49 protein-coding genes are annotated in these 47926 nt (G+C 71.9%); 24 read left to right on the forward strand and 25 right to left on the reverse strand.

Translation table 11 applies throughout. From position 1 onward, the window contains the following. The 4 genes from ACFUUZ_RS24365 to ACFUUZ_RS24380 all read right to left on the reverse strand — a co-directional run. Positions 1–2085, reverse strand: a 2085-nt coding sequence (locus ACFUUZ_RS24365) for a tetratricopeptide repeat protein (protein WP_378699966.1), incomplete at its 3' end; no start/stop codon positions are given. Between the two features lie 95 nt (positions 2086–2180). After that, positions 2181–2651 carry a hypothetical protein gene (locus tag ACFUUZ_RS24370; protein ID WP_378699968.1) on the reverse strand — a complete coding sequence of 157 codons (471 nt, stop codon included), beginning with the start codon at positions 2649–2651 and terminating at the stop codon, positions 2181–2183. 239 nt (positions 2652–2890) lie between these two features. After that, the gene (locus ACFUUZ_RS24375; protein WP_378699970.1) at positions 2891–3082 is read right to left on the reverse strand and encodes a DUF397 domain-containing protein; all 192 of its coding nucleotides are present in this window, start codon (positions 3080–3082) and stop codon (positions 2891–2893) included. Beyond that, a complete protein-coding gene (locus tag ACFUUZ_RS24380; protein WP_378699971.1) occupies positions 3079–3951 on the reverse strand; it encodes a helix-turn-helix domain-containing protein in 873 nt (290 codons plus the stop codon). The genes ACFUUZ_RS24375 and ACFUUZ_RS24380 overlap by 4 nt, the downstream gene beginning before the upstream one ends. Positions 3952–4076: 125 nt before the next feature. On the opposite strand from ACFUUZ_RS24380, the gene ACFUUZ_RS24385 reads away from it, so the two are divergent. After that, positions 4077–4286 (forward strand): hypothetical protein, encoded by a 210-nt coding sequence (locus tag ACFUUZ_RS24385; RefSeq protein ID WP_378699972.1) that lies wholly within the window; start codon positions 4077–4079, stop codon positions 4284–4286. 56 nt (positions 4287–4342) lie between these two features. Here ACFUUZ_RS24385 and ACFUUZ_RS24390 read toward each other — a convergent pair whose 3' ends face one another. The 3 genes from ACFUUZ_RS24390 to ACFUUZ_RS24400 form a co-directional block, all read right to left on the reverse strand. Beyond that, complete coding sequence (locus ACFUUZ_RS24390) at positions 4343–5128, reverse strand: ABC transporter permease (protein ID WP_378699973.1); 786 nt, start codon at positions 5126–5128, stop codon at positions 4343–4345. Then, positions 5125–6072 carry an ATP-binding cassette domain-containing protein gene (locus ACFUUZ_RS24395; RefSeq protein WP_378699974.1) on the reverse strand — a complete coding sequence of 316 codons (948 nt, stop codon included), beginning with the start codon at positions 6070–6072 and terminating at the stop codon, positions 5125–5127. Before ACFUUZ_RS24395 ends, ACFUUZ_RS24390 begins: the two co-directional genes overlap by 4 nt. A gap of 94 nt (positions 6073–6166) precedes the next feature. Continuing rightward, on the reverse strand, positions 6167–6682 hold the full coding sequence (locus ACFUUZ_RS24400; RefSeq protein ID WP_378699976.1) for an EXLDI protein: 516 nt from the start codon (positions 6680–6682) through the stop codon (positions 6167–6169). A 174-nt stretch (positions 6683–6856) separates the two neighbouring features. Here ACFUUZ_RS24400 and ACFUUZ_RS24405 point away from each other — a divergent pair, with 174 nt between their 5' ends. Genes ACFUUZ_RS24405 through ACFUUZ_RS24420 form a run of 4 tightly spaced genes read left to right on the forward strand, consistent with a single transcriptional unit; the run spans position 6857 to position 11329 of the window. Continuing rightward, positions 6857–8650, forward strand: a complete 1794-nt coding sequence (locus ACFUUZ_RS24405; protein ID WP_378699978.1) for a thiamine pyrophosphate-binding protein — start codon at positions 6857–6859, stop codon at positions 8648–8650. Next, positions 8647–9291, forward strand: coding sequence for an SRPBCC family protein (locus ACFUUZ_RS24410; protein WP_378699980.1), 645 nt, complete (start codon positions 8647–8649; stop codon positions 9289–9291). Before ACFUUZ_RS24405 ends, ACFUUZ_RS24410 begins: the two co-directional genes overlap by 4 nt. Beyond that, positions 9288–10301: a 3-oxoacyl-ACP synthase III family protein gene (locus ACFUUZ_RS24415; RefSeq protein ID WP_378699981.1), complete on the forward strand. Its 1014-nt coding sequence runs from the start codon at positions 9288–9290 to the stop codon at positions 10299–10301. Before ACFUUZ_RS24410 ends, ACFUUZ_RS24415 begins: the two co-directional genes overlap by 4 nt. 8 nt (positions 10302–10309) lie before the next feature. Continuing rightward, entirely contained in the window at positions 10310–11329 is a 1020-nt protein-coding gene (locus ACFUUZ_RS24420; protein ID WP_378700051.1) for a pyridoxal phosphate-dependent aminotransferase, read from the forward strand. 25 nt (positions 11330–11354) lie between these two features. Here the strand turns inward: ACFUUZ_RS24420 and ACFUUZ_RS24425 are convergent, their stop codons facing one another. From ACFUUZ_RS24425 to ACFUUZ_RS24435, 3 genes are read right to left on the reverse strand one after another with little or no spacing between them, the layout of a single operon-like run. Continuing rightward, positions 11355–11720 (reverse strand): hypothetical protein, encoded by a 366-nt coding sequence (locus tag ACFUUZ_RS24425; protein WP_378699983.1) that lies wholly within the window; start codon positions 11718–11720, stop codon positions 11355–11357. Beyond that, positions 11717–12601 carry a DUF692 domain-containing protein gene (locus ACFUUZ_RS24430; protein WP_378699985.1) on the reverse strand — a complete coding sequence of 295 codons (885 nt, stop codon included), beginning with the start codon at positions 12599–12601 and terminating at the stop codon, positions 11717–11719. Before ACFUUZ_RS24430 ends, ACFUUZ_RS24425 begins: the two co-directional genes overlap by 4 nt. A 40-nt stretch (positions 12602–12641) precedes the next feature. Beyond that, positions 12642–13160 carry a TIGR04222 domain-containing membrane protein gene (locus ACFUUZ_RS24435; protein WP_378699987.1) on the reverse strand — a complete coding sequence of 173 codons (519 nt, stop codon included), beginning with the start codon at positions 13158–13160 and terminating at the stop codon, positions 12642–12644. 20 nt (positions 13161–13180) lie between these two features. On the opposite strand from ACFUUZ_RS24435, the gene ACFUUZ_RS24440 reads away from it, so the two are divergent. Together ACFUUZ_RS24440 and ACFUUZ_RS24445 are read left to right on the forward strand one after the other, a co-directional pair. Further along, entirely contained in the window at positions 13181–13615 is a 435-nt protein-coding gene (locus ACFUUZ_RS24440; protein ID WP_378699989.1) for a hypothetical protein, read from the forward strand. 4 nt (positions 13616–13619) lie between these two features. Continuing rightward, positions 13620–13991, forward strand: a complete 372-nt coding sequence (locus tag ACFUUZ_RS24445) for a cupin domain-containing protein (RefSeq protein ID WP_378699991.1) — start codon at positions 13620–13622, stop codon at positions 13989–13991. A 168-nt stretch (positions 13992–14159) separates the two neighbouring features. Here the strand turns inward: ACFUUZ_RS24445 and ACFUUZ_RS24450 are convergent, their stop codons facing one another. After that, positions 14160–14561, reverse strand: a complete 402-nt coding sequence (locus ACFUUZ_RS24450) for an SdpI family protein (RefSeq protein WP_378699993.1) — start codon at positions 14559–14561, stop codon at positions 14160–14162. 175 nt (positions 14562–14736) lie between these two features. Here ACFUUZ_RS24450 and leuS point away from each other — a divergent pair, with 175 nt between their 5' ends. Further along, positions 14737–17571, forward strand: a complete 2835-nt coding sequence (leuS, locus tag ACFUUZ_RS24455; RefSeq protein WP_378699995.1) for a leucine--tRNA ligase — start codon at positions 14737–14739, stop codon at positions 17569–17571. A gap of 3 nt (positions 17572–17574) precedes the next feature. Here leuS and cutA read toward each other — a convergent pair whose 3' ends face one another. Together cutA and ACFUUZ_RS24465 are read right to left on the reverse strand one after the other, a co-directional pair. Continuing rightward, on the reverse strand, positions 17575–17916 hold the full coding sequence (cutA, locus tag ACFUUZ_RS24460; RefSeq protein ID WP_378699997.1) for a divalent-cation tolerance protein CutA: 342 nt from the start codon (positions 17914–17916) through the stop codon (positions 17575–17577). A gap of 9 nt (positions 17917–17925) precedes the next feature. After that, on the reverse strand, positions 17926–18609 hold the full coding sequence (locus ACFUUZ_RS24465) for an SDR family oxidoreductase (RefSeq protein WP_378700000.1): 684 nt from the start codon (positions 18607–18609) through the stop codon (positions 17926–17928). 138 nt (positions 18610–18747) lie between these two features. Here ACFUUZ_RS24465 and ACFUUZ_RS24470 point away from each other — a divergent pair, with 138 nt between their 5' ends. Continuing rightward, a complete protein-coding gene (locus ACFUUZ_RS24470) occupies positions 18748–20085 on the forward strand; it encodes a glycogen debranching protein (RefSeq protein WP_378700002.1) in 1338 nt (445 codons plus the stop codon). A gap of 34 nt (positions 20086–20119) precedes the next feature. Here the strand turns inward: ACFUUZ_RS24470 and ACFUUZ_RS24475 are convergent, their stop codons facing one another. Next, positions 20120–22183: a PhoX family protein gene (locus tag ACFUUZ_RS24475; RefSeq protein WP_378700004.1), complete on the reverse strand. Its 2064-nt coding sequence runs from the start codon at positions 22181–22183 to the stop codon at positions 20120–20122. Between the two features lie 200 nt (positions 22184–22383). Next, positions 22384–23187: a hypothetical protein gene (locus ACFUUZ_RS24480; RefSeq protein ID WP_378700053.1), complete on the reverse strand. Its 804-nt coding sequence runs from the start codon at positions 23185–23187 to the stop codon at positions 22384–22386. Between the two features lie 115 nt (positions 23188–23302). On the opposite strand from ACFUUZ_RS24480, the gene ACFUUZ_RS24485 reads away from it, so the two are divergent. From ACFUUZ_RS24485 to ACFUUZ_RS24500, 4 genes are read left to right on the forward strand one after another with little or no spacing between them, the layout of a single operon-like run. Continuing rightward, on the forward strand, positions 23303–24652 hold the full coding sequence (locus tag ACFUUZ_RS24485) for a hypothetical protein (protein ID WP_378700006.1): 1350 nt from the start codon (positions 23303–23305) through the stop codon (positions 24650–24652). Beyond that, a complete protein-coding gene (locus tag ACFUUZ_RS24490) occupies positions 24652–25599 on the forward strand; it encodes a hypothetical protein (protein ID WP_378700009.1) in 948 nt (315 codons plus the stop codon). The genes ACFUUZ_RS24485 and ACFUUZ_RS24490 overlap by 1 nt, the downstream gene beginning before the upstream one ends. Continuing rightward, positions 25583–27154, forward strand: a complete 1572-nt coding sequence (locus tag ACFUUZ_RS24495) for a tetratricopeptide repeat protein (RefSeq protein ID WP_378700011.1) — start codon at positions 25583–25585, stop codon at positions 27152–27154. Before ACFUUZ_RS24490 ends, ACFUUZ_RS24495 begins: the two co-directional genes overlap by 17 nt. Positions 27155–27177: 23 nt before the next feature. Continuing rightward, a complete protein-coding gene (locus tag ACFUUZ_RS24500; RefSeq protein WP_378700055.1) occupies positions 27178–28398 on the forward strand; it encodes a CHAT domain-containing protein in 1221 nt (406 codons plus the stop codon). On the opposite strand, the gene ACFUUZ_RS24505 is transcribed toward ACFUUZ_RS24500, so the two are convergent. The 3 genes from ACFUUZ_RS24505 to ACFUUZ_RS24515 form a co-directional block, all read right to left on the reverse strand. Beyond that, complete coding sequence (locus ACFUUZ_RS24505) at positions 28386–29111, reverse strand: amino acid ABC transporter ATP-binding protein (RefSeq protein ID WP_378700013.1); 726 nt, start codon at positions 29109–29111, stop codon at positions 28386–28388. The genes ACFUUZ_RS24500 and ACFUUZ_RS24505 overlap by 13 nt on opposite strands. 2 nt (positions 29112–29113) lie before the next feature. After that, positions 29114–30904, reverse strand: coding sequence for an ABC transporter substrate-binding protein/permease (locus ACFUUZ_RS24510; RefSeq protein WP_378700015.1), 1791 nt, complete (start codon positions 30902–30904; stop codon positions 29114–29116). Positions 30905–30982: 78 nt separating this feature from the next. Next, the gene (locus tag ACFUUZ_RS24515) at positions 30983–31777 is read right to left on the reverse strand and encodes an LLM class F420-dependent oxidoreductase (protein WP_378700017.1); all 795 of its coding nucleotides are present in this window, start codon (positions 31775–31777) and stop codon (positions 30983–30985) included. A gap of 130 nt (positions 31778–31907) precedes the next feature. On the opposite strand from ACFUUZ_RS24515, the gene ACFUUZ_RS24520 reads away from it, so the two are divergent. Further along, entirely contained in the window at positions 31908–32309 is a 402-nt protein-coding gene (locus tag ACFUUZ_RS24520) for a hypothetical protein (protein ID WP_378700019.1), read from the forward strand. A gap of 11 nt (positions 32310–32320) precedes the next feature. On the opposite strand, the gene ACFUUZ_RS24525 is transcribed toward ACFUUZ_RS24520, so the two are convergent. Continuing rightward, positions 32321–32605 carry a LuxR C-terminal-related transcriptional regulator gene (locus ACFUUZ_RS24525; protein ID WP_378700021.1) on the reverse strand — a complete coding sequence of 95 codons (285 nt, stop codon included), beginning with the start codon at positions 32603–32605 and terminating at the stop codon, positions 32321–32323. A 230-nt stretch (positions 32606–32835) separates the two neighbouring features. Here ACFUUZ_RS24525 and ACFUUZ_RS24530 point away from each other — a divergent pair, with 230 nt between their 5' ends. After that, positions 32836–34083 carry a TetR family transcriptional regulator gene (locus ACFUUZ_RS24530; protein WP_378700023.1) on the forward strand — a complete coding sequence of 416 codons (1248 nt, stop codon included), beginning with the start codon at positions 32836–32838 and terminating at the stop codon, positions 34081–34083. 120 nt (positions 34084–34203) lie between these two features. Then, the gene (locus ACFUUZ_RS24535; protein WP_378700025.1) at positions 34204–35286 is read left to right on the forward strand and encodes an ABC transporter ATP-binding protein; all 1083 of its coding nucleotides are present in this window, start codon (positions 34204–34206) and stop codon (positions 35284–35286) included. Here ACFUUZ_RS24535 and ACFUUZ_RS24540 read toward each other — a convergent pair. Beyond that, positions 35283–35840, reverse strand: coding sequence for a winged helix-turn-helix transcriptional regulator (locus ACFUUZ_RS24540; protein WP_378700027.1), 558 nt, complete (start codon positions 35838–35840; stop codon positions 35283–35285). The genes ACFUUZ_RS24535 and ACFUUZ_RS24540 overlap by 4 nt on opposite strands. A 91-nt stretch (positions 35841–35931) precedes the next feature. Here ACFUUZ_RS24540 and ACFUUZ_RS24545 point away from each other — a divergent pair, with 91 nt between their 5' ends. Continuing rightward, positions 35932–37101 carry a thiolase family protein gene (locus tag ACFUUZ_RS24545; RefSeq protein WP_378700029.1) on the forward strand — a complete coding sequence of 390 codons (1170 nt, stop codon included), beginning with the start codon at positions 35932–35934 and terminating at the stop codon, positions 37099–37101. A gap of 3 nt (positions 37102–37104) precedes the next feature. On the opposite strand, the gene ACFUUZ_RS24550 is transcribed toward ACFUUZ_RS24545, so the two are convergent. The 3 genes from ACFUUZ_RS24550 to ACFUUZ_RS24560 all read right to left on the reverse strand — a co-directional run bounded on the left by ACFUUZ_RS24550 (position 37105) and on the right by ACFUUZ_RS24560 (position 38282). After that, on the reverse strand, positions 37105–37479 hold the full coding sequence (locus tag ACFUUZ_RS24550; protein ID WP_378700031.1) for a hypothetical protein: 375 nt from the start codon (positions 37477–37479) through the stop codon (positions 37105–37107). A 75-nt stretch (positions 37480–37554) separates the two neighbouring features. Further along, on the reverse strand, positions 37555–37878 hold the full coding sequence (locus tag ACFUUZ_RS24555) for a hypothetical protein (RefSeq protein ID WP_378700032.1): 324 nt from the start codon (positions 37876–37878) through the stop codon (positions 37555–37557). Next, positions 37875–38282, reverse strand: a complete 408-nt coding sequence (locus tag ACFUUZ_RS24560) for a hypothetical protein (protein ID WP_378700033.1) — start codon at positions 38280–38282, stop codon at positions 37875–37877. Before ACFUUZ_RS24560 ends, ACFUUZ_RS24555 begins: the two co-directional genes overlap by 4 nt. Before the next feature lie 240 nt (positions 38283–38522). Between ACFUUZ_RS24560 and ACFUUZ_RS24565 the strand changes: the two genes are divergently transcribed. Beyond that, a complete protein-coding gene (locus tag ACFUUZ_RS24565; protein ID WP_378700034.1) occupies positions 38523–39473 on the forward strand; it encodes an o-succinylbenzoate synthase in 951 nt (316 codons plus the stop codon). Between the two features lie 108 nt (positions 39474–39581). Here ACFUUZ_RS24565 and ACFUUZ_RS24570 read toward each other — a convergent pair whose 3' ends face one another. Both ACFUUZ_RS24570 and ACFUUZ_RS24575 read right to left on the reverse strand, forming a co-directional pair. Then, positions 39582–40085 (reverse strand): TIGR04338 family metallohydrolase, encoded by a 504-nt coding sequence (locus ACFUUZ_RS24570; RefSeq protein ID WP_378700035.1) that lies wholly within the window; start codon positions 40083–40085, stop codon positions 39582–39584. A 43-nt stretch (positions 40086–40128) separates the two neighbouring features. Beyond that, positions 40129–40962: a DUF2786 domain-containing protein gene (locus ACFUUZ_RS24575; protein WP_378700037.1), complete on the reverse strand. Its 834-nt coding sequence runs from the start codon at positions 40960–40962 to the stop codon at positions 40129–40131. A gap of 126 nt (positions 40963–41088) precedes the next feature. On the opposite strand from ACFUUZ_RS24575, the gene ACFUUZ_RS24580 reads away from it, so the two are divergent. The 6 genes from ACFUUZ_RS24580 (at position 41089) to ACFUUZ_RS24605 (ending at position 47802) form a co-directional block, all read left to right on the forward strand. Continuing rightward, on the forward strand, positions 41089–42390 hold the full coding sequence (locus ACFUUZ_RS24580) for an ABC transporter substrate-binding protein (RefSeq protein ID WP_378700039.1): 1302 nt from the start codon (positions 41089–41091) through the stop codon (positions 42388–42390). 47 nt (positions 42391–42437) lie between these two features. Further along, positions 42438–43469 carry a carbohydrate ABC transporter permease gene (locus ACFUUZ_RS24585; RefSeq protein WP_378700041.1) on the forward strand — a complete coding sequence of 344 codons (1032 nt, stop codon included), beginning with the start codon at positions 42438–42440 and terminating at the stop codon, positions 43467–43469. After that, positions 43466–44356 carry a carbohydrate ABC transporter permease gene (locus ACFUUZ_RS24590; protein WP_378700043.1) on the forward strand — a complete coding sequence of 297 codons (891 nt, stop codon included), beginning with the start codon at positions 43466–43468 and terminating at the stop codon, positions 44354–44356. Before ACFUUZ_RS24585 ends, ACFUUZ_RS24590 begins: the two co-directional genes overlap by 4 nt. A gap of 91 nt (positions 44357–44447) precedes the next feature. Next, the gene (locus ACFUUZ_RS24595; protein ID WP_378700045.1) at positions 44448–46622 is read left to right on the forward strand and encodes a transglycosylase domain-containing protein; all 2175 of its coding nucleotides are present in this window, start codon (positions 44448–44450) and stop codon (positions 46620–46622) included. A gap of 286 nt (positions 46623–46908) precedes the next feature. Then, positions 46909–47367, forward strand: coding sequence for a GyrI-like domain-containing protein (locus tag ACFUUZ_RS24600; protein ID WP_378700047.1), 459 nt, complete (start codon positions 46909–46911; stop codon positions 47365–47367). A gap of 3 nt (positions 47368–47370) precedes the next feature. After that, positions 47371–47802 carry a GyrI-like domain-containing protein gene (locus tag ACFUUZ_RS24605; protein ID WP_378700049.1) on the forward strand — a complete coding sequence of 144 codons (432 nt, stop codon included), beginning with the start codon at positions 47371–47373 and terminating at the stop codon, positions 47800–47802. The last annotated feature ends 124 nt before the right edge of the window (positions 47803–47926 follow it).

Raw genomic sequence — 47926 nt, forward strand, 5'->3', positions numbered from 1 at the left:
GGGGTGGTCGGCGCCGAGGACCCGCTCCTGCTCGGTGAGAGTCTGCTCGTAGAGCGGAATCGCCTCGGCGAGGCGGCCCGCCGCGTTGTAGGCGGCGGCGAGGTTGTTGCGGGAGGTCAGGGTGCTGGGGTGGTCGGCGCCGAGGACCCGCTCCCGGTCGGTGAGAGTCTGCTCGTAGAGCGGAATCGCCTCGCCGACCCGCCCCGCCGACCTATAGGCGGCGGCGAGGTTGTTGCGGGAGGTCAGGGTGCTGGGGTGGTCGGTACCAAGGACCCGCTCCTGCTCCGTGAGAGTCTGCTCGTAGAGCGGAATCGCCTCGGCGGTCCGGCCCGCCGACCTGTAGGCGTAGGCGAGGTTGTTGCGGGAGGTCAGGGTGCTGGGGTGGTCGGTGCCGAGGACCCGCTCCTGCTCGGTGAGAGTCTGCTCGTAGAGCGGAATCGCCTCGGCGAGGCGGCCCGCCGCGTTGTAGGCGGTGGCGAGGTTGTTGCGGGAGCACAGGGTGTCGGGGTGGCCGGTACCGAGGACCCGCTCCCGGTCGGAGAGGTTGGTCTCGTAGAGCGGGATCGCCTCGGCGGTCCGGCCCGCCGCGTTGTAGGCGTAGGCGAGGTTGTTGCGGGAGGTCAGGGTGTCGGGGTGGCCGGTGCCAAGAACCCGCTCTCGGTCGGAGAGGGTGGTCTCGTAGAGCGGGATCGCCTCGGCGAGGCGGCCTGCCGAGTCGTAGGCGTAGGCGAGGTTGTTGCGGGAGGACAGAGTAGCGGGGTGGTCGGTACCGAGGACCCGCTCCCGGTCGGAGAGGGCCTTGCGGAGGTGATCGAGGGCGTTGGTGTGCAGGCCTTGGCCAGACAGGAACAGTCCGGCGCGGGCGCGGATCGATGCGATGCGGACGGTGGTGTCGTGGGTTGCGCCGGAGGGGGTGTGGTTGGTGAGGGCTTCGATGTGGGGGAGCAGGGTCCGCCAGCGCGGCCAGGTGCCCGGGTCTGTGTGGTCGGGCAGGCTCGCATCCAGGTGGAGACAGGCGCTGGTATGGGCGTGCTCGATCGCCTCGGCGCTGCGGTGTGGATCGGTGGGGTCGGGGCTGCGGGAGACTGCTTGCACGAGCCGGTGAATCGATACCGTGTGCGCGCTCGGGTCGAGGGTGATCATGCTGTAGGCCGCCAACGCCCCGAGCGCGGCGTCGATACCGGCCGGGTTGGCGCCGGCCTCGCCTCGGCACAGCGACAGCGGAATGGCGTCGGGGGCGTACCACGCCATGGTCCGCAGCAACTCCACCGCGGCGGGTTCGATCTCAGCGGTCCGGTCCAGGGTCACCCGCCAGATCCGGGCAATCGTTCGATGCGGGTCGGCGCCGGCGGCGGCCCGGTCGAGGTTCTCGGTGAGCAGGCGCAGGTAGACGGCCGGGGTGGTGAGCCGCTGATGGGCCAGGTAAGCGCCGGCTTGCTCGATGGCCAGCGGCAGGTACCCCAGCGCGGCGCACAGCTCGGGCGCCCCGTCCAGATCACGCGGCCCGGTCGCGGTGGCGAGCCCGGTCAGCAGGTGCTCGGCCTCCTCCGCAGTGAGAACGTCGAGGCAGATCACGGTCGCTCCGGCCTGCCACGGCACCGCCAACCGGCCCGTGATCAGCACCCGCCCGCCGCGTGCGCGCGCCCGGACCGGGGCGATGTCGGCGGGGTGCTCGACATTGTCGAGGATCAGCAGCCACCCGGTGTGAGTGGCCAGCCACTGCAGACCGCGCTCGGCGAGCTCCTCGACCGGCAAAGCTTCGGCCAGGGCGGGCTGCAGCCGGGTCGCGAACGCGGCCAGGCCCTGCTCGACCGCGGTGGGGGAGTCGGCGCGGATCCAGATGATCGGTGCGCACCCGTGCTCGCGGGTGCCGGCCCAGTGAGCGGCCAGGCTGGACTTGCCGACCCCGCCGAGGCCGTGCACCGCGGCCACCACCACCGGCCCGCCACCGCTGACCGCGGCATCGAGGCGGTCGAGTTCGGCTTCGCGGCCGACGAAGCCGTCCGGCCACGGCTCCAGGTTGTCGATCCCCGGCGGGGCGTCGACCTCGGCGATCGGCCGGAAAGCCTCCGCCGGCAGAGTCACCACTCGGGTGTTGACCCCGAGATCGCCGCCGACTGCGGCATTGTTGATCGAGACCGTTGTGCGCGCGGCGGGCGCGGGCTGGGGTGCCGCCGCGCTCAGCGAGGGTGCGGCGGCTCCGAGCTCACCTGCACATCGGTCACCGAGAAATCCCCCGCGGCCTTCACATCCCGGGCGATGACGCCGCTGCCACCGGCAGCGCGGATACCGCGGACCTCGACCCGGCCGGCCTCCACCCGCTCCAGCCGCACCCCCACTACCTCGGCGGCCTTCGGGGAGTGCTGGGCGATCACATCCAGCAATACCTGCACCGCGGCGGCGAGCTCGCTGTCAGCGCTCGCGCCGGTGGCTTCGAGTTCCCCGGCCAGCACCACCTGGCGGGCCGGTACCTGCGGGCGGGCTTCCACGACTTCCACGTCCACGCTCGCGTACCGGCGCCCCAGCAGCTCCTTCACCTGCCGGTAGGCGTCGCCCACGGCGAGTTTCGCGGTCTCGCTCACCCCCGCTGCCAGCCCGGCCGATACCGCCGATGCCGCGGCCATCGCCGCCGCCATGACCTCCGGACCCACCCGGACCACCCCATCTCCCACAACGACCCCGGCACGGAAACGCCGGACGGTGAACCCGCACAAGGTAGCCGAAACCTCGCCCCCGCACCGTCGTTCGACCGATCGACACTCCCTAGGCTAAGCGGATGCCGCGCGTCGGTAAATCGACCGTTTGATAAACGCATGGTGCAAGTTGCGTGGCTCGGGCGCTATCTACCGTTGGCCGATCCAGAACGTAGGCAAGCTCACCGGGCGGCGGGCTATGCCTCGAACTCGCCAGCCGAAATGCCGGCCACAAAGACTGCCCAGGATGCCTTCGGGAACGTCACGACAGCGACATCCGGATTCTTGGAGTCACGGACACTCAGCTTCCCACCCGGCTGGTACGCAACCTCCACGCAATCGCCCTGATCACCGCTGTAACTCGACTTGAACCATCGGGGTGCACTCACCGCTCGAACTCCTTGACCATCTTCCGAAGCAGGCTCCTGCTCACGTCTTCTCCCAGCGTATGTCGTTGCAATCGCCGCGTGACCTCCACGTACTGGGACACTTCGGTCGGCTTCTCGAGGTACATGCTTCCGGTGAACGACTCCACGTGGATAACCGGTGGTGAGGTCGGGTCTTCGAATTCCAACATCGCGTAGTGGCCGATCGGATTGCCCACTGGGATACCTGCGGCGAAGGGGAGCACGCAGACCGAGACATTCGGTCGCTTCCCGACCTCCGCGAGGTGTCGGAGCTGCGCGGCCATCACGGCATCGTCCCCGACCTTGCAGCGGAGCACCGTCTCGTTCAGGATCACCAGCAGGTCGATCGGCTTGTGCCGTCGGGTGATTCGTACCTGCCGTTCCATCCGGAACGCGAGCAGCCGCTTGTGCTCCTCGTCCGACCGTTCGGGGAAGGCGTTCTCGACCAGCGTGAGCGCGTACTCCGGAGTTTGCAGTAGGCCGGGCACGATCGACGGCTGGTAGACCGCGATTCGGTATGCGTCGGCTTCCAGGCCGATGTAGACGTCGAAGTTCGCTGGGATCACGTCGCCGTAGGCGTGCCACCAGCTCTTCTCGCCCGCCTTCAGCAGCAGTCCGATCATTGCTTTGATCTGCTCATCCGGCATCTCATAGATCTGGCAGAGCGCTTCCAGGTCGCGCGCCTTCAACCTGGTCCTATCGGCCGTTTCGAGGCGCTGTAGTACCGATGTACTGATGTCGGCCGCGACCGCTGCTTGTGCGATCGTCAGCTTCACGGCCTGCCTCGCGTCGCGCAGATGCGCGGCGAGCCGCCGACCCGCCAATGTCGAACCGCTGTCCCCCACTGCCACCCCTTGAATCCGTACTGGGTTCCCATACCCGATGGATCGGTTTCTGTTCTGCGCCAACAAGCTACCTTCCACCGGGTTCCCCGTTGGGGATTCCGCAGATAGGGCCTCGGTGGTGTGCTGGGGCAATGAGCGAGAGCATGCATGACGCCCGATTGCAGGCCGCGCGAGCGCGGGCCGCGGCGCGGGGGCTGGCGGTTCGCAATCGGAAGTCCCCGCCCTGGGGATTCGAGCTGCGGAACCTGCGGGGTGAGGTTCTGGACGAGGGCACGCTGACCGATATGGAGCGTGCGATCTCCTCGATCGATCCTGACGATCGCGTGGAGTCGATCAGATGAGAAACGTCCAGCCAGCGGAATGGCTCCGCCGGCTGGACGTAGACGTCAACCGAAGATCAGCGCCCGCGGCGGGCGAAGATCGAGCTGGACCAGAGGAATCCGGCGATTCCGATCCCGAGGCACCAGGCCAGGGCGATGATCCAGGAGTTGCCGATCTCGGTGCCCATGAGCAGCCCGCGCACCGTCTCGGTGATCGGCGTGAAGGGCTGGTACTCCGCGAACTGCCGCATCCCGACCGGCATGGTCTCGGTCGCCACCAGCCCACTGCCGAGGAAGGGCAGCAGGACCACCGGGAAGAGCATGTTGCTGGCGCTCTCCGGGTTGGCGGCCAGGAGCCCGCAGGCGACGGCCACCCAGGTCAGGGAGAAGACCAGCAGGCCGAGCAGGCCGGCCGCGGCCACCCACTCCAGCACCGAGGCGTTCGGCCGCCAGCCGATGAGCAGCGCGACCAGCGTCATGCCGGTCAGCCCGAGGACCGACTGGATGAGCGTGCCGAGCACGTGGCCGGCGAGCACGGCGGGTTGCGCGATGGCCATGGTGCGGAAGCGGTTCACGATGCCCTTGGTCGTGTCGGTGCAGACCGCGACGCAGACCGACACCGTCATGTACGCCGGGATCATGAGCAGCATGCCCGGCGCCAGGTAGTCGATGTACTTGCCGCCGGAGGAGAGCTGGAGCGCGCCACCGAAGACGTAGTTGAAGACCAGCATGAGGATCACCGGCATCACGATGACGCCGAAGACCATGCTCGGATACCGCCTGGCGTGCAGCAGGTTCCGGCGCAGCATGGTGAGCGTGTCAGCGAGCGGCGCGGGCTGCGGGCGGGAGAGGGTGGCGGTCATCGGACGGTCTCCTTCGAGTCGGCGGCGTGCCCGGTGAGGGAGAGGAACACGTCGTCCAGGTTGGGGGTGTGCACGGCGAGACCTGCGGGTTCGAGGTCGTGCAGGTCGAGGCGGTCGAGTACGGCGCGGAGGGCGGCGACGCTGCCGTCGCTGGGGACGGCGAGGGTGAACTCCTCCCCGAGGATCTGCGCGGTGTCGAGGACGGCGGTGGCGCGGTCCAGCGCGGCGGCGTCGGTGAAGCGGAGGCGGATGTGGCCGCCGGGGACCAGGCGCTTGAGCTCGGCGGCGGTGCCCTCGGCGACGATGCGGCCCTTGTCGAGGACGGCGATGCGGTCGGCGAGTTCGTCCGCCTCCTCGAGGTACTGGGTGGTGAGGAAGACGGTGACGCCGTCGTCGTCGACCAGGGAGCGGATGATCTGCCACATGGAGCGGCGGCTGCGGGGGTCGAGGCCGGTGGTCGGCTCGTCCAGGAAGATGATGCGCGGGGCGCCGACCAGCGTCATGGCCAGGTCGAGGCGGCGGGTCATGCCGCCGGAGTAGGTGGCTGCGGTGCGGGCGCCCGCCTCCACCAGGTCGAAGCGGGCGAGGAGTTCGTCGGCGAGGCGTTTGCCCTCGGCTCGGGGCAGGTGGTGCAGGTCGGCCATGAGCAGGAGGTTCTCGCGGCCGGTGAGGAGTTCGTCGACGGCGGAGAACTGGCCGGTGACGCCGATGGCGCCGCGCACCGCGGTGCGTTCGGTCGCGACGTCGTGGCCCGCTACCTGGACGGTGCCGTCCTCGGCGTCGATGAGGGTGCTGAGGATCTGGACCGTCGTGGTCTTGCCCGCGCCGTTCGGGCCGAGCAGGGAGAAGACCGTGCCCTGCGGGACGGTGAGGTCGATGCCGTCGAGCACGGTCTGCTCGCCGTAGGACTTGCGCAGGTTGCGCACGGTGATCGCCGGTGTCATGGCGTTCCCTTTCATCAACGAGTACGAATGTATGCATGTTTTAGCTACACCGCCCCCGGGGCGGGGATTCGGTGCTGGAAGGGTGCGTCGAGGGTTAGATGTCGAGGTCCTCCACCTGGGGGTGACCGGCGATATCCGCCACGCGTTCGTAGAGCTTTTCCGGGATCTTGCCCTTCAATTCGGGGCAGTCGTCGACGATCTCCATGCGGAAATCGCCCCAGTCGAGTTCGCCGATGCCGAGCATGCGGCGCCAGCTCTTCCAGTCCCGCAGCGAGCCGGTCTCGGTGGGGTACTCGTCCCACTCGCTGATGCGGGTGTGGGCGACGAATTTGCCCTTGCGGCTGCGGAATACCCGGGCGTGCAGTGCCCGCTGGTCGTCCATGTCGTTCAGCTCGCCGAGCAGGACACCGGAGAACCGGACCTGCCTGGCGCCGTTGTGCCCGACCCGGAGCACGATCTCCTCGAAACCTTCCAGCCTGCCCTCTTCCAGTTCGATGAACCGGCGGAGGGCCGTGGTGACGGCGCCGGAGAGGTTGCCGCCGACGAGTTCCTGTGCCCGTTGGAAGAGGGGGAGGTCGGAGTCGGCTACGTAGATCGTCTTGTTGGGCATGAGACGACTATACGTAGATGTATATGTAGAGCGCAAGCCTCAATGTCGGCGGCCGGGTGAACCGGCGGCCGGCGGGTTCCGTGTCTTCTCCCGACGGGCCGTGTGAACGTCGGCACGGGCCACCGCGATGACGTAGGTGGGCTTGCCGTTCGGCCCCCGAAGGAGGTGGTATCCGTGCCCGATCGAGTGGCCGATCATCTGGTCCGCGCTGTGGCCGCGCTCGGTGCGCGGCAGCTCTTCGGGGTGGGTGGGGCCAATATCGAGGACGTCTACGACGCTGTTTTCGCGTCCGGGGGTGCGGTGCGTGCGGTTGTCGCCAAACACGAGTTCTCGGCTGCCACCATGGCCGACGGGTATGCGCGGGCCTCGGCCGGGATCGGTGTCGTAGCCGCGACCTCCGGTGGTGGGGCGATGAATCTTGTTCCCGGACTTGCGGAGTCGTTCACCTCGCGGGTTCCGGTGCTGGCGTTGATCGGTCAGCCGCCGCGCGCTGGTGAGGGGAACGGCGCGTTCCAGGACACTAGCGGGTTGGCGGGGACCATCGACGCGGAGAGTCTGTTCGGGACGATCACCGGGTACTGCGCTCGGGTGCGCGGTGGGGCCGAGTTGCCGGGGCACCTGGATGCCGCCGCGCTCGCGTTGCGGCGTGGGCTGCCTGCGGCGCTGTTGCTGCCCAAAGATGTTCAGCAGGAGTTGATCACGCTGCCGGAGTGGGTGCCGCCCGCCGCGGTGCCCCGGCACGACGTAGCCCGGCTGGCCGAGGTGCGGTCGTTGCTCGCGGCGGCGGGCGAGGTGCTGGTGCTGGCCGGGGCGCAGGTCGGGATGGACGATGCCAGGGGTGAGCTGGCGCGGCTGGTCGGGTTGCTCGGCGCCGCGGTCGGGGTGGCGCCGGACGCCAAGGACGTCTATGACCAGGGTGCGCCCGGGTTCCGCGGGGTCGCGGGGACCATGGGGCACCCGGAGCTCGGGGCCGCGCTCGCGGCGGCGAGGGTGTGTCTGCTGGTCGGTAGCACACTGCCGGGGCCTGCGCGGACCGGGCTCGACCTGTCCGGGGTGTCGGTGCTGTCGATCGGGCACAGCGAGCCGCACCCGCGGGCCCTACACGCGCACAGCTCGGATCTGCGGCACACCCTCACCGTCCTCGCGGACGCGCTGGAGCCGGGATCGTGTACCGCGGCTCTTCGCGCAGCGCAGTCCGGAAGCGGGGTGCGCGTGCCGAACCACCCGGACGGGAACGGGCAGACCACGGGCCGTACGCAAGCTTCCTGCGCGAACGAGCCGAAGCCTGGCCACCGCGCCGGGACCGCGATACTCGCGCGCGAGTCGGCCGCTCCGCGCGAAGGCGCCCTGACCCGGCTCCCGGTTCCAGAGTCCACCGGACCCGGTCTCCGCTACCGCACCGTGGTCGACGCCATCACCGCCGCGCTCCCGCCGGGCAGCGACGTCTTCGCCGACGCGGGCAATACCGGCGCCGCGGTCGTCCACCACCTGCGGGTGCCGGAGGGCGGCCGCTTCGTGGTCGCGCTCGGCATGGGCGGCATGGGCTACGCCTTCGGCGCCGCGATCGGCGCGTGCCTGGCCCGCGGCAGGCGCACCGTGGTGATCGCGGGCGACGGCGCCTTCTACATGCACGGCATGGAGCTGCACACCGCCATCCAGCTCGACCTGCCGCTCACCGTGGTCGTCTTCGACAACAGCGCGCACGGCATGTGCCTGACCCGCGAGCAGCTCTACTACGGCGACCGCTACAGCTTCAACCGCTTCCGCCCGGCCGACCTCGGCGCGGGCATGGCCGCCATGTTCCCCGGCCTGCCCGCCCGGTCGGTGCGCACAGCCGACGACCTGAGCGCCGCGCTATCCGCGGCATTCGACACCCCCGGCCCCTCGTTCATCGCGGTGACCTGCGACCCCGACGAGATTCCCCCGTTCCTGCCCTTCCTGTCCAACCCCTCCAGGAGTACCCCGTGACCGCTCTCAGCGATATCCCCGTCCCCGTCGTCCCCGGCGTCCTGCGCGTCGAGAACTCGGACCGGGACGCGACGCTACCCGTGATCCTCGACCGATTGCGCTCGGTGTACCCGCACGACGAGGTGTTCGGCACCTTCTGCCCGGTGCACATCGTGATCGACGCCCCACCGCGCGAGGTCTACGAGTACCTCGCGCACACCCAGTCGCTGGCCGAGTGGACCTACAGCCTGCGCGGCTTCGTCGAGACCGACGAGCCGGGGCTCTGGCAGGCGTGGGACAAGCTGGCCGAGGACACCGAGATCTACGCCCGCACCGTCGCCCACCCGGACAGCATGACCGTCGACTACCACTGCGCCTGGGACCAGGGCGAACACCTGTGGATGATCTACCTCATGCGGGTCGTCGACGCGCAGGTCGTCTTCAACCGGCCCGGCTCGGTCGTGCTCTGGACCAACTGTCACCACCCCTTCTACGAGCAGAACCCGTTCCCGGAGAAGGGCCCGCGGGACCGCGAGGGTTGGGTCGGCGACTTCTGGCCGCTCTTCGGCCCCGGCCACCAGCTGGAGCTGGACAACCTCAAGGCCATCTGCGAATACCGGGCCGCCAACGGCCTCCCGCTGACCCCGGAGTGGATGCGATGAGCACCGTCAGCCTGGTCGACGTCGCCTCCTACCTGCCCGGCGAGCCGGTCGGCACGGAGTACTTCACGCGGTATTCGCGGTCGGAGCGGCAGGCGCGCAACGTCATGTTCCGCGCGCCCGCCGCCCGGCACCACATCGCGCCGGGCGAGACCGCGGTGGACATGATCGAGCGCGCCACCGCCCCGCTCATCGAGCGACACGGGCGCGACCTGATCAGCACTGTCGACGTGCTGCTCACCCACGTGCAGCTGCCGGACAACCCGGTGCTCGGCTCCGGCCCCGAGGTGGCGCGCAGGCTGGGCGCGCGCCCGGAGCACGTGCTCGACGTGCACAACGGGGGCTGCGCGGCCTTCATCCACATGATGGCGCTGGCCGCGAATCTGCTGCGGGCGAGCGGCGGTCGGACCGCGCTCATCGCGGCGGCGCAGAACTGCGCGGGGCCGGTCTTCACGCAATCCGAGATCCGCGGGATGCCGCAGGCGCCGGTGCCCGGCGACGGCTGCGGGGTCGGGCTGCTGATCCGGGACGACACCGCGCCGATCCTGGACACGGAGTGCCGGACCTACCCGGAGTACGCCGGTGACATGGCGTTCTCCACCGGCAGCGAGCGGCGCTACTGGGAGCCGGGGGACGGGCAGGCCTGCGTGCGGTTCTCCGACTCCAAGGTGGCGGCGGTGCTGGCGCGCGGGAATCGGCTGGTGCCGGAGGTGGCGTTCGCCGTCTGCGACCGGATCGGGAGCAAGAGCAGCGAGGTCGACACGCTGGTCACCAACCAGCCGAACCGGCTCTTCCTGCGGAACTGGCACGATGCGCTGGAGCTCCCGGCCGAGCGGCACCCGGACACCTTCGATCGCTGCGGCAACCTGTTCGCCGCGGGTATTCCGGTGACGCTCGACCAGGAGAACCGGGCGGGCAGGTTGCGCAACGGGTCGACGGTGCTGCTCTCCGCCTTCGCGCACGCGGGGGATTTCGCGGCCGCGGCGGCCGTGCGCTGGGGGGCGGCGCGGTGAGCGTTCGGATCCACCCCGGTGATACGACGCCGCGCGACGGCACCTCCGGTGGGTTGCGCCGCTTCGACCTGAGTCTGAGCGAGAATCCGTTTCCGCCGTTGCCGTCGGTGCTGGCGGCGGTGCAGCGGGAGTTGGCCGCGGCCAACCGGTATCCGGAGTTCCTGCCGGAGAAGTTGCCCGCGCTGATCGCCCGGGAGTTGCGGGTGCATCCCGATCAGGTGGCGGTCGGGTCGGGGGCCACCGGGGTCGCCATGCAGGTGCTGCGGGCGGTGGTGGCGCCGGGGCGGAGCATGGTGTTCGCGGCGCCGACCTTCGACGGGTACCCGATCATGGCCGAGATGGCCGGGGTGCGGGCGGTCGCGGTGCCGCTCGAGGCCGACGGGCAGCAGGATGTCAGGGCGCTGCGTCGGGCGATCGACCGGCATACCCGGTTGCTGGTGGTGTGTCGGCCGCACAACCCCACCGGTACCGTGCTGCCGCTTGCCGCGTTGGAGGGGTTGCTGGCCCGGGTTCCGTCACGAGTGACGGTGCTGCTCGACGAGGCGTACATGGAGTTCCTGGATCGGGCCGACCGGCCTGATCTGGGTTACCTGATCGGGCGGTATCGGAATCTGCTGGTCCTGCGCACGTTTTCGAAGGCGTACGGGCTGGCCGGGTTGCGGATCGGGTACGCCGTGGGTGATATCGAGTTGGCGCGGCGGGTGCGGACTCAGCAGCTTCCGTTCGGGCTCGGGGCGGCGGCGGGGGCTGCGGTCGCCGCTTCGTATGCCGCTACCGAGGAGCTGCGGGTTCGGGTTCGGCGGATCACCGAGGAGCGGGATCTGTTGCGGGCTGGGCTGTACTCGATGGGGATCGAGGTGCCGGAGAGTCACGCCAATTTCCTCTACCTGCCTGGGCCGGGGGCTTCGAATGCGCTGCGGCGGCGGGGAATCAAGGGGCGGTGTTATCCCGATGGGAGTGCGCGGATCGCGGTCGGGGATCCGGAGGCGGGGCGGGCGGTGTTGCGGGCCATGCGGGTTCCGCGGTGAAGGTTGTCCCGCGCGGGTGAAATGGTCAGCGGCGGAACCAGCGGCGTTTCGGTTGTCGGGCGAGGCCGTGCGCTTTAGCGAAGGCCGCAGCGTCGTCCTCCACCGAGGTGGGCGGGCGGCCGCGGGCCCATGCGGTGAACCTGTCCGGGAAGTCGGGGCCGATCTGCTGGGCGAGTAGGGGGTAGCGCTTGGCTACCAGGCCTGCGCGTTTGCGGAGCAGAGCGGTGGCGGTCGGGGTGAGGTCGTCCCGATCGAAACCGGATGGTGGCGGGCCGTCGGCTACCAGGGCGCGGACGAGCTCGGCCTGGCGGGTGGCGAGGTCGGGGGTTGCGCTCGGTTCAGCGGCGGACCCGTTGTCGGGCGGAGCCGGGGTCGCGGCGTCTCGCGTCACCGCCGGACCCCGGTGCCGGGTGCGGTCGCGGCCCGTCGATCACGGACTGCTTCCCGAGTTGTTGTGGTGATCCGTTCCCGCCCGGCGGCATCGGCGATGGCGTCCAACTCGGCGCGCAGTTCCGCCGCGGGCGGGTAGTTGCCGTCCCGCTCCAGCATGAGCGGGACGTCGCGGTCCGCCGCGAACTCGCCGACCAGCTCCAGCACGGCCGTCGGCACCGCTGCGGTGTGCGTGTCGTGGTAGCGCCCGTCCACCTCGTGACCGCCTGCGATGTGGCAGTAGGCGATCCGCTCGGTGGGCAGCCTGCGCAGCTCGGCGTGCAGGTCGCGGCCCCGGTTGCGGGCGTTGGCGTACACATTGGCGATATCGAGCAGCAGGTACACGCCGGTGCGCTCGACAAGTTCGGCCAAGAACTCGGCCTCGTTGAATTCGTCCTCCGGCCAGTCGAAGTGGCTGGTGATGTTCTCCACCGCGAGCGGGACCGGCAGCTCGGCCGTGGTGCGCGCGATATTCGCCGTGAGCGCGTCGAGCGCCGCCCGCGTGCGCGGCACCGGGAGCAGGTGCCCCGCCTCGAGCCCGCCCGCCCTGACGAATGCGACGTGCTCGCTGACCAGCGGCGCGTTCAGCTCTCGCGCGCTCTGTGCCAGGTGCGCCACCCGCTCCGGCAGGACCGGATCGGCGCCGCCGAGCGAGAGCGAGACGCCGTGCGGCACCACCGGAATGCCACGATCGCGCAGTGCGGCGAGTTCGTCCGGCACCCCGTGCGCCACCGTCTCCGCGATCACCTCGCAGAACCCGAGCCCGGGCAGACCGGCGACGACCCCGCAGATCTCCGGTCGCCACCCGAGCCCGAGCGCCCGCACCGGAAGCAGGGCCGTCATCGCCCTGCCCCGCGCCGGCGCACGCCGAGCTTCCGGCCCACTATCCGCCGCAGCCGCCGCCACCGCCGCACCCTCCGCCGCCGCAGCTGCTGCCACTGCTGCCGCTGTCGCCGCCGCCACCACCGCTGTCCCACCCCGACGACGACGGCGGCTCGGCCGCGCTCGCCAGCCCGGCATCGAAGGTGAGCAGCGCCGCGCCGCCGAACAGCGCCGCACCGAGCGCGGCGGTGTGCAGACCGTAGGTCTCGTAGGAGGGCGCGTTCTGCGGCCGCAGGTACCCGTTGGCGATCACGGCGTGCGTGGTCGCGGCCCGGCCGAGCGCGGTCACCCGCGGGACCCGGGTGATCAGGAATGCGGCCAAACCGAGCAAGACCAGCAGGATGAAGAGGAACCCGACTCCGTTCCCGTTCGCGATCCCGGCGATGAACCGCACCACCCCGAGCAGCCCGACGATCAGGATCGGCATGGCCGCGTCCCGCAGCTCCCGCCGGAACGCGGGCTGCGGCAGGTAGCCGCGCTCGACCAGCCCGGCACGCAGCAGCTTCAGCTCCGGCGCCACTGCCCCCCAGCACCGCGACCTTGACCGGCGTGCCCTCCGCGATCCGGTCGTACACCGCTCCGGTGAAGGGATCCACCTTGCTCCGGTCGGCCGCGGTGATCGGCCGCGCGGGCGTGCCGTCCGATCCGATCAGGTCCTCGGCCCGCAGCAGCGCGAGCGCCGCCAGGATCGGCCGGTTGTCGTCGATCAGCAGGCCGAGCTCGGGCGCGCTGAGTTCGGACCCCGGCTTCTCCAGCCGCGGCTTCACGTCGTCCCGCCGCACGACCCCGCGGCGCAGCCAGATCGCCGCGAGCACCGCGGCCACCGCGACCGGGAAGTACAGCGCGAGAAAGTCCGGCCCGGAGATCCCCCAGGTGTCCGCCGCCGTGTCGAGCACGCTCATCTCCACCTCACGATTCGCCGCGTTTCGCCTGATTATCGAGGGCGGTCGGGTCGCGCGCCAGATGGTTCCATGAACCCATGGCGAATTTCCCCCGGCTGCGCCCCAACCCTGCGCCCGCGCACGGCACCGCCAGCCGCGAATGGTTCCGCTTCACCCTGGGCCGCCGCGAGTTCGTCCTGCGCCAGACCGTCATCGACCCCGGCGGGAGCAGCGGCTGGCACTACCACGACGGCACCCTGCTCGTCCTCGTCACCCGCGGCACCCTCGACCACCCCGACGCCCGCCTCACCCCCATCCGCTACCCCCGCCCCCGCCTCTTCCGCGAGCCCAGCGGCCCCCGCCACCTGCACGTGGCCCGCAACTCCGGTCCGGGACCGGTCACCATCTGGGTCCTCTACCGCAACCCACCCGGCGCCCCGCTGTCCCGGCACATCGAGCCGCTGGATTGACGACACCGGCTAGGGCGGACGCACACCGCACGGTGCGGATATCCGGGGTTCGGCCCCCGCCGGTTCACGACCGGAGATGTTCACGGAGGCGGGAGATCCGGGAGGCACCCTGGTCGGCCGAGAGGCCGATAGCTCGAGCCGCAGAGCCCGGAGTAGCTGCAGAGCCCCTCAGGCGGGCTCGCAGGTGGAGCGGAGGGAGCAGGAGCCGCAGGCGCTGCCGCAGCCACCGGTCTGGGCGGGGACCAGGGGCTCGATGGCCCGCTCGGCGGCAGTGGCGCCGGCGCCGAGGGTGAAGACCGCGATGACCCCGACCACGGCGGCGACGACGAGCGCGACGACACCGCCCGCGGCGAGCGCGACCAGACCGCCGGCGAAGAGCAGGAAGCCCGCGGCGACGGAGGTGGGGGCGGCGATGCGGTTGGCGACGCGGAAGATGGACTCGTCGGTGAGCGCGGCCTCGCTGTGCACGCCGACGAAGCGGTTGCGCGGCAGCCGTCCGGTCAGGCCGAGCAGGCCGGTCGCGACGGCGACGGCGGCCGCGGCGAACAGGAGGAGAGCGACGACGAACACCCGGGTAGGTTATCGCACGGGCCCTGCGCACCCGCGCGGGCATCGTCCGGTGTGACGCCCGCTACCAGCGCAGATCCGATAACGCCAGACCGGCCGAGATCTCGTTCGAGCTGAGCGGGCCCACGTTCTACCCTGATAACCGGGCTCCGGAACGAACACGAAGGAAGGCTGAGCGGTGGAGGACACGCGGGCGACCGAGAGCGGTGGCACCGAGAAGGACGGCCCGCAGCATCGGTACAGCGCCGAGCTCGCGGGGCGCATCGAGCGCCGCTGGCAGCAGGCCTGGACCGAGCGCGGGACCTTCCACGCGCCGAACCCGGTCGGCCCGCTCGCGGGCGAGACCCCGGCCGACAAGCTGTTCGTGCAGGACATGTTCCCGTACCCGTCCGGCGCCGGGCTGCACGTCGGGCACCCGCTCGGCTACATCGCCACCGACGTCTTCGCCCGCTACCACCGCATGCGCGGCCGCAATGTGCTGCACGCGCTCGGCTACGACGCCTTCGGCCTGCCCGCCGAGCAGTTCGCGGTGCAGACCGGCACGCATCCGCGGGTGACCACCGAGTCCAATATCGCGATCATGCAGCGCCAGCTGGACCGGCTGGGCCTCGGCCACGACCGGCGGCGGTCGTTCGCCACCACCGACCCGGAGTACTACCGCTGGACGCAGTGGATCTTCCTGCGCATCTACAACGCCTGGTACGACCCGGAGGCGAACCGGGCGCGACCGATCGCCGACCTGGTCGCACAGTTCGCCGACGGTGCCCGCCCGACTCCGGACGGCAGGCCGTGGGCCGAGCTGCCCCAGGCCGAGCGCAATGCCGTGATCGACTCGTATCGCCTGGTCTACCAGACCGATTCGATGGTGAACTGGTGCCCCGGCCTCGGCACCGTGCTCTCCAACGAGGAGGTCACCGCCGACGGGCGCAGCGAGCGCGGCAACTTCCCGGTGTTCCGGAAGCGGCTGTGGCAGTGGATGATGCGGATCACCGCCTACTCCGACCGCCTGGTCGACGACCTGGACGGCCTGGACTGGCCGGAGAACGTGAAGACCATGCAGCGCAACTGGATCGGCCGGTCCCGTGGCGCGCAGGTGAAGTTCGGCACCGAGGCCGGGTTCATCGAGGTCTTCACCACCCGCCCGGACACCCTGTTCGGCGCCACCTACGTGGTGCTGGCCCCGGAGCACGAGCTGGTCGACGCGCTGACCGCCGAGCAGTGGCCCGCCGACACGCACGAGCGCTGGACCAACGGCGGCGCCGCGAACCCGCGCGAAGCCATCGCCGCCTACCGCGCCGCGATCGCCGCCAAGTCGGATCTGGAGCGGCAGGAGAACAAGGAGAAGACCGGCGTCTTCCTCGGCACCTACGCCATCAACCCGGTGAACGACGCGGCGGTGCCGATCTTCGTCGCCGACTACGTACTGAGCGGGTACGGCACCGGCGCCATCATGGCGGTACCCGGCCACGACCAGCGCGACTGGGACTTCGCGACCGCGCTCGACCTGCCGATCGCCGAGGTGATCGCGGGCGGCGACGTCACCGCCGCGGCGCACACCGGCGAAGGGAAGCTGGTCAACTCCGGCTTCCTGGACGGCATGGAGGTCGAGGAGGCCAAGGCCACCGTGATCGCCCGACTGGAGACGGTCGGCGCGGGGACCGGGACCGTCCAGTACAAGCTGCGCGACTGGCTCTTCGCGCGGCAGCGGTACTGGGGCGAGCCCTTCCCGATCGTCTACGACGAGGACGGCGCGCCGCACCCGCTGCCGGAGTCCATGCTGCCGGTGCGGCTGCCCGAGCTGGAGGACTTCGCGCCGGTCACCTTCGACCCGGACGACGCGAGCTCCGAGCCCTCGCCGCCGCTGGCCAAGGCCACCGACTGGGTCGAGGTCGAGCTGGACCTGGGCGACGGCGTGCGCAAGTACCGCCGCGACACCAATGTCATGCCGAACTGGGCGGGCAGCTCCTGGTACCAGCTGCGCTACGCCGACCCGACCAATACCGAGGCGTTCTGCGCGCCGGAGAACGAGGCGTACTGGCTCGGCCCGCGCGGCGCGGCCGACCCGGGCGGCGTCGACCTGTACGTGGGCGGTGTCGAGCACGCGGTGCTGCACCTGCTGTACGCGCGGTTCTGGCAGAAGGTCCTCTTCGACCTGGGCGACGTCACCGGCAGCGAGCCGTACCGGAAGCTGTTCAACCAGGGCTACATCCAGGCGCACGCCTACACCGACGAGCGCGGCGCGTACGTGTCCGCGGCCGAGGTGGTCGAGCGCGACGGCCAGTTCTTCTGGCAGGAGCAGCGGGTCTTCCAGGAATACGGGAAGATCGGCAAGTCGCTGAAGAACGCCATCTCCCCGGACGAGATGTGCGACCTGTACGGCGCCGACACCTTCCGCTTCTACGAGATGGCCATGGGCCCGCTGGACACCTCGCGCCCGTGGGCGACCAAGGACGTCGTCGGCGCGCACCGCTTCCTGCAGCGGGTCTGGCGGCTGGTGGTGGACGAGGAGTCCGGGGCTGTCCGGGTCACCGACGCCGAGCCGTCCGCAGAGACGCTGCGCGTGCTGCACCGCACCATCGCGGGCGTCGACGAGGACTACGCCGCCATGCGCGACAACACCGCGGGCGCCAAGCTCATCGAGCTGACCAACCACCTGACCAAGGCGTACCCGGACGGGGCGCCGCGCTCGGTGGTCGAGCCGGTGGTGCTCATGCTCGCCCCCATGTCCCCGCACATCGCGGAGGAGCTGTGGGAGCGGCTGGGCCACGCCGAGTCGCTGACCACCGGCCCGTTCCCGGTCGCCGACCCGGCGCTGCTGGTCGAGGAGTCGGTGGAGTACCCGATCCAGGTGAACGGCAAGGTGCGCAGCCGGGTCCGGGTGCCCGCCGACGCCGACAGTGCCGCCATCGAGGCCGCCGCGCTGGCCGACGAGAAGATCGCCGCCCTGCTCGACGGCGCGGCGCCGCGCAAGCTCATCGTGGTCCCGGGCAAGCTGGTCAATATCGTCCGGTAGCGGCTACTCCACCACGCCGGGCTCGGTCTCGGCGAGCACCCAGTCGCGGTAGCCGGGGTGGACCACCGCCACCGGCACCGCGACGACCTGCGGGGTGTCGTAGGGGTGCTCGGCGTCGGCGCGGACGATGATCTCGTGCACGTGCGCGCGGCGGGTGTGCAGGGTGACGAGCGCTTCGGGCTCGTCGGCGATGGCGCCCGCCCAGCGGAAGAGGCTGCGGACGGCGGGCTGCAGGTTGCCGCAGGCGACGAGGCGGTCGGCGAGCAGGCGGCGGGTGAAGCCTGCGAGCCAGTCGGGGTCGGCGGCGGTGATGCTGACGGTGACCAGTTCTTCGTCGACGGACATGAAACCCTCTCAGTTGCCGTACGGGCGGATGACGATCTCGGTGGGGTGCGCGTCGCGCGGGGTCTCGATGGCGGTGCGCACGGTGCGCGCCACCGTTGCGGGGGTGAGGAATTCGGCCGGGTCGTACGCGCGGCCCTCGCCCGCGATGATCTCGCGCTGCATGTCGGTGTCGATCCGGCCGGGGTGGATGGAGGTGACGCGGAGCCGCGGCTCCTCCTGGCGCAGGGCGTCGCCGAAGGCGCGGAGGCCGAATTTGCTGGCGGCGTAGGAGGCCCAGCCGGGGTGTGCGCGCAGCCCGGCGCCGGAGTTGATGAGCAGCACGTGGCCGTTGGCGGCGCGCAGGGCGGGGAGCAGCAGGCGGGTGAGCTCGGCGACGGCGATCAGGTTGGCCTCGAGGGTGCGGCGCCACTGGTCGACGGTGGAGTCCGCGACGGTGTCGATGTCGGCGATGCCCGCGTTGTGCACCAGGACGTCGAGCCGCTCGATGGGCGCGGTCGCGGCGGCGACGGCGGCGTAGTCGGTGAGCTCGACCGGCCAGCCGGTGGCGTCCGGGATCTCCGCGAGCACGTCGGTGAGCGCGGGCAGGCTGCGCGCGCCGAGCAGCAGCCGGTGCGTCGGCGCGAGTTCGCGGGCGATGGCGGCGCCGAGCCCGCGGGCGGCTCCGGTGACGAGGGCGACGGGTTTCGCGGTCATGGTCCCCCACGGTAGCGGCCGACTTCGGGTGCCCGGCCGGGTCCGAAAACCGTCCGATCGGCATGAAGTACCCCCGCGTGGCCCATACCACCCGGCACTGAACGGGCGGAACCGCGCCGATCGCCGCAGAATGAACAGATGCAGCACCCCGGTTTCACGCCGACCCAGCTCGCGGCCCGCGCCGCCTACCTGCTGCGCGGCAACGACCTGGGCACCATGACCAGCGCGGCGCCCCGGCTCTACCCGCACATGTGGAGCTGGGACGCGGCCTTCGTCGCGGTCGGGCTCGCCCCGCTGAGCGTCGAGCGGGCGGTGATCGAACTCGACACCCTGCTCTCCGCGCAGTGGAAGAACGGGATGATCCCGCACATCGTCTTCGCCAACGGCGTGGACGGCTACTTCCCGGGGCCGGCCCGCTGGGAGTGCCGCAAACTCGCGGCCAATGCCCCGGACGGCCCGGACACCTCCGGCATCACCCAGCCGCCGGTGCACGCCATCGCGCTGCAGCGCATCCTGGACCACTCGCGCAGGCACGGCCGCAGCACCAGGGCCGCCGCGGACGAGTTCCTGAACCGGCGCTGGGGCGACCTGGTGCGCTGGCACCGCTGGCTGGCCAGTGCCCGCGACCCCAAGCACACCGGCCGGATCACGCTCTACCACGGCTGGGAATCCGGGATGGACAACTCGCCGCGCTGGGACCGGGCCTACGCCAATGTCGTCCCCGGCGACCTCCCCGCCTACCACCGGGAGGACGTGCTGGTGGTGAGCGACCCGTCGCAGCGGCCGTCGGACCGGGAGTACGACCGCTACCTGTGGCTGGTCGAGCAGATGCGGCGCTCCGGCTACGACGACTACCAGCTCGCCTCGACCATGAGCTTCGCGGTGGAGGACGTCTTCGTCACCGCGATCTTCGCGCTCGCCTGCGACGTGCTCGCCGATATCGGCGAGGAGTACAAGCAGCCGCACGCCGACGTCAGGGAGCTGCACGGCTGGGCCGAGCACTTCCGCGCCGGGGTGCTGGCGACCACCGACCCGCGCAGCGGCGCCGCCCGCGACTTCGACGTCCGGCTCGGCCGCTGGATCGACACCGAGACGCTGGCCATGTTCGCGCCGCTGCTCTGCGGCGGGCTGCCGCGCGACACCGAGCGCGCGCTGCTCAAGCTCTTCGAGGGGCCGCGCTTCTGCGGCCACCCCGACCTGCGCTACGCGCTGCCGCCGTCGACCTCGCCGGTGGCGCGCGACTTCAAGCCGCGCGAGTACTGGCGCGGCCCGGTCTGGCCGGTGATGAGCTGGCTCTTCTCCTGGGTCTTCGCCCGCCGCGGCTGGGCCGAGCGCTCGCTCACACTGCGTGCGGAGGGGTTGCGGCAGGCCGGGGACGGCAGCTTCGCGGAGTACTACGAGCCGTTCACCGGGGAGCCGCTCGGCAGCATGCAGCAGTCCTGGACCGCGGCGTCGGTGCTGGACTGGCTGGGCTGACACCCGGCCCCGCGCCGGGGCCGGGTGCGCGGGCTCAGACGCCGATCCGGCCCTGACCGCCCTTCCAGGCGACGACGACGGAGGGGCGCGGCTGGGTGGTGCCGCCGTCGGGCCAGTGCGAGACGGGGTTGTCGGCGGAGGCGTCGTCCTCCTCGCCGGGGTGCTGGACGCAGACCAGGACGCGGGACTCGGTGATGACCGGGCCGCAGGTCTCGCCGCCCTTCGGCACGGTGAGGAACTGCTTGGTCTCGCCGCGGTTCGCGCCGTCGAGCACGACCGAGAAGAGGCCGTCATTGGCCTTCAGCGCATTGCCGTCGGTGGAGATCCAGAGGTTGCCGTACTGGTCGAAGGCCAGGTTGTCCGGGCAGGAGATCGGGCTGACCTTGGTCTTGTCGAAACCGCCGTAGTAGGTGTCGGCGGCGTTCGGGTCGCCGCAGACGAGCAGCAGCGACCAGCTGAAGCGGGTGCCGGTGTGGTCGTCGTCGATCTCAAGGACCTGGCCGTTCTTGTTCAGGTTGCGCGGGTTGGCCTCGTCGGCGGCGGCCTTGCCCTCCTTGCCCCGGTTGTCGTTGTTGGTCAGCGCGACGTAGACCTTGCCGGTGACCGGGTTGGCCTCGAAGTCCTCCGGGCGGTCCATCTTGGTGGCGCCGACCTTGTCCGCGGCCAGCCGGGTGAAGACCGCGACCTCGGCGGCGGACATGCCGTCGACCTTGGAGGTGCCCTTGCCGTCGGGGCCGCTCTCCAGCAGCGGGATCCACTCGCCGGTGCCGGTGAAGCCCTGCTCGGAGGGGAGCTTGCCGGAGCCGTCGATCTGCGCGGCGTGGTCGCCGGTGAGCTTGGCGACGTAGAGCGTGCCCTCGTCCAGGATGGTCATGTTGTGCCGCATGGCGGCGGCGCCGGTGCCGGACTGCACCTTCTTGGTGGAGACGAACTTGTACATGTAGTCGAAGCGCTCGTCGTCGCCGGTGTAGGAGACGACGGAGCCGTCAGCGGTGACGTAGATGCTGGCGCCCTCGTGCTTGAGCCTGCCCATGGCGGAGTGCTTGACCGGCACCGAGGCGGGGTCCCACGGGTCGAGCTCGACGATGTAGCCGAAGCGGTTCGGCTCGTTGGGCTCCTGGGCCAGGTCGAAGCGCTTGTCGGTGCGCTCCCAGACATTGGTGCTCGGGCCATCGGCGAAGCCGTAGCGCTTCAGCCTGGCCGCCGCGGTGGGCTCGGTGACGGCCTGCGCGTTGGCGAAGTAGCCGTGGAAGTTCTCCTCGCCGGAGAGCACGGTGCCCCACGGGGTGGTGCCGCCCGCGCAGTTGGCGAAGGTGCCGAGGACCTTGGTGCCCGCCGGGTCGGCGGCGGTCTTCACCAGGTCGCTGCCTGCCGCGGGACCGGTGAGCAGGAACTCGCTGTCGGCGGTGATCCTGCGGTTGTACCGGCCGAAGGCGGGAGTCAGCCTGCCGGAGCCGTTCTCCCCCCTGACCTCGACGACGGCGAGGCCGTGCGCGGCCTTGGTGATGGCGATCTGCTCGTCGGTCGGGTTCTTCTCGTCGTAGCCGCGGAACATATGCGGGCCGGTGGTGTACTCGTGGTTCACCACGAGCAGGAAGGCATTGGGCTGCCCCTCGATCGGCAGCAGCGCGGCGAAGTCGTTGTTGTAGCCGAACTGCTTGGCCTGCGCGGCCGCGGTCTGCCGGTCGAAGTCGAAGGCGGGGGCGTCGGCGAAGATCGGGTCGCCCCAGCGGATCACGACGGCCTGCTCGTACCCCTCCGGGACGACGACGGCGTCCTTGGTGTTCGGTGCGACGGCGCTGAAGGTGGTGCCGGTGCCGTCGGTCGCGGCGGCGGCCTGCGAGGTGTCGGTGGAGCCGCCGCCGTCACCGCAGGCGGCGAGCGCGCTCGCGGCGCCGACCGCGAGCACCGCGGCCGCGCCGCCCTTGAGCAGGCCGCGCCGGTTCAGTGCGCTGACGATATCGCCGAAGTAGGCGCCGTCCGAGGTGTTCGGGACCGGGTGGAAGCAGGCATTGGCGCATTTGTACTCGCAGGTCACGCGGGCCCGGGAGGACTGGCCGTCGTGCGTGGTGAAGAGGGTGAGGGGTTTCGGGCTCACTGCGGCTCCTACGGGTCGGGCTGTCGGCCGCACGGTAGACGACGTTCCCCAGGGACAGTCGACGGCGAGGTGAACAGCCACCCAATTAGGTAACCCTCAGTTTGCCGGGCAACCGGCGGGCATCCGCCGCACGCGAACGATCCCGGCGCCTCGGGGAGACACCGGGATCGGTGGGGGGCGGGCTGCGGCGGCGGTGCCGGTCATGCGCCGACCGGGACGGCGATGACCACCTCGCTCTCGTCCTGCGGCAGGTAGTGCACTCGGAGGATGCGGCCGACCTGCACGTGCCCGACCGCGGTCGGCGGCACGTACTTCTCGGTGCGGGCGGCGAAGGTGCTGCCGTCCGGGCGGGTGACCACCAGCCCGAGCACCACCTTGGTGTGGCCGTCGCGGATCTCGCCGGGGACCGAGAGCGTCTGCACCACGCCCTGGGCGGCGATGCCGCGCTCGGCGATGTCGAGTTTGCCGCGGGTGGTGAAACCCTTGCGCAGCATGGCCTCGTTCATGGCGTGCTGCGCCGCGCGCTGGTCCCCGGAGAGGTCGATCTCCACCTTGTCGGTGCGGTGCGGCAGGTAGCGAACCGGCAGCACCACGCCGGGGCGGAGCGTTGACATCTGGTGCAGCGGCACCACCAGCTTGGCGGCGGATCCGAAGACCTTGCCGTCGGCGCCCTCGACGCTGAGCTCGATCCGCAGCTGCGGCTGGTCGTTCAGGCTGACGCCGGTGTGCCGGACGGCGCGGACCGTGCCGAGCCCGATCTGCGCGCCGCGGAAGGCGTGCGAGTTGGTGCCGGTGAGCGCGGAGAGGATGCCGTCGCCGGTGAAGGCGAAGACGATCGGGGTGATGGTCAGGGCGATGATCGGCAGCGCCATCTGCGGGCCGACCCAGGCCAGGATGTCCTGGCCGTACTCGGTGGGGCCGTCGTAGGTGAGGCCGTGCAGCAGGTAGTAGCCGAAGGCGGCGACCGCGAAGGCGGCGGCGACGGCACGGGCGACGGTCTTGATGTTCATGGGATTTCGTTCCTCCGGGCTCGGGTTTCGGCTGTTGGTATGAAGGTAGGAAGGGTGCGCGGCCTACCGATCCCAGCTTTGGTCGGGAACCAGGCGCTAACCTGGTGCGATGCGACGACCCCGGGCCGCTGTGCTCGACGAGGTGTGGCGCGGGTTCGACGGGTTGGCACCGCTCAGCGGTCCGCAGGGCGGGCCGCTGCGCCGCACGGTGAAACTGGTGCTCGACCCGCTGGTGATCCGGCCGGTGCAGTACCCCGCCTGCGCGGGCCCGGTGCTCGACGCCGACGGCATCGCCCTGCTCACCGCGAGGCTGCACGCCGCCGCCGACGACCTGCGCGCCACCGCCGCCTGGTTCACGCTGCTCAAGCAGGTGCGCCGGGCCGCGAAGATCACCGACGGCAACCCGCAGGACCTCTACTTCCAGCGCTGCTTCGAACTCGCCGCCACCCGCGGCGCCCCGGAGCCGCTGCGCGACCGGGCCGTCGCCGAGGCCGCGCTGCGCGAGATCCACGACAACCCGGCGGGCCGCACCGTCGCCGTGCTGCGCGCGCACCTCACCGACCCGGCGCGCGCCGCCGAGCTCGCCGAGCTGCTGGCGACGGCGTGGGCGCGGCGCCCGCTCACCGAGGCGCCGACCCCCGCGCACGGCGCCGAGCTGCACACCCTGCTGGACGCCTGCGCCGCCGCCCGGCTCACCGACGGCGTCGACAACGGCCTGCAGACCTTCGACGACCTGCTCGACGCGCACGCGGGCACGCACGCGGGCATCGAGCTCTGGCAGCTGGTGACCGGGTGGACCGCCGCCGAGCTCGGGCTCACCGCGCGCCCGGTGCCGCAGCAGCCCGCGGTCGGCAGCTCCGCCGCGACCGCGCAGCTGGGGCGGCCGTTCGACCGGACGGTCTACGAGCGGGTCTTCACCGTGCTGCAGGGCGGGAGCGAGCGGGCCGACCTGCCGACCGTGCCGGAGCTGGTCGCCGCGGAGGTCGCGCGCTGCTGTGCGCCGCTGGCGCTGCTGGACGAGTCGCTGCGGCTCACCGCGGCCGCCGGGATCGCGCTCGCGCTCGGGCTCGCGCCCGCCGGGGTGAGCGCGCCCGCCGCGGACGGCACGCCGGTGACCGCGCCGGACACCACCGCCGCGCACCGCATCGTGAACGGGCGCTGGCAGCGGGAGGCGTATGTGCTGGCGGCGCGGCGGTTGTCGATCGCGGGGGCGCCCGATGCGGAGCCGCTCGCCGCGCTCGCCGCCGATCTCGCGCGGCCGTGGCGGCCGTACCTGCGCAGGCTCTGGGTGCGGTTGCACGGGCGGGATGTGCGGGCGGCACCGGTGTACGACCCGGACGAGCTGTGGGATCTGCTCGACGGTGTCGCCCGCTCGGTCGTGCTCGATCACCGGATGCGGGTGAAGCAGGTGCTCAGCGCGCGTGCTGAGCTGGAGACTCCGGCGCAGAGGGCGGGCTGATGGTGACCGTTGACGTGCGCAGGGCCGGCGGGCTGACCGTACTCGCGGCTGCCGGGGCGCCTACCGTGCTCGACCCGGCTCCGGGGGTCGGGGTGCTGGTGCTCGAGGTCGCGGGTGGGCATCTGACCTGGGATCTGTTCGGGGACAGCCTGGTTCCGGCGGCGGTGCTGGACGATCCCGAGATCGCGCAGGACTGGCTCTGGGCGCTCTACGGGGAAGCGGCCGCGGTGGCCGTCGCCGATCGCGTCGAGGGGCCGCTCGATGCCGAGCCCGCCGACCTCGCGCAGGCCGAGGCGGCGCGGCGGCTCGCGTACGCGCACTGGGCCGCTCGCTGGTGGCCCGCCTCCACGCTGGACGGGATCGCCGCGCTCGACCCCGGGCTGCTGGACGCGGAGATCGCCGAGCTGACCGCTGCCTGCGATGCGCTGGTGGACGGCGCCGACGCGGTCGCCGCCGAGGCGGTCGCGGTGGCGGCGCGGGCCGAGGACTACGCGCTGGCCGCAGGCGACGGGGTGCGGGAGGGGATGGTGCTGCGGCGGGGGAGCACCGGGTGGGCCTGGCATCGCTGCCCGCCCGGGGTGGTCGACGCCTCCGAGCAGGCGTTGACCTGGGAGTCGTTGCGGCAGGGCGGGGCCGGGGTGCTGCGGGTCGAGGTGGTGGCGGCGCCGCGGGCGGTTCCGGTGCTGGTGCCCGCGCACCTGCGGCCCTGGGTTCGGGTCGGGGAGCTGCGGGCGCCGCTGGATGCCGCGGCCGATCGGTGGGTTACCACGCTCGCCGCGGCCGATGCCGGCGAGCCGGAGCTCTTCGTCCCGGGAGTCGGGTCGGCGCAGCCGGATTCGGCGGCTGATCGGGTCCGGGTCCGCGATTTCGCCCGCGCCCGGTTGTCCGGGACGGATTCCCTGCTGCGGGCCGAGAGCGCCGCTGCTGCCGATGATTCCGACTTCTGATCCCGGCGCCACGGGTCCGATCGAGCCCGACGCTCCCGATGGGCCGGGCGACGGTGCGCCGGACGGCCGCGCGCTGCTGGCGGCCGGGGCCGCGGCGTACGGCCGGGGCGAGGTCGCCGAGGCGCTGCGGATCTTCCGCGCGGCGAGTAGCGACCCGGACCAGGGCATCCGCCTCGCCGCCCTGACCAATGCCGCGAGCATGCACGACGAACTCGGACAGCACACCGAGGCGCTGCCGCTGCTCCGCGAAGCGCTCGCGCTCATGCCCGCCGACGCGGTGCGGACGCGCCCGCACGCGCTGGTCAACCTCTCCCAGGTGCAGCAGCACCTCGGCGACCTGGACGGGGCGCAGGACTCGCTGGCGGAGGCCGCGACCCTGCTGGCAGGTAGCACCGACCCGGAGCTCGGCCGGGTCCGGGTCGCCTGCCTGCTCTCGCTCACCGCCGTGGCCATCCACCGCGACCACTGGGCCCGCGCCATCGAACTCGCCACCGAATCGCTCGACACCGCCGTCCGATTCGCCCCCGACCTGGCCGGACACCCGCTGCTGAACCTGGCCGCCGCGCACTTCGAGACCGGCCGCACCGACCTGGCGCTCGACTTCGCCGCCCAGGCGCGCGCCGCCTTCACCGAGGCGGGCGACGGCAACGCGCTCGCCGAGGCCGAGCAGAACACCGCCATCATGCTCGCCCGGTGCGGCCGCCCGGACGCGGCCGCGGAGCCGCTGCGTCGCAGCCAGGAGTACTTCGAGCGGGCCGGGATCGCGCACCGGGCGGGGGTCGGCGCCAAGCTGCGCGGCTTCCTGGCCGAGGGAGCCGAGCGGTTCGCCGACGCGGAGGCGGCGTACCGGGGCGCGCTGGCCCGGTTCGAGGGCTCCGGCGCGGTACTCGACGCCGCGGAGGTCAGGGTGCGGCTGGCCACCGTCGCCGCCCGCACCGGCCGCCTCCCCGAGGCGGAAGCCCTGCTGGACCAGGCGTTCTCGGCCTGCGCGGAGCGCGGCATGACCACCCGCTGCGCCCAGATCGACTACTGGCACGCCGCACTGATCGAGGCGGCGCAGCCGGACCCGGCGCTGCTGGCCCGCGGTACCGACCTCGCGGTGATCGCCGCGCTCGCCCTCGACGCCGTGCGCTTCACCTTCCCGGACGGCACCCAGCGGGCCCGCTGGAACGCCGAGATCGCGGACCCGGCCGCGCGGGTCGCCTTCCGCCTCGCCTACGCCTCCGGGAATGGGCAGCTGATCGCCGAGCTGATCGAAACCCGCTGCGCGGGCACCACCATCGACCTGGACCGCAGCACCGGCACCGCTGCCTCGCCGACCCTGCCGCTGACCTGGATCGATCCGCCGGAGCAGCAGGGCGGGGCGCTGACCGCGGGCGGCGCCGTCGAGCTGGGGATCGCGCTCGCCGAGGTCGCGGCCGCCGCCGGGCTCGCCGTGGCGCCGCCGCCGCGGATCGCGCTGCCGGGCGGGCGGATCGCGCTCGCCGGGCACCTGGCCGCCGCCGAGCAGCGGTACGGCAGGCCGGTGCGGGACAACCGGGTGGTGCGGAGTTGAGCAGGCCCACCGCCTACATCCGGATGGCCGACGCCGGCGACCTCTACCTCTGGTGGCGCTGGGAGAACCACGCCGCCGCACCGGGAATCGGCGTCGTCCCGGAGGCGCAGGTCCGTGCGGTCCTCGACGTCCTCGCCGCCGCCCTGCCCGACCCCGCGACTCCCGGCGGCCTGGAGAACGCCCTCACCGCGGGCGCGCTCGCCGATCCGCGGCGCGAGCAGCAACTCGCCGAGGAGCTGTCCCGGGTCTTCCTCCCCTACAACCTGGCCGTCGCCCTGCACGAGCTGATGACCGGCGGTATCCGCCCGCACCTGCGCATCCAGCCCGCGCCGCGGGTGGCGCAGGTGCCGTGGGAGCTGCTCGCCCCCGACCCCGCGATCCGGCTGATCGAGATCGCCGACCTCAGCCTGCTGCCGCCGGTGAGCGTTGTCCGGGCGCGCGAACCGCGCCCGTGGGACCCGGCGCTCCCGGTGCTCGCCGTGCTCGACCCGCGGGTCCCCGGCTTCCGCGCCGACTCCGCGCTCGGCTCGGTCCTCGGCCGCCCCGACCCGGCCATGCCGGTGGCCCGCCGGGTCGCCGAGTACGCCGCGAGCGGCAGGCTGGCCCCGGCGGCGGCCACTCCGGCGGCCGCCTTCCGCCGCACCGACCTCGACCGCGACCTGCTCGGCGAGCTGCTGCGCGCGGGCGCGAGCAGGCTGCTCTACGTCGGCCACGTCACCGCCGCCGCGCCGGAGTCCGGCCGCAGCGAGGAGGCCGCGCTGCACCTCGCCTGCCCCGCCGAGCTCCCCGGCTTCGCCGCCCCGCTGCGCACCCACCGCCCGTTCACCGCGAAGGACCTGCTGCTCGGCTCGCACACCCGCGACCCCGACCCGCGGCCGGGCAACGAACTCTGGCCCATCCCGGCCCGGGTCGCGCTGATCGCCTGCGAGAGCGGCGGCGACCTCCGCTTCGGCGAGGCGCTCGGCCTGGTCACCGCCATGATCTCCGGCGGAGCCGAGCTCGTCACCGCCTGCCGCTGGCCGCTCCCCACCGACCTCGCCGTCCAGCGCCTCGCCGGCGCCCCCACCACCGCCACCCCCCTGCAGGACACCGTCTGCGCCATCGACGCCGCCCACGAACACCCCGACCCCGTCACCGCGCACGCCGACTGGCAGCGCACCCGCCTCGCCACCTGGCGCACGGACCCCACCCCCGCCACCGCCCCGGTCCTCTGGGCAGCACCGGCGACGGTCTACAGCACCTGATCGAGGAAGGTGCGGAGGCGGGGGGTCTCGGCGTTGTCGAAGACGGCGTCGGGGGCGCCCTGCTCGACGACGACCCCCTGGTCCATGAAGACGACCTGGTCGGAGACGGAGCGGGCGAAGCCCATCTCGTGGGTGACGACGACCATGGTCATGCCGCCTGCGGCGAGCTCGGCGATGAGCGCGAGCACGCCCTTGACCAGCTCGGGGTCGAGCGCCGATGTGGCCTCGTCGAAGAGCATGAGCTCCGGCTTCATGGCGAGCGCGCGGGCGATGGCGACGCGCTGCTGCTGGCCGCCGGAGAGGTTGCCCGGCCTGGAATCCACCTTGTCGGCGAGCCCGACCCGCTCCAGCTGCTCGACGGCGAGCGCGCGGGCCTGCTCGGCGGAGAGCCCCTCCAGCTTGCGCGGGCCGAGCGCGACATTCTCCGCGACCGACTTGTGCGGGAACAGGTTGAACTGCTGGAAGACCATGCCGATCCGGCGGCGCAGCCGGTCCGGGTTCTCGGTGAGCACCGACTTGCCGTCCAGCAGGATGTCGCCGCGGTCCGGTTCGTGCAGCCGGTTCAGCACGCGGAGCAGGGTGGACTTGCCCGACCCGGACGGCCCGATGACGGTGACCGTGCGGCCCGCGTCGACGTGCAGGTCGACGCCGCGCAGGATGTGGGTGCGGCCGAGGGTCAGGTGCAGCCCGGTGCCGGTGAGCGAAGCACTCATGATCAGCGTCCTTCGGTGATGGCGGCCTGGTCCGCCGGGTCGATGGGCCGGTCCGGGCGGCCGGTGCGCATCCGCCGGTCGATGTAGTTGACCAGGTGCGTGAGCGGAATGGTCAGCAGCAGGTAGACGAGGCCGGCGGCGACCAGCGGGGAGAGGTTGCCGGTCTGCGCGTTCAGGTCGCGGCCGACCGCGAAGAGCTCGCGCTGGCTGACCAGCAGCCCGAGGAAGTAGATCAGCGACGAGTCCTTGATCAGCGCGATGAACTGGTTCATCAGCGCGGGCAGCACCCGGCGCACGCCCTGCGGGATGATCACCAGCGTCATGGCTTGGCGGTAGCCGAAGCCGATGGCGCGCGCCGCCTCCAGCTGCCCCGGCTCCACCGACTGGATGCCGGAGCGGAAGATCTCGCCGATGTAGGCCGAGGCCAGCAGCGCCAGCGCCACCGCGCCGAGCCAGTACGGGTTGTTGCCGGTGATGTTGCGGACCACGGGGCCGATGCCGAGCCCGATGATCAGGATGATCACCACCGCGGGCAGGCCGCGGAAGATGTCGGTGTAGACCCGGGCGGGCCAGCGCAGCCAGCGGGTGCGGGAGATCCCCGCCACCGCGAGCAGCATGCCGATCACGGTGCCGAGCACGCCGGAGACCACCGCCAGGATCAGGGTGTTCGGCAGCCCGGTCTTGATCAGCTCGGGGAAGGCCTGCTTGTACAGCGACCAGTCGAAGAAGGTGTCGCCGAGCTGCTCCAGCGTGGATTTCGGGGCGGCGGCGGCCTGTTCCGGCTGTTCGTTCTGCGCGGCCAGCGCGCGGAAGTCGGGCAGCTCGGGGACGGGCGCGGCGCGCGAGCCCGGCTTCCAGCCCGGCGGCAGCTCGCGCGGCACCCAGTCCTGGTAGAGCCGGGCGTAGGTGCCGTCCGCGATGACCGCGTCCAGGCCGCTGTTCAGCGCGTCGATCAGCGGCTGGTTGGTCTTGGCGGTGGCGTAGCCGACGAAGTTGTCCAGGCTGAAGGTGTTCTCCGCGATGGTGATCGGGTCGCCGGGCGCGATGGCGCCGTCGGCCTGCGCGGAGGGCGCCACCCAGACATCGACCTGGCCGGACTTCAGGTTGGCGTAGGCGGTGTTGTAGTCCGGGAACTTCACCGGGTCGAGGCCGAGCTGGTTCACCACGAACTCGTCCTGCACGGTGCCCTGCACCACCGCGATCCTGGTGCTCGGCTGCAGGTCGGCGAAGCTGGTGATGGCGCTGCCCGCGGGGGTGACCAGCGAGAAGTAGCCGAAGTCGTAGCCGTTGGTGAAGCCGACCAGCTGGCGCCGCGCGTCGGTGGTGGTGATATTCGACGAGCCGACGTCGTACCGGCCCGCGGCGACGCTGGCGAGCAGGCCGGAGAAGTCGGTGGTGGCGAAGTCGACGGTCAGCCCGAGCTTGGCCGCGATGGCCTTCAGCAGCTCGTTGTCGAAGCCGGTGACCTGGTTGCTGCCGTTCACGCAGATGCTCGGCGGGGCGTCGGAGAGCGTACCGACGCTGAGCCTGCCCGGGTTGATCAGCCCGAGCCGGGTGGTGTCGATCGAGTCCAGCGGCACCACGTTCGGCGTGGTGTAGCGGTCGGCGCCCGCGCCCTGCGGGGCGGCCAGGTTGGCGGGGGCCGCGGCGGCCGCGGTCGGCCCCGGCGGCGCGCACAGGTCACGGGCCTGCGTGCCGCCGTCGCCCGAGCCGCACCCGCTCAGCACGAGCGTGGCGAGCGCGAGGACCGCGGCGAGCAGGGCCGACGAGCGGACCGCACGGGAAACCGACATGGGATCCCACCCTAGCCGCGCGGCAGCGAATCCCCCGCTATCACGGGTCTCACAGCGCGAAACCCTTGCGCGCCGCGGTCAGGAGAGCCCGACCACCGACTCCGGGTTCACCTCGTCGCGCCAGCGGATCGCCTCCTCGACCTGGCTCAGGTCGTAGTCCGGGCCGCTGGTGCCGACGGTGAAGAGCGTGACGCCCGCCTCGTGGAACGCCTTCGCCTGCTCCACCCCCGGCCACGCCGTCGACTTCTCGATCCGCCCCACGTCGGTGCCGACCGCGGCCGCGTGCTCGGCCAGGATGCCGCTCTTGCGGGTGAAGGTCTCCAGGTCGCCGAAGCTGTGCCAGATATTGCCGTACTCGGCCACCAGCCGCAGCGTCTTCTTCTCGCCGCCACCGCCGATCAGCACCGGAATGTGCCTGGTCGGAGGGGGAGTCAGTTTCTTCAGCCTGGCATCGATCCGGGCCAGCCCGTCCTTGAGCAGCGCGAGCCGACTGCCCGCGGTGCCGAATTCGTACCCGTACTCGTCGTAGTCGCGCTCGAACCAGCCGGCCCCGATGCCGAGGATGAGCCTGCCGCCGCTGATGTGGTCCACCGTCCGCGCCATATCGGCGAGCAGGTCGAAGTTCCGGTACCCGCCGCCGGTGACCAGCGCGCCCAGCTCCACCCGCTCGGTCTGCTCGGCGATCGCGCCGAGCATGGTCCAGCACTCGAAGTGCGCGCCCTCGGGGTCGCCGGTGAGCGGGTAGAAGTGGTCCCAGTTGAAGACGATGTCCACCCCGGCGTCCTCGGAGCGCAGGACCGCGTCCCGGATGAGCTGGTAGTCGGGGGCGTGCTGCGGCTGCAGCTGAACTCCGATGCGAACCGGTCGGCTCATGCTCTGCTCCTCGTCGTCCGTGTGGGTGCTACCGGGGCGAGGCTACCGGCGAGCGAGGGCGCGCGCCGGGAGCGATGATCATCGGAACCGACGACTGGTCGCCGCCGCCGAAGACGCCGATACTGGGCGCATGGGTGAGGGCCGGTGTTTCGACGTCGTGGCCGCCGATGCCGCGCTGGCGGAGCTCATCGACGCGGTGCACACGATCCGGGTCGCGCCCGCGCCCGCCGACCGGGAGCCGGACAATGTCCGGCGGCTGCGGGTGGTGCGGGCCAGGGACCGTCCCGGGCGCGGGCCCGCGGACGCGCGCGGCGTCGAGGTCGCGGCGGTCACCCTGGTCAGCAGCGACGGCTTCGCGGTGGACGTCGCGTTCGAGCTGCTCGCGGGCACCGCGGCCGCCCGCTTCCGGCTCGGCGGGTCGGCCGGGTCCGGCGGGGTGGCGAGCGCCTGTGCGCTCGTCGGTTACCTGGCGAAGGCCACGCTGCACCACCTCACCGCGCAGGGCATCCGCGCGGTGCTCACCCGGCCGTGAGGCGGGCGGGGTCAGAACTCGTCGAGGTCGATCAGCTCGTCCTGAACGGCCCTGGCGAACAGCTGCGCCTTCGTCGTGGCCGGTCGGCCGACCTCGTCGTACTTCCGCCTGGCCCGGCTCAGGTGGGTGTTGACGGTGCCCGCGGCCAGGTACAGCTTGCGGCACACCTGCGCCTTGTTGTCGGCGAGCAGCCACTCCCTGACCACCTGCGCCTCCCTGGCGCTCAGCCCGGGATCGGGGTACCTGCGCTCCGGCTCGGGATCGGGATCGGGCATGGCGGTTGCGTTCCTGGTCATGACGCGTCTCTCTGCTGTGCCGCTCGGTGCAGCGGTCGATGCGGGTGACACCTTCCATGTGATTCGATTTGCACGCGTACGTCAGTCCGGGCTGTGACACCGATCCGGCGCGCATGCGACAATTCCGATTCACGGGCTGCGACGGTTTCGGCACATTCGGGGATGTGTGCTGCGGGAACGGCGTTCGAGGCCGCAGCCGAGGACAGGCCAAGGCGAGGGGGACCGCATCGATGAAGTCCGCAGACCCGATGATCGCCCGCTTCATCGAAGCGGCGCTCGACACGCTCACCGAGGAACCGGCGCTGGTGCTGAACCGCGGTCTGAACCGCGATCGGATGGTGGCGAGCACCGGTGCCGCGGCCGCGACCTTCTACCGCAAGTTCCACACCAAGCAGCTGTTCCTCGACGCGGTCGGCAAGGCGCTGCCGCCGCCGGTGAACTGCGGCGCCGAGGAGTTGCGCGCCGAGATCGGGCGGCTGGACGCCGCGGGGCAGCGCGGCGACCGGGCGATCCACGCGCTGGTGTTGGAGCGGTTCGCGGCGCTCACCGAGCCTCGTCGGTTCGCCAGGCAGCTGCTCGCGCACTGGCTCGCGCCCTCCGACACCCCGCTGCGCGCCCGGCTCCGCGATTCCTACCGGCTGCGCGACGGGATCGCGCACGCCGTCCTGGATTCCGCGTTCGAGCGGGTGGGGGTGACCCTGCGCCGCCCGCTCGGCGCGAGCACCCTCGCGATCGGCGCGAACGCGCTGCTGGAGGGGTTGCAGCTGCGCATGCGGGTGGAGCCGGAGGTCGTCACCCCCGAGCTGCTGGCGAACACGCTGGCGGCGCTGCTCAGCGGCGCCATCGATTTCGACGAGGGGCACCGGCCGGTAGGTGTCCCGGTGCCGCAGCGGACTCCGGTGCCGCTGCCCAGCAATCCGCGGGCCGCCGTGATCGCCGCGGCCCGCGCCGAATTCGGCACCCGCGGGTACTTCACCACCACGATGGACCACGTGGCCGAGACCTCCGGCGTGCCGCGGGACAAGCTGGACCTGCTCTTCCCCAGCAAGATCCACATCATCGAGGCGGCGCTGCGCGGCCCGTTCGACCAGCTCCGCACCGAGATCGCGGACGCCGCCGCCTTCGACCCCGACGCGCAGGCGATCATCCGCCGCTACCTGCTCGGCTGCGCGCGGCTGATCGCCGCGGAGCGCGTCTTCATGGACACCCTGCTGGTCGCCGTCGCGCACGACACCTACGGCGCGCCGGAGCGGCTCCGCTCGATCAAGGCGCTGCTGCACCTGCCCACCATCATCGAGCCGGTCGTCGAGCGCGGGCAGAAGCGCGGCGAGCTGGCCGACGACCACCCGCCCGCGGAGATCGCCGCCTGGCTGACCAACGCGGTCCTGCTCCGCTGCTTCACCTTCCGCGAGCGCAGCGCCGAGGAGAACGCCGCCTTCGCCGCCGACGTGGCGCTGCACGGGGTACTGCAGGGCTGAATCCGGCACCGCGCCGGGTGGTGGCCGGTGCGCGATCCACCCCGACCGGATAGCATCCCCGCGATTCCCCTACTCGGATCGTCCGGCACGTTCCTGCCGGTGAAGGGATGGTCATCCACCGTGGCCACGGTTACTTTCGAGCACGCCACCCGGCTCTACCCGGGCAACCCCACCCCCGCCGTCGACAGCCTCGACCTGGAGATCGCGGACGGGGAGTTCCTCGTCCTGGTCGGCCCGTCCGGGTGCGGCAAGTCCACCTCGCTGCGCATGCTGGCCGGGCTGGAGGAGGTCAGCGCCGGGCGCATCCTGATCGGCGCGGACGACGTCACGCACGCCGAGCCCAAGGAGCGGGACATCGCGATGGTGTTCCAGAACTACGCCCTGTACCCGCACATGACCGTGGCCGAGAACATGGGCTTCGCGCTCCGGCTCGCCAAGGTCGACAAGGCGGAGACCAGGGCGCGGGTGCTGGAGGCCGCCAAGCTGCTCGACCTGGAGCAGTACCTGGAGCGCAAGCCGAAGGCGCTCTCCGGCGGCCAGCGCCAGCGCGTGGCGATGGGGCGGGCGATCGTGCGGCAGCCGCAGGTCTTCCTGATGGACGAGCCGCTCTCCAACCTGGACGCCAAGCTGCGCGTGCAGACCCGCACCCAGATCGCGCAGCTGCAGCGGCGGCTCGGGACCACCACCGTCTACGTCACCCACGACCAGGTCGAGGCGATGACCATGGGCGACCGGGTCGCGGTGCTCAAGGACGGGCGGCTGCAGCAGTGCGCGACCCCCCGCGACCTGTACGGCGACCCGGCCAATGTCTTCGTCGCGGGCTTCATGGGCTCACCTGCCATGAACCTGTTCACCCTCCCGGTCAGCGACGGCGCGGTGTACCTGGGCGGCTGCCCGATCCCGGTGCCGCGCTCGGTCACCGACGCCTGCTCCGGCTCGCTCACCGTCGGCATCCGGCCGGAGCACTTCGAGCTCGGGAGCGATTCCGGGATCGCCATGGAGGTGGACGTGGTCGAGGAGCTCGGCTCCGACGCCTACCTCTACGGGCGCACGCTCGGTGACTCGCCGACCGGTGCGGGCGAGACCGTCGTGGCGCGGGCGGATTGGCGGAATCCGCCACCGAAGGGGGCGAAGCTGCAGCTCGGGGTCGCCGCGGAGCACGTGTACTTCTTCGATGCGGCGAACGGGAGCCGGCTCGACTAGCGGGGTTCGGGGGCGCGGTCGTCGGCCGCGCCCCCTGGTTCCACCGACCGCAGGCGACGCTTGCGCGCGAACTCCTCGTTGAGGCGGACTCCGAGCTCCTCCAGCTCGACCTCCGCGCCCGAGGAACTCCGCACCTCGACCCGCACCGAATCGCCCGTCGCCTCCTCGACCAGCAGCAGCGGCGCGGGCCCCGCCTGCAGGTACCTGTCCCCCCACTGCTGCAGCGCGAGCACGACGGGCAGCAGGTCGCGCCCCATCGGGGTGAGCACGTACTCGTGCCTGGTCCGCTGCCCCTCCTCCTGATAGGGCTGCTTGGCGAGCAGCCCGGCGGCGGTGAGTCTGCGCAGCTGGGCGGCGGCCGCCGCATCGGTGATCCCGACCCGCGCGGCGAAACCGTCGAACCGGCTGGTGCCGTAGTACGCCTCGCGCATGATGAGCAGCGCCGAGCGGGTGCCGACCACCTCCAGCGCTTTGGCGATCGAGCACTCGGTGGGCCGCCAGGCGGCGAGATCGGCGAGGGGTCCTTCCATGACGGCGGGCATGGCGCACATCATACCCCGGCTGACTTGACTCAACTATTGCCAGGGCGGAGACTAGCTATATCGCGGTAGAGTCAGATGGCTCCGCCGAAGGGAAGGAAGCACGATGCGAGACGCAGTCATCGTCGAAGCGGTCCGCACTCCGATCGGCAAGGGCAAGCCGACCGGCGCGCTGCACGGGGTGCACCCCGTCGATCTGCTCGCCCACTCGCTGCGCGCGGTGGTGCACCGCGCGGGGATCGATCCGGCGCTGGTCGACGACGTCATCGGCGGCGTGGTGACGCAGTCCGGCGAGCAGAGCGTGAACATCACCCGCAGGGCGGTGCTCGCGGCGGGCTTCCCGGAGTCCGTGCCCGCGACCACGGTGGACCGGCAGTGCGGCAGCAGCCAGCAGGCGGTGCACTTCGCGGCACAGGGCGTGATCTCCGGCGCCTACGACGTGGTGATCGCGGCCGGGGTGGAGTCCATGAGCCGGGTGCCGATGGGGTCGAGCGTGCTCGGCGCGAGCGATATCGCGGGCGTCGGCTTCAGCGAGCGCTACCCGGACGGGCTGGTCGGCCAGGGCATCAGCGCCGAGCTGATCGCCGCGCGCTGGGGGCTGAGCCGGACCCGACTGGACGAGTTCGCGCTGGCCAGCCACGAGAAGGCGGCGCTAGCGACCAAGAACGGCGCCTTCGCGGCGGAGCTCGCGCCGCTCGCCGGGCTCAGCACCGACGAGGGCATCCGCACCGGCAGCACGCTGGAGCTGCTCGGCGGGCTGCGCCCGGCCTACTACGACGAGGCGATCGCGGCCCGCTACCCGGAGATCGGCTGGAACATCACCGCCGCCAATGCCAGCCAGATCAACGACGGCAGCGCGGCGGTGCTCATCATGAGCGGCGCGAAGGCCGCCGAGCTCGGCCTCACCCCGCTGGCCCGGCTGCACAGCTTCGCCGTCGCGGGCGACGACCCGCTGCTCATGCTGACCGCGGTCATCCCGGCCACCCGCAAGGTGCTGAGCCGGGCGGGGCTCGAGCTCGCCGACATGGACCTGGTCGAGATCAACGAGGCCTTCTCCTCGGTGGTGCTGGCCTGGGCCGACGACACCGGGGCCGACCTCGCCAAGGTCAATGTGAACGGCGGCGCCATCGCGCTCGGGCACCCGCTCGGCGCCTCGGGGGCCCGGCTCACCACCACGCTGGTGCACGCGCTGCGCGAGCGCGGCGGGCGGTACGGGCTGCAGACCATGTGCGAGGCGGGCGGGCTGGCGAACGCCATGATTCTCGAAACCCTCTGAGGGTCAGCGCAGCTCACCGAGGGCGAGTGCGAATACCAGGCCGAGCAGCCAGGCCTCGACGATCACCGGGACGGCGACCGCGGGGCCCCAGCCGATCGGCCTGCCGTACCGCACTCGCTCCCACACGTGCGAGACGGCGACCACCGCGGCGAAGATCAGCCCGCCCCAGGCGATCAGCGCCGCGGGCCAGACCTCACCGAGGCCGTCCCGGTCCGCGTCGGCGAAGAGCCCGTAGAGCGGGACCAGCGCGATGGCGAGCCCGGCGACCACGAGCGCGAGCAGCGCGCCCGCGATGGTGCGCAGCAGGTCGAAGGGCGTGGCGGGACGGGGGTCCCGCCACTCCGGGCGCCGCGAATCGAACCGTCGCCACCCTGCCATCGCGCCCCCTGACGTCCGCCTGCTCCCAGCATGACCCGGGACCGCCGCGGCCACACCCGGAAGGGCAGCGGTCGGTCAGGTCGAGGTGACCAGGCTCGTGATCGAGACGCCCGCGCAGAATGCCGCGAAGATCACGCCGACCGTGCCGACAGCCACCGGCCACAGCGGCCGCCCGCCGCGCACCGCCGACACCAGCAGCACGGCGCCCGCCACCAGCGCGATCGCGATCCCACCCCAGGAGACGCCCTGGGCGTACGGCAGGTAGGACTCGTCGCACACCTGGTAGGTGCAGCCGAGCGTGACGATGGGGAAGAGCCAGGTCACGAAGGCGAAGAACGCGCCGGGGAGCAGCATCGCGACGGCGGCCGCGGCGATCCGCCAACCGGAGGGCCGGGTCACGCCGAGGTACCGGCCGCGATGATGCTGTAGCCCCAGAGGAAACCGCCGACGACGAAGATCAGCGGGACGACGCCCCAGATCCAGAGCGGCCAGTACCGCCACGCGGCGATCGGCAGCATGACGGCGCCGATGAGCACCGCGAGCGCGGCGCCGCCCCACGAAACGCCCATCCCCGACCCGACGTAGTCGCAGCTCTTGCCGCCATAGCTGCAGGAGTCGGCGGCCATGGCGAAGAAGAGGGTGGCGTAGGCGGAGCAGCCGGCGAGGACGACGGCGATGGAGTACAGGACCACGCCGATCGCCACGTCGAGCGGGTTGAGCTGCTTCTTCGCGGGCGGGGGCGGCGGACCGGGCGGCGGGGGCGGCATGGCGCTGTACCGCGGGTCCGGATAGGCGGTCGTCATGCTGTGCCTTTCTGCCCGCTGGCGCGGGCGGGGTTTGCGGCCCTTCGGGGTCCCGCGTCCGGCGGCCGAGACTTGCGGCTGCGCCGCATTGCTTCGGCCGCCGGACGCGGGACGGGCCGCAAACCCGGTGGGGGCTTGTTGTGGCGTGACGTCAATGGTCGCGGCGGGGGGACGGATCGAGTACCGGGAAACTACTCGAGTGCGGGCGGGGGATTTGCGGGGCTGCGGCAGAATCCCGGCATGCTGGTTTACGCGATTCCGCTGCGCACCCGGTTCCGCGGCATCACCGTGCGCGAGGGCGTGCTGCTGGAGGGGGAGCGCGGCTGGGGCGAGTTCTGCCCGTTCCCCGAGTACGACGACCGGGAGGCGGCGAACTGGTTGGCCACCGCGCTGGAGCAGGCGGCGGGCGGGTGGCCGGCCCCGGTGCGGCGGCGGATTCCGGTGAACTGCATCGTGCCCGCCGTCGAGCCGGAGCGGGCGCACCGGATCGTGGCCGAATCCGGCTGCCGCACCGCCAAGGTGAAGGTCGCCGACCACCCGGACTCGCTCGCGGAGGACATCGCGCGGGTCGAGGCGGTGCGGGCGGCGCTCGGGCCCGGCGGGGCGGTGCGGATCGACGCGAACGCCGTCTGGGACGTGGACACCGCGGTCGCGCGGATCGGCGCGCTGGACCGGGCCGCAGGCGGGCTGGAGTACGCGGAGCAGCCGTGCCGGACGATCGAGGAGCTGGCCGCGGTGCGGCGCCGGGTCGGGGTGCCGATCGCGGCGGACGAATCCATCCGGCGGGCGGAGGATCCGCTGCGGGTCGCGGTCGCCGGGGCCGCCGATATCGCGGTGATCAAGTGCACGCCGCTGGGCGGGGTGCGGCGGGCGCTGCGGGTGGCGGAGGCGGCGGGGTTGCCGTGCGTGGTGTCGTCGGCGCTGGAGACCGGGGTCGGGCTGGGGGCGCAGTTGGCGCTGGCCGGGGCGCTGCCTGAGCTCGACCATGCCTGCGGGCTCGGGAGCGGGGCGCTCTTCACCGGGGACGTGCTGGCCGAGCCGGTGCTGCCGGTGGACGGGTTCCTCGAGGTCCCCGCGGCGCCGCCGGTGCCGGACCCGGAGCTGCTGGAGCGCTACCGGCACCCGGACCCGGAGCGCACCCGGTGGTGGGTCGAGCGGGTGCGGCGGGTGCGCACGCTGGTCGAGGCGTAGGCCGGATACCGGACAGTTACGGACAGATCGGGCACCGGTCCCGGCCGGAAAGTGCCGCCGCGCCGGAGGGCGAACTTCGGCCGGGTCGAGCCGCCGCGGGCGACTCCCTCATCCGATCCGGGCGCCGGTGCCGAGCAGCGCCGAGCGGAGCAGCAAGGCCGCCTCCGGCCCGACGACCCCGTCGACCAACTCCAGGTAGCGGGCGCAGAAGGCGGGCCCGTGCGCGGGCTCGGAGGGGTCCGGCGGCGCCAGGTGGTGCGCGATTTCGTGCAGCACCACCAGTTCGCGCAGCGCCCACCCGCGCTCGACCGGCACCGCGAGCACCGCGCCCGCGGGCTCGTAGTGCGCCGCGGTCGCCCCGCGCCGCGCCCGCACCCGCACCGGGACGCCCGCGCGCGCCCACCCCGCGCGCATCCAGTTCAGCGCCAGCACCCGCTCGACGTACCCGGCCACCGACTCCACCGACCCGAACCGCCGCTCCACCGGCAGCGTGAGCTGCGACCCGAACACCTCGACGGTGCGGTTCCCGAACTCGTCCGCGCGCTCGAAGGCACCGCGCACCAGTTGCTCCGCGTCGTAGACCGCGGCCCGCTGCGAATCGCGAACCGTCACGTCGGCTCGTCCCCGGTCGGGGTCCGCCGCGGCAGGGGTGTCGTCACGTCAGCTCGCCGCGCGGCGCCCCAAGCTCGGGCGCGGTGCCGAGCCGCGCCACCCGACCCGCCCGGTCCCCCGCCCGCCGCGCGTCCGCGGACGGCGTGAGCGAGGCCGACGCCCCGCGCCAGGTCCCCCTGGCCTCGGAGGTGCTGCGGTAGAAGTCGGTGAGCTCGAGTTCCTTCTCGCGCAGCGCGATCGCGGTACCCGGCGTGCCGGAATCGTCGGGCAGCTCGGCGTCCCGCACCACCTCGGCCTTGACCTCGGCGAGCCGCTTCCCGACCCGCGCCGCGAACGCCGCCTGGAAGTTGAGCCGCGCGGTCACCGGCGCGACCGGCGCGGAGACCCGGCGCCGCACGGTGCGCCCGAGCCGCTTCTCCACCACCACCTTCTCGACGGTGGCCGAGCGGTACCCTCCGGACTTGATGTACTGGTCGCTCGCCCGCACCATCTGCACGAGCAGGCTGCTGTAGAGCGCCTCGCAGACGTCGATGTCGCCCGCGAAACCGTAGGCGAAGACCTGGGTCGAGGTCCGCGCGACATCGCAGCGCACATCGTTGGCCGCGGCGATCGCGACGAACAGCTGCACGTACGTGCGCAGACCTTTCCGGCCCGGCTCGCCGATCGGAATGACCCGCTGGATCGGCGTTGCGCGCCGCTGCCTGCCCGCCACGTGCGCGCGGGCGACGGCGAGATCGATCGCGGAGCGGGTGGCGAGCCGCTGCGCGGCGGCCAGGAAGGCCTCGGCCTCGTGCTCGTTGTCGGTGGACTCGGCCTGCCGCAGCAGGCCGCCGATCCGGGTGAGCATCCGGTCCGGGACCGCGTTCGGCGAAGTCATCCCGGCCAGCCTAGCGAGCGCCCCCGAGAGGGAACGCGCTCCAGCGCTCCCGGTGAACACCATGTATCTTGCCTTGTGCGTCGGCTGATGTGCCGCCGCTCACGTCTCGACCCGGGAGTGTTCGCGATGGCTTTGAAGAAGGTGTCGTCCCTACGTTCGTCGATCGCGGCGCGGACGTCGCTGGCGATCGCCTCCGCGGCGCTGCTCACCGCGACGTTCGCCTCGGCCTGCTCCAGCGGCGGCGGTACCAACCCGACCACGGAGAACCTGGACGGCCGCGGCCCGATCACCTACGTGGAGGGCAAGGACACCACCGAGACGGGGGTGGTGAAGCAGATCATCGAGCGCTGGAACGCCACCCACCCGAACGAGCAGGTGACGTTCAAGGAGCAGTCGAACGACGCCAACCAGCAGTACGACGACCTGGTCGAGCACATGCGCTCCAAGCAGTCCGGGTACGACGTCGTCGCGCTGGACGTGCCGTGGACCGCGGAGTTCGCGGCCAAGGGCTGGATCCAGCCGCTGAAGGACAACTTCACCATCGACACCGCCGCGCTGCTCTCGCCGACGGTCGCCAGCGCGACCTACAACGGCACGCTCTACGCGGCGCCGAGGAACACCAACGGCGGCCTGCTCTTCTACCGCAAGGACCTGGTCCCGACCCCGCCGCGCACCTGGACCGAGATGCTCGGCCAGTGCCAGGTGGCCAGGGAGAACAACATCGGCTGCTACGCGGGCCAGCTCGCCCCCTACGAGGGCCTCACGGTGAACACCGCCGAGGTGATCAACGCCTACGGCGGCACCTTCGTCGGCCCGGACGGCAAGACCCCGACGGTGGACAGCCCGCAGGCCCGCACCGGGCTGAGCACGCTGGTCGACGCCTACAAGAACGGCGACATCCCGCGCGAGGCGATCACCTTCAAGGAGCCGGAGAGCGGCAACGCCTTCGCCAGCGGCAACCTGCTCTTCCTGCGCAACTGGCCCTACTTCTTCGGTGAGGCGGGCGGCGACGCCTCGCAGGTCAAGGACAAGTTCGGGGTCGCCCCGCTGCCCGGCGAGAACGGCGTCGGCGCCTCGACGCTCGGCGGCTACAACGCCGCGATCAGCGCCTTCTCCAAGAACAAGGCGACCGCGCTCGACTTCCTGCGCTTCCTGATCTCCGAGGAGGCGCAGCAGATCGTCGCCTCCGGCGCGCTGCCGTCGGTCCGCGCCTCGATGTACGACGACCCGGCGCTGATCGCGCAGATGCCGTACCTGCCCGCGCTCAAGGAGTCGATCGCGAGCGCGGTGCCGCGCCCGGTCACCCCGTTCTACTCGGCGGTCTCGAAGGCCGTGCAGGACAACGCCTTCGCCGCGCTGAACGGCACCAAGACGGTGGACGACGCGATCATCGGCATGCAGAAGGGCATCGAGACCGCCGGTAACTGACCGGCGGAATCCGCCCCGGCGCAGCGACGACCCGTAGGAGAGAGAACGTGTCGGATCCTTCGGGAACGGCCACCCTGGTCAAGGAACAGCAGCGGCCACCGTCCGGGGGGAAGAAGAAGCCCGGCTTCGGCGCGGCGCTGGCCGCGGAGTGGCGGAAGTCCCGCCGGGCGTGGCTGTTCGTCCTGCCGGTGCTGACCGCGCTGACCGTCGTCATCGGCTACCCGGTGTTCCGGGCGCTCTGGATGTCCTTCCAGAAGGACGCGGGGCTCGACCCGGCCACCGGCATGTTCGTCGAGGGCGGCGGCGCGGGCTTCACGAACTACACGCACTGGCTGCTGCAGCAGTGCCAGGCCGCGGGCGGGCTGGTGCCGTGCCCGACCGGCACGCTCGGCTCGCAGTTCTGGATGGCGGTCGGGATCACGCTCTTCTTCACCGTGGTCACCGTCTCGCTGGAGGTCGTGCTCGGCCTGGCGATGGCGGTCGTGATGGGCAAGACCTTCCGCGGCCGGGCGCTGCTGCGCGCAGCGGTGCTCATCCCGTGGGCCATTCCCACCGCCGTCACCGCGCGGCTCTGGGAGTTCATGTTCCAGTACGACGGCGTGGTGAACCGGATCCTCGGCACCGAGATCCTCTGGACCTCGGATGCCTGGCCCGCGCGCTTCGCGGTGATCGCCGCCGACGTCTGGAAGACCACGCCGTTCATGGCGCTGCTGCTGCTCGCCGGGTTGCAGGTGATCCCGGCCGACGTGTACGAGGCGGCCAAGGTGGACGGCGCGTCGGCCTGGCAGCGCTTCGTGCACATCACGTTGCCGCTGCTCAAGCCCGCGCTGCTGGTCGCGGTGCTCTTCCGCACCATGGACGCGCTGCGGATGTACGACCTGCCCGCGATCATGACGCTGGGCAACCCGTCGACCCGGACCCTCTCCATCCTGGTGGTCGACCAGGTGCGGCAGGGGCCGAACAGCGCGGCCGCGCTCTCGACGATCACCTTCGTGTTGATCTTCGCGGTGGCCTTCGTGCTGGTGAAGGTGCTCGGCGCGAACGCGGTCCGCACGCAGGAGGAGCAGCGCAAAGCATGAGCACCGCCATCGACACCCGCAAGCCCGCGGCGGCGCAGCCCCGCCCGGTGCCGTGGACCAAGCGGCTCGGCACCGTCCGGCTCTACCTCGGCGCGCTGATCGTGCTGCTCTGGGGGCTGGCGCCGTTCTACTGGATGACCGTCACCGCCTTCCGCGACCCGGCCTACCAGTTCGAGAACACCCCGTGGCCGACGCACGTGACGCTGGAGAACTTCCGCAACGCGTTCGACACCACCCGCGGCAACGACTTCGGCAAGGCGCTGCTGAACAGCGTCATCATCGGTCTGGCGACCACGGTCGTCGCGCTGATCGTCGGCGTGCTCGCCGCGTACGCGCTGGCCCGGCTGCAGTTCCGGGGCAAGTACATCGTCTCCGGGCTGATCCTGAGCGCCTCCATGTTCCCGGTGGTCGTGCTGGTGACCCCGCTGTTCCAGCTGTTCAGCGATATCGGCTGGATCGGGCAGTACCAGGCGCTGATCATCCCGAACATCTCGTTCGTGCTGCCGATGACGGTCTACATCCTCGCCTCGTTCTTCGCCGAGCTGCCCTGGGAGCTGGAGGAGGCCGCGCGGATCGACGGCGCGACCAAGCTGCAGGCGTTCCGGCTGGTCATGCTGCCGCTGGCGGCGCCTGCGGTCTTCACCACCGCGATCCTGGCCTTCATCGCCGCGGTCAACGAGTACCTGCTGGCCCGGCTGCTCTCCAGCAGCGCGACCGAGCCGGTGACCGTCGCCATCGCGCGCTTCTCCGGCAACGACCCGCTGGTGCAGCCGTACGCGGCGATCATGGCGGCGGGCACCATCGTCACGGTGCCGCTGGTGATCATGGTGCTGCTGTTCCAGCGCCGGATCATCTCCGGGCTCACCGCGGGCGGCGTCAAGAGCTGATCGGGGCTCCCCCGGCGGGTAAAGTCGGGGGATTCCGCCGCGGGTTCGCGGGCGGCCGCACCGAAGGTTCTGCTTTCGGAAGGAGAGGCTCGTGAGCTTGTCCGGGAAGCGCAGGCGCGCCCCGCAGCCCGAGTACGACACCATCGCGGGCTGGAAGCCGCTGCCCGGCGCGGTGAACAGCGGCGCCGAGCGCACCACCCCGCCCGGCGCGCCGCTGCGGCCCCGGCGCACCCGGGGCCAGCGGCTGCGCAGGCTGCTGCTGGCGCTCACCGTGGTCTTCGTCGCGGTGCCCGCGCTGCTCTTCGTGCTGGTCTACTGGAGCGCCGAGATCCCGAGCCCGGCGGACGCGCAGGGCGGCCGGGTCGCCACCGTGCTCGCCGCGGACGGCAGCACGGTGCTCGCCACGGTGGTGCCGCCGGACGGCAACCGCACCCCGGTGCCGCTCACCGACGTCCCGGTCCCGGTGCGGCAGGCGGTGCTCGCCGCCGAGGACCGCGACTTCTACAGCAACCCCGGCTACTCCACCTCCGGCTTCCTGCGCGCCGTCCGGGACAACCTGCTCGGCCACGACAACGCGGGCGGCGGCTCCACGATCACCCAGCAGTACGTCAAGAACGCCTTCCTCGGCCACGACCGCACCGTCACCAGGAAGCTGCGCGAGCTGGTGATCGCCGCCAAGATGGCGCGGCAGTGGAGCAAGGACGACATCCTCGCCGCCTACCTGAACACCATCTACTACGGCCGCGGCGCGTACGGCATCGCCGCGGCCGCCACCAACTACTTCGGCAAGCCGGTGCCCGAACTGACCACCGCCGAGGGCGCGGTGCTCGCCGCCGTCATCCGCTCGCCCTCGATCCTGACCCCGGAGACGCACCTGCCGCAGCTGCGCGACCGCTGGCGCTACGTGCTCGACGGCATGGTCGAGCTCGGCACGCTCAGCGCCGCCGAGCGGGACGCCACCGCCTTCCCGGACATCATCCCGGTCACCGCCATCCCGGACACCTCGACCGCGCTCGGCCCCGAGGGGCTGCTGCGCACCCAGGTGCTGCGCGAACTCGCCGCGGCGGGCATTGACGAGCGCGAGCTGCGCACCGGCGCGCTGCGGATCACCACCACCATCGACGCCCGCGCCCAGCAGGCCGCGCTGGACGCCGTCGCGGCCAGGCTCGGCCCGCAGCCGCCGCAGCTGCGCGGCGCCGTCGTCTCCGTCGACCCGCGCAGCGGCGCCGTGCGGGCCTACTACGGCGGCGCCGACGGCACCGGCTACGACTTCGCGCAGGCGCCGCTGCAGACCGGCTCGGCGTTCAAGGTGTTCGCCGCCGTCGCCGCCCAGCAGCAGGCGATCCCGCTCACCCGCGCCTTCGACAGCGCCCCGGTCACCGACCGGAACGCCACCATCACCAATGTCGGCGGCGAGAGCTGCGGGAAGTGCAGCCTGGCGGAGGCGCTGAAGCGCTCGCTCAACACCGTCTTCTACCGGCTCACCATGTCCATGTCGGACGGACCGGGCGCGATCGCGGACGCCGCGCACCAGGCGGGCATCCCGGAGGAGCTACCCGGCATCGGGAAGACGCTGACCGAGAACGGCGCCCCGCCGTACAACGGCATCGTGCTCGGCCAGTACCTGGTGCGCCCGCTGGACATGGCCTCCGCCTACGCCACGCTCGCCGCGGGCGGGGTCTATTACCCGCCCTACTTCGTGCAGAAGGTGGAGACCGGCGGCGGCGAGGTCCTGCTCGACCGCGGCGAGCCGGGCCGCGGCGAGCAGCGCATCTCCCGCGCCATCGCCGACAACACCGCGCGCGCCATGCTCCCGGTCGCGGGGTACTCGAACAACCACGGGCTCGCCGATGGCAGGCCCTCCGCCGCCAAGACCGGCACCACCCAGCTCGGCGAGACCGCGGCCAACAAGGACGCCTGGATGATCGGCTTCACCCCGTCGCTGGCCACCGCGGTCTGGGTCGGCACCGACCTGCCGCAGCCGCTGCGCACCGCGCGCGGCGGCGACATCTACGGCTCCGGGCTGCCCGCCGACATCTGGAAGGACACCATGGATGGCGCGCTCGCGGGCACCCCCGTCGAACAGTTCCCCGGCACCGAGCCCGCACCGCAACCCGCCGAACCCGGCGGCGGATTCGACATCTTCGGGCCCGAGACCACCGCGGCGCCGAGCACGGCGCCCGCTGAACCTTTCATCGTGATCCCCCCGGCGACCTCAGGCCCCGCCCAGCCCGGCGAGCTTTTTCCGGGTCTCAGCGGCCGCTGAACGTGTTGCTGTCAAGATCACGGTTATGCCTACCCCGTCCCCGCGGAACCACGGACGTGGCAGCATCGTTGGCCAGAGTGAGAGCGAACCGGAGTGCGAGCGACGCACGGGCGGGACCGCGCTGGTCCCGGCCGGGCCGGAACCGCGCCGACCTGCGCCGAAACCGCACGAAGGGCTCGAGCAGCGAACGACGCGCCGGGCGCGGGGCCGACAGCGTCGCCGGGCGGGCGATGCGGGAGGATAGCGCTCGAGCGACGACGAAAGACGAGACATAGGGGCTACGCCGGTGGATTTCAATGTCGTTGACCGTCCCGAGACGCTGGTGGCGGGAACAGTACTTCGCAGCCCGGCGCTCGCGGTCGAGGGGCCGCGGCGGGCGAAGGTCGAGGAGGCCTGGAAGCGCAACCTCGCCCGCAGGCTGCCCGGGCCGCCGACCACGGCCTACGTCGACCACGCCCCGGAGATCAACTCGTACCTCACGCACATTGTCGGCTACCGCTGCCGAGGACTGGACGACCTGCAAGCCGGTGACGTGCTCGCCCGGGTCCCGGCAGGCCGCTTCGCCCGCTTCACCGCCAGCGGCGACAACCTCGGCGACACCATCGTCGCCATCTGGCGCACGGTGTGGGACGCCGAGGCCGCCGGGAAACTGGTGCGCTCCTACACCGGCGATGTCGAGCAGTACCCGGACGCCCGCACCGTCGAGGTGTTCGTGGCGCTGGCCGACGAACAGGCGAACAGGTAGGACATGGCAGTGGACTTCGAACTGGTCACCTTGGACGAGATCCTGGTCGCGGGGCTCACCGTGCCGCTGACCGGCCGCGAGGTCGCCGCCCGCGACCTCGACCTGGTCAACTTCACCTGGGATCGGTACCTCGCCCGGGAGAAGAGCGTGTCGCGCGCCGCCGCCTACATCGGGCAGAACGACCACGCGGTCGCCGTGCTCGGCTACGAGGTCTCCGGGCTGGACGACCTGGACCCCGGCGATGTGCTGACCCGGATCCCGCAGGGGCGGTACGCGCGATTCGTGGTCTCGGACAAGCCGTACGACCTATTGCGGACCGCGTGGGCGCAGGTCGCGAAGGCCGAGGCGGCCGGGACCATCACGCGGTCGCACACCGCCGAGCTGGAGCGGTACACCGGGCCTACCTCGGTCGAGGTGTACGTGTCGCTGGACTGAGTTGGAAATCTCACCGGCTGTGTTGAATTTGTCGCGCCTGCGGCGCGACGGGTTCGCGGCCCCTGGGAGTCTCGTCGCCGAGCACTCGAGACTCGCGCCTGCGGCGCATGCGCTTCGAGTGCTC

This window comes from Nocardia sp. NPDC057353, from assembly GCF_042667085.1.
GTDB lineage: Bacteria > Actinomycetota > Actinomycetes > Mycobacteriales > Mycobacteriaceae > Nocardia.

Coding starts and splice junctions, on each gene's coding strand:
- ACFUUZ_RS24385 (WP_378699972.1), top strand. CDS start 4,077: ATGAGCGAGAGCATGCATGACGCCCGATTGCAGGCCGCGCGAGCGCGG.
- ACFUUZ_RS24390 (WP_378699973.1), bottom strand. CDS start 5,128: ATGACCGCCACCCTCTCCCGCCCGCAGCCCGCGCCGCTCGCTGACACG.
- ACFUUZ_RS24395 (WP_378699974.1), bottom strand. CDS start 6,072: ATGACACCGGCGATCACCGTGCGCAACCTGCGCAAGTCCTACGGCGAG.
- ACFUUZ_RS24400 (WP_378699976.1), bottom strand. CDS start 6,682: ATGCCCAACAAGACGATCTACGTAGCCGACTCCGACCTCCCCCTCTTC.
- ACFUUZ_RS24415 (WP_378699981.1), top strand. CDS start 9,288: ATGAGCACCGTCAGCCTGGTCGACGTCGCCTCCTACCTGCCCGGCGAG.
- ACFUUZ_RS24430 (WP_378699985.1), bottom strand. CDS start 12,601: ATGACGGCCCTGCTTCCGGTGCGGGCGCTCGGGCTCGGGTGGCGACCG.
- ACFUUZ_RS24445 (WP_378699991.1), top strand. CDS start 13,620: ATGGCGAATTTCCCCCGGCTGCGCCCCAACCCTGCGCCCGCGCACGGC.
- cutA (WP_378699997.1), bottom strand. CDS start 17,916: ATGTCCGTCGACGAAGAACTGGTCACCGTCAGCATCACCGCCGCCGAC.
- ACFUUZ_RS24465 (WP_378700000.1), bottom strand. CDS start 18,609: ATGACCGCGAAACCCGTCGCCCTCGTCACCGGAGCCGCCCGCGGGCTC.
- ACFUUZ_RS24470 (WP_378700002.1), top strand. CDS start 18,748: ATGCAGCACCCCGGTTTCACGCCGACCCAGCTCGCGGCCCGCGCCGCC.
- ACFUUZ_RS24485 (WP_378700006.1), top strand. CDS start 23,303: ATGCGACGACCCCGGGCCGCTGTGCTCGACGAGGTGTGGCGCGGGTTC.
- ACFUUZ_RS24490 (WP_378700009.1), top strand. CDS start 24,652: ATGGTGACCGTTGACGTGCGCAGGGCCGGCGGGCTGACCGTACTCGCG.
- ACFUUZ_RS24495 (WP_378700011.1), top strand. CDS start 25,583: ATGATTCCGACTTCTGATCCCGGCGCCACGGGTCCGATCGAGCCCGAC.
- ACFUUZ_RS24500 (WP_378700055.1), top strand. CDS start 27,178: ATGGCCGACGCCGGCGACCTCTACCTCTGGTGGCGCTGGGAGAACCAC.
- ACFUUZ_RS24505 (WP_378700013.1), bottom strand. CDS start 29,111: ATGAGTGCTTCGCTCACCGGCACCGGGCTGCACCTGACCCTCGGCCGC.
- ACFUUZ_RS24510 (WP_378700015.1), bottom strand. CDS start 30,904: ATGTCGGTTTCCCGTGCGGTCCGCTCGTCGGCCCTGCTCGCCGCGGTC.
- ACFUUZ_RS24515 (WP_378700017.1), bottom strand. CDS start 31,777: ATGAGCCGACCGGTTCGCATCGGAGTTCAGCTGCAGCCGCAGCACGCC.
- ACFUUZ_RS24520 (WP_378700019.1), top strand. CDS start 31,908: ATGGGTGAGGGCCGGTGTTTCGACGTCGTGGCCGCCGATGCCGCGCTG.
- ACFUUZ_RS24525 (WP_378700021.1), bottom strand. CDS start 32,605: ATGACCAGGAACGCAACCGCCATGCCCGATCCCGATCCCGAGCCGGAG.
- ACFUUZ_RS24530 (WP_378700023.1), top strand. CDS start 32,836: ATGAAGTCCGCAGACCCGATGATCGCCCGCTTCATCGAAGCGGCGCTC.
- ACFUUZ_RS24540 (WP_378700027.1), bottom strand. CDS start 35,840: ATGATGTGCGCCATGCCCGCCGTCATGGAAGGACCCCTCGCCGATCTC.
- ACFUUZ_RS24545 (WP_378700029.1), top strand. CDS start 35,932: ATGCGAGACGCAGTCATCGTCGAAGCGGTCCGCACTCCGATCGGCAAG.
- ACFUUZ_RS24550 (WP_378700031.1), bottom strand. CDS start 37,479: ATGGCAGGGTGGCGACGGTTCGATTCGCGGCGCCCGGAGTGGCGGGAC.
- ACFUUZ_RS24560 (WP_378700033.1), bottom strand. CDS start 38,282: ATGACGACCGCCTATCCGGACCCGCGGTACAGCGCCATGCCGCCCCCG.
- ACFUUZ_RS24565 (WP_378700034.1), top strand. CDS start 38,523: ATGCTGGTTTACGCGATTCCGCTGCGCACCCGGTTCCGCGGCATCACC.
- ACFUUZ_RS24575 (WP_378700037.1), bottom strand. CDS start 40,962: ATGACTTCGCCGAACGCGGTCCCGGACCGGATGCTCACCCGGATCGGC.
- ACFUUZ_RS24580 (WP_378700039.1), top strand. CDS start 41,089: ATGGCTTTGAAGAAGGTGTCGTCCCTACGTTCGTCGATCGCGGCGCGG.
- ACFUUZ_RS24590 (WP_378700043.1), top strand. CDS start 43,466: ATGAGCACCGCCATCGACACCCGCAAGCCCGCGGCGGCGCAGCCCCGC.
- ACFUUZ_RS24605 (WP_378700049.1), top strand. CDS start 47,371: ATGGCAGTGGACTTCGAACTGGTCACCTTGGACGAGATCCTGGTCGCG.